This is a genomic window from Paenibacillus sp. Mc5Re-14 (assembly GCF_001049835.1).
GTDB classification, from domain to species: domain Bacteria; phylum Bacillota; class Bacilli; order Paenibacillales; family Paenibacillaceae; genus Paenibacillus; species Paenibacillus polymyxa_C.
This window is the reverse complement of the sequence record NZ_CVPD01000002.1, coordinates 177,672-235,342: the sequence shown is the minus strand read 5'-3', so window position 1 is coordinate 235,342 and position 57,671 is coordinate 177,672. Positions and strand designations below refer to the sequence as shown.

General features: G+C 44.8%; 51 protein-coding genes and 1 pseudogene (2 of these 52 cut by a window edge). 39 read left to right on the top strand and 13 right to left on the bottom strand.

Annotation, left to right across the window (positions count from 1 at the left end):
• The 3 genes from BN1546_RS25970 to BN1546_RS25960 form a co-directional block, all read left to right on the top strand.
• On the top strand, nt 1–7,184 hold the 3' portion of the coding sequence (locus BN1546_RS25970; protein WP_090739282.1) for a non-ribosomal peptide synthetase. Its footprint begins 4,063 nt before the window's first position; the window shows 7,184 of its 11,247 coding nt (coding positions 4,064–11,247); its start codon lies off the left edge, out of view; the stop codon is at nt 7,182–7,184.
• Between the two features lie 265 nt (nt 7,185–7,449).
• Complete coding sequence (locus tag BN1546_RS25965) at nt 7,450–9,351, top strand: serine hydrolase domain-containing protein (protein ID WP_090739281.1); 1,902 nt, start codon at nt 7,450–7,452, stop codon at nt 9,349–9,351.
• Nucleotides 9,352–9,452: 101 nt separating this feature from the next.
• Complete coding sequence (locus BN1546_RS25960) at nt 9,453–12,488, top strand: endonuclease (protein ID WP_090739280.1); 3,036 nt, start codon at nt 9,453–9,455, stop codon at nt 12,486–12,488.
• A gap of 238 nt (nt 12,489–12,726) precedes the next feature.
• On the opposite strand, the gene BN1546_RS25955 is transcribed toward BN1546_RS25960, so the two are convergent.
• A complete protein-coding gene (locus BN1546_RS25955; RefSeq protein WP_090739279.1) occupies nt 12,727–13,074 on the bottom strand; it encodes a hypothetical protein in 348 nt (115 codons plus the stop codon).
• Nucleotides 13,075–13,444: 370 nt separating this feature from the next.
• Between BN1546_RS25955 and greA the strand changes: the two genes are divergently transcribed.
• The gene (gene greA, locus BN1546_RS25950) at nt 13,445–13,924 is read left to right on the top strand and encodes a transcription elongation factor GreA (RefSeq protein WP_090739278.1); all 480 of its coding nucleotides are present in this window, start codon (nt 13,445–13,447) and stop codon (nt 13,922–13,924) included.
• 127 nt (nt 13,925–14,051) lie between these two features.
• On the opposite strand, the gene BN1546_RS25945 is transcribed toward greA, so the two are convergent.
• Nucleotides 14,052–14,591, bottom strand: coding sequence for a transcription repressor NadR (locus tag BN1546_RS25945; RefSeq protein ID WP_013371006.1), 540 nt, complete (start codon nt 14,589–14,591; stop codon nt 14,052–14,054).
• Complete coding sequence (locus tag BN1546_RS25940; RefSeq protein WP_090739277.1) at nt 14,588–15,742, bottom strand: IscS subfamily cysteine desulfurase; 1,155 nt, start codon at nt 15,740–15,742, stop codon at nt 14,588–14,590. Before BN1546_RS25940 ends, BN1546_RS25945 begins: the two co-directional genes overlap by 4 nt.
• Nucleotides 15,743–15,908: 166 nt before the next feature.
• Here BN1546_RS25940 and nadA point away from each other — a divergent pair, with 166 nt between their 5' ends.
• From nadA to BN1546_RS25915, 5 genes are all read left to right on the top strand, one after another.
• Entirely contained in the window at nt 15,909–17,015 is a 1,107-nt protein-coding gene (gene nadA, locus BN1546_RS25935) for a quinolinate synthase NadA (RefSeq protein ID WP_090739276.1), read from the top strand.
• A 123-nt stretch (nt 17,016–17,138) separates the two neighbouring features.
• Complete coding sequence (locus BN1546_RS25930; protein ID WP_058712337.1) at nt 17,139–17,459, top strand: hypothetical protein; 321 nt, start codon at nt 17,139–17,141, stop codon at nt 17,457–17,459.
• Nucleotides 17,425–18,258 carry a membrane protein insertase YidC gene (gene yidC, locus BN1546_RS25925; protein ID WP_058712336.1) on the top strand — a complete coding sequence of 278 codons (834 nt, stop codon included), beginning with the start codon at nt 17,425–17,427 and terminating at the stop codon, nt 18,256–18,258. The genes BN1546_RS25930 and yidC overlap by 35 nt, the downstream gene beginning before the upstream one ends.
• Before the next feature lie 195 nt (nt 18,259–18,453).
• The gene (locus BN1546_RS25920; RefSeq protein ID WP_255305625.1) at nt 18,454–19,002 is read left to right on the top strand and encodes a GNAT family N-acetyltransferase; all 549 of its coding nucleotides are present in this window, start codon (nt 18,454–18,456) and stop codon (nt 19,000–19,002) included.
• A gap of 115 nt (nt 19,003–19,117) precedes the next feature.
• Nucleotides 19,118–19,789: a phosphatase PAP2 family protein gene (locus BN1546_RS25915; RefSeq protein ID WP_090739275.1), complete on the top strand. Its 672-nt coding sequence runs from the start codon at nt 19,118–19,120 to the stop codon at nt 19,787–19,789.
• A 38-nt stretch (nt 19,790–19,827) separates the two neighbouring features.
• On the opposite strand, the gene BN1546_RS25910 is transcribed toward BN1546_RS25915, so the two are convergent.
• Complete coding sequence (locus BN1546_RS25910) at nt 19,828–20,478, bottom strand: undecaprenyl-diphosphatase (protein WP_040101409.1); 651 nt, start codon at nt 20,476–20,478, stop codon at nt 19,828–19,830.
• A 147-nt stretch (nt 20,479–20,625) separates the two neighbouring features.
• Here BN1546_RS25910 and BN1546_RS25905 point away from each other — a divergent pair, with 147 nt between their 5' ends.
• Both BN1546_RS25905 and BN1546_RS25900 read left to right on the top strand, forming a co-directional pair.
• Complete coding sequence (locus tag BN1546_RS25905; protein ID WP_090739274.1) at nt 20,626–21,339, top strand: response regulator transcription factor; 714 nt, start codon at nt 20,626–20,628, stop codon at nt 21,337–21,339.
• Nucleotides 21,336–22,712 carry a sensor histidine kinase gene (locus BN1546_RS25900; protein ID WP_090739273.1) on the top strand — a complete coding sequence of 459 codons (1,377 nt, stop codon included), beginning with the start codon at nt 21,336–21,338 and terminating at the stop codon, nt 22,710–22,712. The genes BN1546_RS25905 and BN1546_RS25900 overlap by 4 nt, the downstream gene beginning before the upstream one ends.
• Before the next feature lie 81 nt (nt 22,713–22,793).
• Here BN1546_RS25900 and BN1546_RS25895 read toward each other — a convergent pair whose 3' ends face one another.
• Complete coding sequence (locus tag BN1546_RS25895) at nt 22,794–23,267, bottom strand: C40 family peptidase (protein ID WP_058711074.1); 474 nt, start codon at nt 23,265–23,267, stop codon at nt 22,794–22,796.
• Between the two features lie 353 nt (nt 23,268–23,620).
• Between BN1546_RS25895 and BN1546_RS25890 the strand changes: the two genes are divergently transcribed.
• Nucleotides 23,621–24,655 carry a glycosyltransferase family 4 protein gene (locus BN1546_RS25890; RefSeq protein ID WP_064963653.1) on the top strand — a complete coding sequence of 345 codons (1,035 nt, stop codon included), beginning with the start codon at nt 23,621–23,623 and terminating at the stop codon, nt 24,653–24,655.
• Nucleotides 24,656–24,660: 5 nt separating this feature from the next.
• Entirely contained in the window at nt 24,661–25,386 is a 726-nt protein-coding gene (locus tag BN1546_RS25885; protein ID WP_090739272.1) for a succinylglutamate desuccinylase/aspartoacylase family protein, read from the top strand.
• 126 nt (nt 25,387–25,512) lie between these two features.
• Here BN1546_RS25885 and BN1546_RS25880 read toward each other — a convergent pair whose 3' ends face one another.
• Entirely contained in the window at nt 25,513–26,856 is a 1,344-nt protein-coding gene (locus tag BN1546_RS25880; RefSeq protein WP_090739271.1) for a sugar phosphate nucleotidyltransferase, read from the bottom strand.
• Nucleotides 26,857–26,926: 70 nt separating this feature from the next.
• A complete protein-coding gene (locus tag BN1546_RS25875) occupies nt 26,927–27,763 on the bottom strand; it encodes a DUF6492 family protein (protein WP_090739270.1) in 837 nt (278 codons plus the stop codon).
• Nucleotides 27,764–27,972: 209 nt separating this feature from the next.
• Here BN1546_RS25875 and BN1546_RS25870 point away from each other — a divergent pair, with 209 nt between their 5' ends.
• From BN1546_RS25870 to BN1546_RS25860, 5 genes and pseudogenes are all read left to right on the top strand, one after another.
• On the top strand, nt 27,973–28,836 hold the full coding sequence (locus BN1546_RS25870; protein WP_025677866.1) for a YheC/YheD family protein: 864 nt from the start codon (nt 27,973–27,975) through the stop codon (nt 28,834–28,836).
• A gap of 71 nt (nt 28,837–28,907) precedes the next feature.
• Nucleotides 28,908–29,069, top strand: a pseudogene (locus BN1546_RS28315) (cupin domain-containing protein); the annotation flags it as partial.
• A gap of 33 nt (nt 29,070–29,102) precedes the next feature.
• Nucleotides 29,103–29,246 carry a hypothetical protein gene (locus BN1546_RS28310; RefSeq protein ID WP_255305624.1) on the top strand — a complete coding sequence of 48 codons (144 nt, stop codon included), beginning with the start codon at nt 29,103–29,105 and terminating at the stop codon, nt 29,244–29,246.
• Between the two features lie 6 nt (nt 29,247–29,252).
• Nucleotides 29,253–29,453 (top strand): cupin domain-containing protein, encoded by a 201-nt coding sequence (locus BN1546_RS28305; RefSeq protein ID WP_255305623.1) that lies wholly within the window; start codon nt 29,253–29,255, stop codon nt 29,451–29,453.
• A gap of 385 nt (nt 29,454–29,838) precedes the next feature.
• A complete protein-coding gene (locus BN1546_RS25860) occupies nt 29,839–30,618 on the top strand; it encodes an ABC transporter ATP-binding protein (RefSeq protein ID WP_090739269.1) in 780 nt (259 codons plus the stop codon).
• 16 nt (nt 30,619–30,634) lie between these two features.
• Here BN1546_RS25860 and BN1546_RS25855 read toward each other — a convergent pair whose 3' ends face one another.
• Entirely contained in the window at nt 30,635–31,561 is a 927-nt protein-coding gene (locus BN1546_RS25855; RefSeq protein ID WP_090739268.1) for an AEC family transporter, read from the bottom strand.
• A gap of 207 nt (nt 31,562–31,768) precedes the next feature.
• Nucleotides 31,769–32,662: an oxygen-dependent tRNA uridine(34) hydroxylase TrhO gene (locus tag BN1546_RS25850; RefSeq protein WP_090739267.1), complete on the bottom strand. Its 894-nt coding sequence runs from the start codon at nt 32,660–32,662 to the stop codon at nt 31,769–31,771.
• A 210-nt stretch (nt 32,663–32,872) separates the two neighbouring features.
• Here BN1546_RS25850 and BN1546_RS25845 point away from each other — a divergent pair, with 210 nt between their 5' ends.
• The 4 genes from BN1546_RS25845 to BN1546_RS25830 all read left to right on the top strand — a co-directional run bounded on the left by BN1546_RS25845 (nt 32,873) and on the right by BN1546_RS25830 (nt 38,300).
• Entirely contained in the window at nt 32,873–34,162 is a 1,290-nt protein-coding gene (locus BN1546_RS25845) for a glycoside hydrolase family 27 protein (RefSeq protein WP_058831338.1), read from the top strand.
• A gap of 233 nt (nt 34,163–34,395) precedes the next feature.
• Nucleotides 34,396–35,439: a carbohydrate kinase family protein gene (locus BN1546_RS25840; protein WP_058711083.1), complete on the top strand. Its 1,044-nt coding sequence runs from the start codon at nt 34,396–34,398 to the stop codon at nt 35,437–35,439.
• A gap of 97 nt (nt 35,440–35,536) precedes the next feature.
• On the top strand, nt 35,537–36,232 hold the full coding sequence (locus tag BN1546_RS25835) for a P-loop NTPase family protein (RefSeq protein WP_090739266.1): 696 nt from the start codon (nt 35,537–35,539) through the stop codon (nt 36,230–36,232).
• 322 nt (nt 36,233–36,554) lie between these two features.
• The gene (locus tag BN1546_RS25830) at nt 36,555–38,300 is read left to right on the top strand and encodes a proline--tRNA ligase (protein WP_090739265.1); all 1,746 of its coding nucleotides are present in this window, start codon (nt 36,555–36,557) and stop codon (nt 38,298–38,300) included.
• Here BN1546_RS25830 and BN1546_RS25825 read toward each other — a convergent pair.
• Nucleotides 38,297–39,061, bottom strand: coding sequence for a spermidine synthase (locus BN1546_RS25825; RefSeq protein ID WP_082689634.1), 765 nt, complete (start codon nt 39,059–39,061; stop codon nt 38,297–38,299). The two genes, BN1546_RS25830 and BN1546_RS25825, sit on opposite strands and share 4 nt — an antisense overlap.
• A gap of 218 nt (nt 39,062–39,279) precedes the next feature.
• Here BN1546_RS25825 and BN1546_RS25820 point away from each other — a divergent pair, with 218 nt between their 5' ends.
• The 4 genes from BN1546_RS25820 (at nt 39,280) to BN1546_RS25805 (ending at nt 42,283) form a co-directional block, all read left to right on the top strand.
• Entirely contained in the window at nt 39,280–39,999 is a 720-nt protein-coding gene (locus tag BN1546_RS25820; protein ID WP_013310214.1) for a YebC/PmpR family DNA-binding transcriptional regulator, read from the top strand.
• A gap of 170 nt (nt 40,000–40,169) precedes the next feature.
• Nucleotides 40,170–40,754, top strand: a complete 585-nt coding sequence (locus BN1546_RS25815) for a TetR/AcrR family transcriptional regulator (protein ID WP_013371033.1) — start codon at nt 40,170–40,172, stop codon at nt 40,752–40,754.
• A 169-nt stretch (nt 40,755–40,923) separates the two neighbouring features.
• A complete protein-coding gene (locus BN1546_RS25810) occupies nt 40,924–41,217 on the top strand; it encodes a nuclear transport factor 2 family protein (protein ID WP_255305622.1) in 294 nt (97 codons plus the stop codon).
• 205 nt (nt 41,218–41,422) lie between these two features.
• Nucleotides 41,423–42,283 carry an NmrA family NAD(P)-binding protein gene (locus BN1546_RS25805; RefSeq protein ID WP_090739264.1) on the top strand — a complete coding sequence of 287 codons (861 nt, stop codon included), beginning with the start codon at nt 41,423–41,425 and terminating at the stop codon, nt 42,281–42,283.
• A 13-nt stretch (nt 42,284–42,296) separates the two neighbouring features.
• Here BN1546_RS25805 and BN1546_RS25800 read toward each other — a convergent pair whose 3' ends face one another.
• From BN1546_RS25800 to BN1546_RS25790, 3 genes are all read right to left on the bottom strand, one after another.
• Complete coding sequence (locus BN1546_RS25800) at nt 42,297–43,487, bottom strand: oxalate decarboxylase family bicupin (RefSeq protein WP_040101399.1); 1,191 nt, start codon at nt 43,485–43,487, stop codon at nt 42,297–42,299.
• A gap of 89 nt (nt 43,488–43,576) precedes the next feature.
• Nucleotides 43,577–44,056, bottom strand: a complete 480-nt coding sequence (gene ybaK, locus BN1546_RS25795; protein WP_025677847.1) for a Cys-tRNA(Pro) deacylase — start codon at nt 44,054–44,056, stop codon at nt 43,577–43,579.
• A 15-nt stretch (nt 44,057–44,071) separates the two neighbouring features.
• Nucleotides 44,072–44,407: a ribosomal protein L7/L12 gene (locus BN1546_RS25790; RefSeq protein WP_090739286.1), complete on the bottom strand. Its 336-nt coding sequence runs from the start codon at nt 44,405–44,407 to the stop codon at nt 44,072–44,074.
• A gap of 320 nt (nt 44,408–44,727) precedes the next feature.
• On the opposite strand from BN1546_RS25790, the gene BN1546_RS25785 reads away from it, so the two are divergent.
• The 13 genes from BN1546_RS25785 to BN1546_RS25725 form a co-directional block, all read left to right on the top strand.
• Nucleotides 44,728–45,636: an ROK family protein gene (locus BN1546_RS25785; RefSeq protein WP_013371039.1), complete on the top strand. Its 909-nt coding sequence runs from the start codon at nt 44,728–44,730 to the stop codon at nt 45,634–45,636.
• Nucleotides 45,637–45,895: 259 nt separating this feature from the next.
• Entirely contained in the window at nt 45,896–47,311 is a 1,416-nt protein-coding gene (locus BN1546_RS25780; RefSeq protein WP_090739263.1) for a glycoside hydrolase family 1 protein, read from the top strand.
• Nucleotides 47,312–47,479: 168 nt separating this feature from the next.
• Nucleotides 47,480–47,698 (top strand): maltose acetyltransferase domain-containing protein, encoded by a 219-nt coding sequence (locus BN1546_RS25775; RefSeq protein WP_255305621.1) that lies wholly within the window; start codon nt 47,480–47,482, stop codon nt 47,696–47,698.
• 102 nt (nt 47,699–47,800) lie between these two features.
• Nucleotides 47,801–48,352: a phosphodiesterase gene (gene yfcE / locus BN1546_RS25770; protein WP_090739262.1), complete on the top strand. Its 552-nt coding sequence runs from the start codon at nt 47,801–47,803 to the stop codon at nt 48,350–48,352.
• A gap of 118 nt (nt 48,353–48,470) precedes the next feature.
• Complete coding sequence (locus BN1546_RS25765; RefSeq protein WP_025677842.1) at nt 48,471–49,502, top strand: agmatine deiminase family protein; 1,032 nt, start codon at nt 48,471–48,473, stop codon at nt 49,500–49,502.
• 29 nt (nt 49,503–49,531) lie between these two features.
• Nucleotides 49,532–50,407, top strand: coding sequence for an N-carbamoylputrescine amidase (gene aguB / locus BN1546_RS25760; protein ID WP_013371044.1), 876 nt, complete (start codon nt 49,532–49,534; stop codon nt 50,405–50,407).
• 139 nt (nt 50,408–50,546) lie between these two features.
• Nucleotides 50,547–51,077, top strand: coding sequence for a hypothetical protein (locus BN1546_RS25755; protein WP_090739261.1), 531 nt, complete (start codon nt 50,547–50,549; stop codon nt 51,075–51,077).
• 285 nt (nt 51,078–51,362) lie between these two features.
• The gene (locus BN1546_RS25750; protein ID WP_090739260.1) at nt 51,363–53,384 is read left to right on the top strand and encodes an NAD(P)/FAD-dependent oxidoreductase; all 2,022 of its coding nucleotides are present in this window, start codon (nt 51,363–51,365) and stop codon (nt 53,382–53,384) included.
• Nucleotides 53,385–53,568: 184 nt separating this feature from the next.
• Nucleotides 53,569–54,486 carry an aminoglycoside phosphotransferase family protein gene (locus BN1546_RS25745; RefSeq protein WP_058711092.1) on the top strand — a complete coding sequence of 306 codons (918 nt, stop codon included), beginning with the start codon at nt 53,569–53,571 and terminating at the stop codon, nt 54,484–54,486.
• Between the two features lie 255 nt (nt 54,487–54,741).
• The gene (locus BN1546_RS25740; RefSeq protein ID WP_090739259.1) at nt 54,742–55,191 is read left to right on the top strand and encodes an immunity 63 family protein; all 450 of its coding nucleotides are present in this window, start codon (nt 54,742–54,744) and stop codon (nt 55,189–55,191) included.
• 131 nt (nt 55,192–55,322) lie between these two features.
• Nucleotides 55,323–56,306: an ABC transporter substrate-binding protein gene (locus BN1546_RS25735; RefSeq protein WP_090739258.1), complete on the top strand. Its 984-nt coding sequence runs from the start codon at nt 55,323–55,325 to the stop codon at nt 56,304–56,306.
• A gap of 33 nt (nt 56,307–56,339) precedes the next feature.
• Nucleotides 56,340–57,365 carry a FecCD family ABC transporter permease gene (locus BN1546_RS25730; protein ID WP_090739257.1) on the top strand — a complete coding sequence of 342 codons (1,026 nt, stop codon included), beginning with the start codon at nt 56,340–56,342 and terminating at the stop codon, nt 57,363–57,365.
• A protein-coding gene (locus tag BN1546_RS25725) for a FecCD family ABC transporter permease (RefSeq protein WP_090739256.1) crosses the window boundary here: on the top strand, nt 57,362–57,671 show its start. 698 nt of this gene lie beyond the right edge of the window; 310 of the gene's 1,008 nt are visible here — the first part of the coding sequence; it begins with the start codon at nt 57,362–57,364; the stop codon falls past the right edge of the window. Before BN1546_RS25730 ends, BN1546_RS25725 begins: the two co-directional genes overlap by 4 nt.

Genomic DNA, 57,671 nt, shown 5'->3' with positions numbered 1-57,671 from the left:
GCACTACAGCAGCAGACTCTCCGTATCCACGGGATCAATTACTGCATGTACTGTTCGAGGAACAGGTTGCACAATCGCCAGATCGACTAGCGGTCACCTTTGCGGACACACAGCTCACTTATCGCGAGCTGAATGAGCGTTCCGATCGTCTGGCATGTGTCCTTACTTCCCATGGGATACGGCGTGGGTCCGGGGCTCAGATACAGCGAGTAGGGATAGTAGCTGAGCGTTCCATTGAAATGGTCGTGGGCATGCTGGCTATTATGAAGGCAGGCGGGGCTTACGTTCCTATTGATCCCGAGTATCCGGAAGAGCGTATCCGTTATTTACTGGAGGATTCCGGTGCCGAGCTGTTACTGTCACAGCGACGTGAGCAGATTTCTTTTGAACCAGGTATTCCGGTTATCGATTTGAGCGATGCGCAACTATGGAGCAGCGAATTTGAAGGATACACTCATACTCATGAATCAGCTTCCATTACAAATGGGGGGTCTGCCTTAGATCTTTCGCATGTCATATACACCTCTGGTACGACAGGCAAGCCGAAAGGCGTTATGGTCAATCACCGTAATGTCGCACGGTTGGTGAAAGGCAATAGCTACGCCACGCTTGATGAAAATACGCGTATGCTGCAAATGGGCGCAGTTGTATTCGATGCCTCCACGTTTGAAATCTGGGGAACGCTGCTGAACGGCGGTCAATTATATGTAGTAAATCATGACACTATTTTGGATGCTGCCAAGTTCAAACAAGTGATGAACAAGTATCGTATTAACACCATGTTCATGACCACGGCTTTATTCAATCAGCATTCACAGCAAGACATTGAAGTGTTTGCATCCCTAAAGGAATTGCTCGTGGGTGGGGATGTGATGTCCGTACCACATGTTAACCGCGTGCTGAAGGAGTACCCGCAGCTTCGGTTGAGTAATGTTTATGGGCCGACAGAGAACACGACCTTTTCCACCACCTATGAAATTACAGAACCGCAAACTCAAGGTGTTCCCATTGGACGTCCGATTGATCATTCCACCATTTATGTGGTCAATCGTTCGTTAAAATTGCAGCCTGTCGGGGCGTGGGGCGAGCTCCTTCTCGGTGGCGATGGCGTGGCACTCGGGTATCTGAACCGGCCTGAGCTTACGGCAGAAAAGTTTATTGAAAGTCCATTCCGGCCTGAAGAATATTGCTATCGTACAGGGGATTTGGTGCGTTGGCGTGCTGATGGCGTACTGGAGTACAAGGGAAGAATGGATGAGCAGGTCAAAATTCGCGGCTACCGCATCGAACTGGGTGAAGTTGAAACCCGTTTGTCCACGATTGCAGGTGTGAAGGAATCTGTTGTTACTGTGCGGCAGGACGATAGCGGGCAAAAACAGCTGTGTGCATATTTTGTAACAGACAGCGAATTGAGCGCTAGCGACTTACGTAGTGTGTTATCACAGGATCTGCCGAGCTATATGGTGCCTTCCTACTTTGTGCAGCTGTCGAAACTGCCTTTGACACTGAATGGCAAAGTAGACCGTAGGGCACTGCCTGCACCTGAGCCTAATGTCGATACAGGTATGGATTATGTGGCACCTGAGACAGATGTCCAACTGGCCTTGGCTGCGGCTTGGGGAGCCATTCTGGGTATACAGAAGGTAGGCACACAAGATAACTTTTTCCATTTGGGTGGTGACTCCATCAAGGCTATCCAAGTATCGTCCCGCTTGTTTCAGGCTGGATACAAGCTGGAAATGAAGGATTTGTTCAAATATCCAACGATTGCAGGATTGAGCACATATATTCAGCCAGTTAAACGAGTAGCCGAGCAGGGTGAGGTTACGGGACATGTTGTGCTTACACCGATTCAGCGCTGGTTCTTTGAACAGTCAACGGATGAACCACATTATTTCAACCAATCTGTCATGCTCTATCGGCAGGAAGGCTATAACGAACGGGCACTTCGGCTGGCACTCCATCAGATTACAGCGCACCATGACGCCTTGCGAATGACTTTTCGTTCGTCGGAGAACGGATATACGGCATGGAACCGAGGTGTAGGGGAAGGCGAACCGTACCATTTGGAGTGCTTTGACTATAGGGATAGCGAAGTAATTGAAGAGAATTTGGAGAAAATGATTGAGGCTAAATGCAATGAAATTCAATCCAGTATTTCCTTGAGCGAAGGGCCATTGATGAGGCTCGGCCTATTCCGTTGCCCGGATGGAGATCATCTGTTGGTCGTGATTCACCATTTGACAGTGGATGGGGTATCCTGGCGCATCCTATTCGAGGATTTGGCGACAGCATATGAGCAAGCCGCCAAGGGCGAGCAGGTGATTCAGTTACCGCACAAGACGAATTCGTTTCAAACATGGGCCGAGAAGCTGCACGCCTATGCCAACAGCCCAGCGATGGAACGTGAGCGGACGTATTGGGCGGGGATTGCACAAGCGAAACCGGCACCTCTGCCGCAAGATTATGGACATAACGAGCACGACAAGCCATTGATTGGCGATAGTGAGTCGGTTACTGCTTTGTGGACACACGAAGAGACAGAGCAGCTGCTCAAGCAGGCCAATCGTGCCTACCGTACAGAAATTAATGACCTGTTGCTGACAGCAGTAGGAATGGCATTGCAAGCATGGAGTGGTCATGATCGTTTCCTAATTAATCTAGAGGGACATGGTCGTGAAGCCATTTTACCAGAGATGGACATTACCCGGACGATTGGGTGGTTTACAAGCCAATATCCTGTTTTACTCGATATGCCAAAAGAAACGGCTCTTTCGCAGCGAATCAAGCATGCGAAAGAAGGATTGCGCAGTATTCCGCAAAAAGGAATAGGTTACGGGATACTGAAATATTTAGCCGAAGTATCTCCAGCCCTATGTGAGGTAGATCCTGAGATCAGCTTTAACTATTTAGGACAATTTGATCAGGATATGAAGGGAAATGACCTGCAGTCGTCTCCTTATAGTGGAGGTATGCCACTTAGCCCGACTATGGCTCGGACGTATACGCTGGATTTTGGCGGCATCATTTCAGGAGGCCAACTGGGGCTGACAATTAGCTATAGTCGTACCAGCTATCGACCAGAGACGATCGAGCGATTGGCCAGTTTATTGGAATCGAGCCTGCGTGAAATTTTGAAGCATTGCATTCATAAAGAACATCCAGAGCTAACCCCAAGCGATATTTCCTATAAAGGAATGCGTGTTGAGGAGTTGGACAGCTTGTTGTCTGAGATGGGTGCTACGGGTGAGATCGACAATGTCTATACCCTGACCCCAATGCAAAAAGGGATGCTGTTTCACAGTCAACTCGATAGTCAAGCAGCTGCCAATGACGCGTATTTTGAGCAGGTTTCTTATGATATGCAAGGTCAGCTGGACATTCATGCTTTTGCAGAAAGCCTGAATACTCTAGTTCGGCGACATGAGGCGCTGCGTACACACTTTTATTTTGGACGGGATACGGAGCCTTTGCAGGTAGTGTATCGAAACCGGAATTGTGGCTTCTATTACGAAGATTTACGAGAGCTGGATAGCGATACAAGGGATACACAGCTGACCAATTTCAAGTTGCAAGATAAAGCACGAGGCTTTGATCTGCGTCGGGATGTCCTACTGCGTGTAGCGATTTTGCGCACTGGGGAAGATCGTTATCATTTTGTGTGGAGCTTCCATCATATTGTGATGGACGGTTGGTGTCTGTCCCTTGTAAACAAAGAAGTGTTTGAGAGCTATGCAGCACTTCGGGAGCGCAGAGTACCGGAGTTGGCGCCGGCAGTGCCTTACAGTCGCTTTATTGAATGGCTGGAAGCACAGGATCGCACCGCAGCAGCCGACTACTGGAGCAGCTATTTGTCCGGGTATGAGCAGCAAACAGCACTGCCAGTTGTAAAATCCGGTCGCAAGAGTGAAGGCTATATGGCCAGTGACTGGATGACGGATTGGGAGCATGAGCTGGCTCTCCGGGTGGAGGAGACGGCCAAGCGGTATCAGGTGACCATGAATACATTATTGCAAACCACATGGGGGATTCTCCTGCAAAAGTACAACAACCATAGTGATGTTGTATTTGGCAGTGTCGTCTCAGGTCGTCCATCGGATATTATAGGGGTCGAGGATATTATTGGCTTGTTCATTAATACGATTCCTGTTCGCATCCGTAGTGAAGCAGGGGAAGCTTTTGCGGAAGTTATGAAGAAAATGCAGGAGCAAGCGCTGGCTTCTCATGCGTATGATACGTATCCGTTGTTTGAAATTCAAGCACTGACCGACCAGAAACAGAATTTAATTAACCATATTATGGTGTTTGAAAATTATCCGGTGGATGAGCAGATTGAAGAAATGGGTAGTGACGGGCAGGAGTTATTATCGGTCTCCAACGTGACGGCTACAGAACAGACTAACTATGATTTGAGCATCGTCGTTATGCCGGGAGAAGGCATGAAAATTCGTTTTATGTATAACGCACTCTGCTTTGATCAAGCAGATATTGAACGTCTGCACGGACATTTTGTGCATCTGCTAGAGCAAATTTTGCTTAACCCGAATGTTTGCGTTGAAGAGCTGGAATTGGTTACAGCCTTAGAAAAACAACAGATTATAGGAGAATTTAATGACACGGCCTTAGCATATCCCTACAATCAGACGATCCAAAAACGGTTTGAGGAGCAGGTGGAACGCACGCCGGATCATATCGCCGTCGTTTGGGGCCAACAATCTTTAACTTACCGTGAACTGAACGAGCGAGCCAACCGCCTTGCACGGACTTTGCGCGCGAAGGGGGTTAAACCAGATCAGTCGGTAGGTATTATGGTATATCGCTCGCTAGACATGATCGTAGGCATCTATGCGATCCTCAAGGCCGGCGGAGCCTATGTGCCAATTGATCCGGAATTTCCGGCCGACCGCATCTGCTTTATGCTGGAGGACTCGGGAGCGAAGCTGGTGCTGACGCAATCGCGTTTAGCGGAGCAAGCATCGCTGAGCTTCGATGGCCAGGTGCTTGTGCTAGATCACGAGGACATCTATCACGAAGATGGCTCGAATCTGGAGCCACTGGCCGGACCGCACCATGTCGCCTATGTGATCTATACCTCCGGTTCCACCGGAAAACCGAAGGGCGTAATGGTGGAGCAACATTCCGTGCTGAACCGGATTTTGTGGATGCATGATCGTTACGGCTTAAGTGCGGAAGATACGATCCTGCAAAAGACCGCCTTCACCTTTGACGTGTCGGTGTGGGAGCTGTTCTGGTGGTCGATGGTCGGCTCGAAGGTGAGTCTGCTGTCAGTCGGCGGGGAAAAGAACCCGGAAGAGATTGTGGACACGATTGCTCGTGATGGCGTGAGCACGATGCACTTTGTACCGGCCATGCTGCATGCGTTCCTGGAGTATGTGGAGCAGCAACCACGAGAAGCGATGCAAGCGAAGCTAGGCACGCTGCGCCATGTTTTTGCCAGTGGTGAAGCCTTACCGCCACAGCATGTGGCCCGGTTCCAGCGGCTCGTGTCGAGCTTGGCCGGAGCGAAGCTGATCAACCTGTATGGTCCAACCGAAGCGACGGTGGACGTATCGTACTTCGATTGCGAGCCGGATGAGGAATATGCGGTTATTCCGATCGGGAAACCGATTCAGAACATTCGTCTGTACATCGTGAAGGAAGGCACAGAGCAATTGCAGCCGATCGGGGTCGCGGGTGAGCTGTGCATCGGCGGTGTAGGTGTAGCCCGAGGTTATCTGAACCGTCCAGAGCTGACGGCCGAGAAATTTGTGAAAGATCCGTTTGCTGGAGGCAAAGCAGGCTATGAGCGGATGTACCGTACAGGCGATTTGGCAAGATGGATGCCGGACGGCAACATTGAATATCTGGGCCGGATTGACCATCAGGTGAAAATTCGCGGTTATCGAATTGAACTGGGCGAAGTGGAGGCACGGTTGGCAAGTGTGCCGCTCGTGCGGGACAGCGTTGTTATTGCTTTGCAGGATGGAATAGGTCAGCAGCAATTATGTGCTTACTTCACGGCTGATGAGCAGCTGACTGTCCGTGAGATTCGAGCTGTACTATTGGGCAGTCTACCAAGCTATATGATTCCATCCGTATTCGTACAGATGGAGCGTATTCCGCTGACGGCCAACGGCAAAATCGACCGAAAAGCGTTACCTACGCCGGACACAGCGCTGCGCACGGGTATAGAATATGTTGCACCGCGAACCGACGTGGAGCAGTTACTGGCAGCCATTTGGCAGGAAGTGCTTGATATTCCACAAGTGGGTATCCACGATGACTTTTTCACGTTGGGTGGACATTCCTTGAAAGTACTGGAGCTTATACGCAAAGTTCACCTTGCCACAGGCATTGAGCTTCCTATACGTAGTGTGCTGGAGTTCCCGACCATAGAAGAGCAGGCGCTCACATTATTGAAAGCTGATCTGGAATACAAGGCTGATAGTCCAATCATTCGGTTGAATGAACACGGTCCGGTCTCCATCTTCTGCTTTCCGCCGATGCTTGGATACGGGCTGTCGTTTGCAGAGCTTGCGAAACAACTGGATCAAGACGCAGTCGTGTACGGGTTAGAGTTCGTAGATGATGCTGCGGATGAGCAGGCAATGTTGGCACGTTATGTTGATCTTATCGTCAGCACGCAAGCGCAAGGTCCGTATGTACTACTTGGTTATTCCATAGGTGGGAATCTAGCGCATAAGGTTGCCTCTACACTGGAGCGTCAAGGTCATGCTGTATCCGACATTTTTATGCTTGATTCAGTCAAAAGAACGGAAGCCCTGCCTTTCACAGACGAAGAAACAGAGCAGGAAATTCATGCGATGCTGGAACAGGTTCCTGAATCTTACCGCGAGCTGCTGAATGAAACGTACCAGCGTAAAATGATCGCTTATGCGGTGTATGGCAATCAGCTTGTGAACACTGAAAAGGTTCAGGCGAATATTCATGGTTTTGACGCCGTTGGATCGGAAACGGTGAAGGGCACAGGAGATAATCGACTTTTATGGAAAGACGCTACACAAGGAAGCTATGAAGAACATAGCTTGATTGGGAGTCATTATGAACTGCTGGAACCCGGATTTATCGAAGAAAATGTAAAAGGTATCCGTGCCGCGATACAAAAGATTACCCGGAACATGGACAAAGGCATGGCACAAGGTTTAACACATCATAATTCTTGAAAATCTACGCTTGACGAATGATTAGAAGTTATCACCAATTTTAATCTGTAACCCATGAATCCTGATCGAATAAGTAAGAAGCCTTCCACTTACGCGATTCGATCAGGATTCGCTTTATCATGTGCACTCCCACGATGGGAAGTGCGATGATTTCATAGCGCCATGCTGATGGCTTCCATGCGGAGTATAAAGATCTGCTCGCTATGCAATCACCGCACGGTTCAAATTATTAAATCAAACTCATACGTAAGGAGAGTACTTGAATATGAAGAATAGAGGCTTTTACTACCTATCCGCATTTTTAGCAGCGTTGTATCTCTGGAATCTACTCATTGCTTCGGCATGGGCAGCAGATAGTATAACACCTAATTCAGTGGAAAAAGCAGTGGACGACATCATGAGTACAGAATTGGAAAAATTGCATACTCCGGGTGCTGCGGTCGTTGTGACCCAGGAAGACCACATTCTTTTTAGTAAAGGCTATGGATATGCAGACCTGGAGCGGAAAGTGGCATTCGACCCAGCGAAGACTATTGTTCGTGTCGGCTCTCTAACCAAATCATTTAGCGCAAGCGCCGCAATGCAACTGGTCGAGCAAAACAAACTTGATTTGAATGAAGACGTAAACCGCTATCTCCACAGCTATAAAGCTTCGCAATACCAAAATCATCCTTTTAATCTACATCAGCTTCTGACACATACTGCAGGATTAGATGAAGCGATATACGACATCAACAGCTTGACTCGGGCAGGTGTTTTACCTACAGAGCAGTATCTCAGCACGTATTTTCAAAAGCAACCCCCTATCCGCAAACCAGGAATTCGGTATGAATACAGTAATGTTGCCTTTGGTCTGATCGGTAACATTGTGGAGCAAGTAAGCGGTCAGGGACTGAATGATTACCTTAGCACACATCTGTTCCAGCCGATGAATATGCCGAGTGCGACACTGGAATTGCCACTAAATAATCCGGCACTGGCCCAATCCTATCAGTGGAAGCGTGAAGCGTATCTAAAACAGCCTTTTTCGTATATCAATCTGCCGGGAGCAGGAGCGTTGAACGTCACACCCAACGAATTTTCCCATTATCTGATCACTCATTTGAATCAAGGCAAGTATAAGGGCAAAGCGGTGCTCCAGCCACAAACGGTAAAAGCGATGCATGCACAGCAATTTGCAGCTGATGCTCGTCTTGATGGCATAGGTTACGGATTTTTCCGCGGTCAACTGGAGACGGGAGTGCACATGCTGTGGGCTAACGGGAAAATTGATGGTTTTATTTCCAAAATGGTACTAGTTCCCTCCCAAAAGATCGGTATTTTTGTAATCAGCAACTCAGCGGATACGGACACCCTGCTTCATGGAAAAGTCATCAATGCGATCGCCCAAATACTGCCCGCCGAGCCGCAGGCCGCTTCTCAGTCACCGGTTCGTTCTGTCAAGGAAATAAAGCTTTTACCAGAAATCGAGGGTGTATATCAGCTGAATTTGAATCCTATTCATGGGTGGGGAAAATGGCTTCGGATGCTGGGAAGTGTTAAATACACCGTTCGAATTCAAGATGATCATACATTAATTGTTAAAGGGAAATTTCCGGATCAAAATGAAGCATCAGACAAAGTTTTTCAAGCAGCAGGTGATGGACTGTTTGTGGAGAAGGGGGGACAGCTTAAAATATTGCTGTATCAGGAAAACAGTACATGGATGATGATTGCCCCGGATAGTGAGACCATGAAGCAGACGACATTTATGCATCGTACCTGGACGCTGCTTGTCAGCTACGCCGCATCCTCTTTATTTTTCATCACAACCCTGCTGATATGGATGATAAGGTATGTGCTCAGAGCTATCCGTAAAACGAATAATCACATTTCATCCAATCTGGCATACATCGCGTTACTAAATACGATTTTTCTCGGGGTACAGGTCGTCTATGCTAACAATCAGATGGTCTATGGCTATTCCGCCTGGTTTATCTGGGGAATTTGCACGCTGCCGCTTCTTTCAGCACTTCTTGCCGTGTGGGTATTGATTGTGAATGGCGCAAAGCTGATTACAGGGGAAAAAAGAACTCGGGCTGCCGGGAAAATTGTATTTGCGGTACTCACATTGCTGCATACAGCCTATCTTTATTATTGGAATTTCCTTCTCTTTCATTATTCCTAAAGATTTACAAAATAACGCATGTCCGCACATAAATGAATGCTAACATTTATATTTAGTGCCCCTCTGAGAGGGGCCTTAAACCAATTAACAGGAGGAATAGAATGGGAATTTTTCGTCGTTTTACATCCCGTAGCTTCAAATACGCAACAGCTATGGTTTTCACTTTATCGTTGTACGCTGGTGTTGTAGGCGGCATACAACCGGCACGTGCAGAAGGTCCGGCAGACCCTGCCCCTTTCATTGCAGCCAAAGTGGTCAATGAAAACGCTGGTAAAAAAGTATTGTTCGATAATACACATGGACAGACAGCCGGCGCAGCAGATTGGGTGATTGATGGTGGATTCTCAGATTTCGGACAAGCCCTTGCAAAAAATGGCTACGATGTTCATGAACTTCGCCAATCTACACCTATTACTTATAATGATTTAAAGAATTATGATGTATTTGTGACAGCAGAACCCAATATCCCTTTTAAACAAAGCGAACAGGCCGCAATGGAACAGTATGTTAAAGCAGGCAATAGCATTTTTTTCATTGGAGATCATTATAACGCCGACCGGAACAAGAACCGCTGGGACGGGTCGGAAAGTATCAATGGGTACCGTCGAGGCGCATGGGAAGACCCTGCAAAGGGAATGAGTGAGGAAGAAAAAAGCTCGACAGCGATGCAGGGCGTGGTTAGCTCAGATTGGCTGGGCAGCCAGTTTGGTATACGCTTCCGCTACAATGCATTAGGCGATATCACGGCTAATCAGATTGTTGAGCCTGCGCAGGCGTTTGGCATTACAGCAGGAGTGAGTAATGTGGCGATGCACGCAGGATCTACATTGGCGATTATTGACCCGACCAAAGCCAAGGGGATCGTATATCTCCCTAAAACCAATCAGGCTTGGGGGAATGCAGTAGATCAGGGCGTTTATAACGGTGGCGGTATAGCGGAAGGGCCTTATGCTGCTGTAGCAAAAGTAGGTCTAGGCAAAGCTGCCTTCATTGGGGATTCATCTCCTGTTGAAGATGCAACGCCAAAATATTTGCGTGAAGAGACAGGAACCAAGAAGACAACGTATGACGGATTTAAGGAGCAGGATGACGCCGTGTTACTGGTAAATATGGTAGACTGGTTGTCCAAGAAAGAGGAGTATACCAGCCTGTCGGATGTAAAGAACTTACATCTTGATCAGCCGACGGCATTGCTGTCTTTTGAAGATCCTCAGGCTTCCACGGAACCGCAAGCAGAGCCTTGGTCCGTTCCTGCAGCCGGCTACAAATGGTGGGATCAACGAACGTTCAAGGCCGGCTCCTATGGCGGATCTACAGCCAGCGCGCAGCCTGTGTACAGCATCGTTCGTCAGGAGCAGCTGCCGAATGCACAGCCTTTTCAAATTCGCATTGTTGCCGACCAACTGGCTCCCAATAGCACGATTAGCGGATTCAGCGCAGGTATTTATGTAGCGGGCGGCAACCAAGTAGCCCAGATTCAGAATCCGGATGGAAGCTGGCCGACCTCTTACGGTTATAGTGGAACATTTAGTCTGGAATCCGACAGCAAGGGGCATGCCTATAGAGACCTGACGGTGCGGATCAAGCCGGGTACCAGTGGTTCAGCCAATCTTAGACTGAGACAAAACGGCAGCAACCTGCTGACCCAATCCGTCGTGTTGGCTGATGTCCCGGCCCAGCCTTTGCCTGAGGATGGCAACACGATTCCAGCTCATATCAGTGTCGCAGAAGCACGGACTCTTTCGGCTGGCAAAGTTGTGACCTTGGAGGGTGTTGTGACGACAGAACCAGGGGCTTTTGGCGGTCAAGCCTTTTACATGCAGGATGAAAGTGGCGGCATTTATGTATATCAAAACCAAAGCGGCTTTCACCCAGGTGATCGAGTAAAAATTACAGCAAGTTTGGCACTGTACAATAGTGAAGTGGAGTTGACCGATCCAGTGGCTATTGAAAAAACGGGAGAAGGACAACTTCCGCAAGCTGTGCAGGTCACTGAACTCAACGATGCGAACCAAGGACAGCTGGTTGAGCTTCCTACTGCTATTATTCGTAATGTGATAGATGCAACCCCTGTAGGTTCGTTTGAATTTGATGCAGTCGCGGGCGAGGTTAGCCATCATGTGCGAATTGATGCACGCACAGGCTTAACACGGACATCTTTTCCGTATCAAGAAGGACAGCAAGTGAAGCTGAAGGGAATTTCGGCGGTTTTTAAAGGGAATTATCAGTTAAAGCCGCGCGGGCTAGATGACTTTTCAGCTCAGACAGACGCAACTTTGCAGGAAGTGGAGCTTTCACTGGATCAAACAACATTTAACGTTGGCGATACAGCAGTCACACATCTCAAGGGTACGCTGACAGATGGCAGCCAAGCTGATTTAAGTAATGCCTCTGTTCAGTATAGCAGCAGTCATGAATCCGTTGCACTGGATACGTATGGAGAACTTCGGGCCCTAAAAGAGGGGAGCGCCGAGATTACAGCCAGCGTCACTTTGGACGGTAAAACGGTCGTATCCAATCCTGTAACCGTTAGAGTCGAGAAAACCGCTGCAGGTGAGGTGCCGGGTAAACCGGTGCTGTCTCATGATAACGGTCAGGACACCGGACTGAAGGATGGAGACTACAACATCACTATGAATCTGTGGTGGGGCACGAATGGTGATGAACTCAAGTGGTATGAAAATGATAAGCTGATCGAAACCCAATCATTGCAAGCAGCTTCCCCTGGAGCACAGCATGCAGTCATTTCCGTTACAGGCAAGAGCAATGGAACCTACACGTATACTGCCGAACTGATTAACGCTTCCGGTAAAACGGTCAGCGACCCGTTAACTGTCGAAGTGACCGATGCTTCTCCTGGCATTCCGGTGTTGTCTCATAATAATTGGGATGGTGACGGCGACTATACCCTGACAATGAACATGTGGTGGGGCACGAATGCTACCCAATACAACCTGTATGAAAATGGAAAGCTGATCGACACGCAGGATCTGTCGAGCCAAAGTCCGCAGGCTCAAAGTGCTGCGACCAATATCCAAAATCAAAAGCCGGGTACATATGAGTATCGGGCCGAGTTAGTCAATGCTGCCGGAGAGGTTTCCAGTCAAACCATAAGTGTAGAAGTAAAGGAACGTTAAATCGAAATGATTGGCCGTTAAAAAGAAGAGCATCTATTGACCTCGCGAGAGTCTATAGATGCTTTTTTTTGCGGGAATTATCATTTTAGGATTGGGTTGGCGAAGCGGAAAGTCCCTCTATATCTGAGGAGCCATAGAAGATCATGGCAACTAGAATCACAATGATGATAACCTCTGCAAAATATTCTCCATCAAACTCACTCACTACAAATATCTCCTTTCGCCACCTCTTAAGTATTTATTTATTTATTTTCTGTGAAAAGGCTTGTATTACCTGATCCAACGTCATATTGCCGTTATCATTTAAAAATTTCACCATATTATCGACATTACTAGGGGCAGATGCTAATGTTTTGTATTTTCCTGTGAGTCCTAAAAATAAAGTTGCTTGTCTGTATAAAGTCACGGAATCGACGTTTAGTTTTCCTGTTAGTAGGAGGGCTGCGACTAGGACCTCCACATTTTTTCCTTGAAGTGCTGAAAAGATAGCCGAATTACTGTTTAATCCATTTTTCTTTTGACCGTTAGGGGGGGATTTGGATTTGCGATTCCCGTTCCCGTTGCCATTCTTTCCTAAGGAAGCCATTGAATCTTCCTCCCGCCATACACTGCTCTTGCCTGGTTTTCATGAAATTTGGGACAAGGGCAGTGGCACTGCACGTGCTCATTAAAATACGTTATGATCATACGATATGCGAGCAAGAAAGCTTTGGTTACCATATGAATCACTGTGGCCGAAGGTAGCTGACTGCTAAATTCCTGAATTTCTTTTCGCATGTTGGTCCAATTTAGAGTAAACTACAATAAAGAAAGCTAAATGAGCATTTTGCATCAATTTCAGGAGCTTTATCCAATCAGCAATAGATGGACCCTAACGGTTTAGCTCGTATATATTGCACCTTCGAGTATTGAACTTGAATTATGCAAAGTGCTGAAATAGGAGTTGAAATAAGACCATGTCGAACGAAGAAGTATTGTTAACTAAAGAGGGATTAGCCAAGCTGGAGGAAGAGCTTAAGGAACTGAAGACGGTAAAACGCAAGGAGCTAGCCGAACGCCTCAAGTTGGCCATCAGCTATGGAGATCTGAAGGAAAATAGTGAATATCACTCAGCCAAGGACGATCAGGCGTTTATGGAAACACGGATCATGGTCTTGGAAAAAATGTTGACCAAAGCTCGGATAGTGGATGAAAGTAATCTGGACCTTAAAACGGTCAGTATCGGATCTACTGTTATTCTGAATGACATCGAATTTTCGGAGAAGGTGGAATACAAAGTTGTAAGTCCTGCGGAGGCAGATGTTCTGGACAACAAAATTTCCTATGAGAGTCCTTTAGGTAAGGCACTTTTGGGGAAAGAAGTGGGCGGTATCATTCATGTCGATGCACCCATGGCTGTAATCAAATATGAGCTGCTAGAAATTAAGCTCACTTAGTCCATTCCCGATTCCCTTTATAAGGGGGCCGGGATTTTTCATTCTTGCTATTACATACCACCCCTGCGGAGTGCATTTGCACTCCACAAACTGGACAGGATTTTCATTACTTTGTATCGTATTAAGATTAATCTGTCATCAGGAAGCCGGCTTGCTCCAGTGCAGCACAGGCATCATTAATTTTATTTTCATCCGAGGCATGCAAGGTATGCAGGTGAATGCCTCCGGTCAGCTGGGACAAATAAGTGGCTTGGGTGGAACTGATCTTACGTATAAAATCGTCCACTTCTTTGCGAGTTCCGACCCGTATTGGAGCAGTCAGATCTCCATATACTGGATGTTCAACTATAACATCCTGCACACTGACACCGTAGTCCACAATCAGTTTTAATTCTTCTTCTGTTTGTTCAGGGCGGTGATTACACACAATAATACGAGAGGCTAAGGGAGCGACTTGAGCCGTAGGCTCCATATAAATGTATCCTTGACTCGTTGCAAGGATAGGCTCTTGGCTTGCTTTTAACAGGGAAATATCCTGTACAATTACTTGTCTGGAAACGGAGGACCTGCGTGCCAGTTCGCTCCCGGTCAGCGGTGATTCGCTTTTGAGCCACAATAGCAGCTGTTCGCGGCGATCCGTACCCGACCGTTTTGAAGATTCAGTCAACGGGATAAGCTCCTTTCTTGTCGATGCGTCAGGTCTGTCAAAATATCTACCAGTACATCCAATTCCTCGATGGTGGTTGTCCTGCCGAAAGAAATACGGATAAATTGTAAGGCTTCACGGCCGGATGCTCCAAGGGCTTGTATGGCAGGGGAAGGATCGTGATGTCCGGCGGCACATGCGCTTCCGGTAGATATACAGACACCGCTGCGATTACATTCCAGCATAACATATTGTCCCTCGTAACCGTGAAAAAAACATCCTACAATATGATGCAGCACCGCTTTTTTTTCGCTTTCCTCTACGACCCAACGTAATGGAATCGATCTTTCCTGAATTTTCGTAATAAAGTATCTTCGCAGGGTAGCATACCGCTCCTGATGCATCTCCATCTGTTCGGTCATCATTTCTGCCGCTGCGACAAAGGCTGCAATCCCTGGAACATTAATCGTTCCGGGACGAAATCCGTTTTCATGCAGTGTATCAGGATATACCGGACGCCATGGGGTTCCGGGTTTGAGATATGCAGCACCGACACCTTTGGGGCCATACACTTTATGGCTTGATATAGAGAGTGCATCCACTCCCATGGCTTCTACATCTATGTGAACATTCCCAAATGTTTGTACCGCATCACTATGCAGCATAATACCGCGTTCGTGGAGCAGGGGAGACAAGGCAGCAAGATCCTGAATCAGCCCTGTTTCCGAATTGGCGTGTTGTACCGATACAAGCCCGGTGTTGTCTCTAAGATGGGGTACAAGAACTTCACGGGTTATTCGTCCTTCCCGATCCGGTTGTACAATGGTCAGCTCATAGCCTTGATGTTCTAGAAAAGTAGCAAGATTGTACATCGAGTGATGTTCCAAAGCGCTCATAATCCAATGCTTTTTGTGGGGTGGTAACCCGTTCAGGATCGATTGCACGACCAACATATTGGATTCTGTGCCCCCTGTTGTAAAATAGATGCCTTCCTTATGCCCGCCAATCATATTTGCCATTCGTTGCCTGCTGTAATCTAGTGTGTAGGCTGCTTGACCGCCTGCATCATGGAGACTGCTGGCATTTCCGAACATTTCCTTATTCATTACGCTATATATATGCAAAGCTTCGTCACACATGGGTGTGGAAGCGGCATAGTCCAGGTAAATCACAGCAAATCCTCCCCACTTAAAAATAATTCCATTCCAAAAACCCTTGAGATTATTGTAGGCATGTGTAAATATAAGTGTCAAGACACATGTAAATATGTTTGTACACATAGCGGTTATCTATTCGTGAGCGAGGGACAGTCAGCCGCAACGATATGGAGGGAATCTAATGTCTATGCTAGACGTTTTACAAGGAAATCGTGGACTTATGCCAGAGCATTATAAAACACTGACGGTTGCTGACATGGAGCAACGTGTAGCTGAGCTGAAACAAAAATGGGGCTCAAAGCTGCTCATTCCGGGCCATCACTATCAGAAAGACGAAGTTATCCAATTTGCTGATATCACAGGAGATTCGCTACAGCTCGCTCAAATGGCGGCACAAAATCAGGAAGCGGAGTTTATTGTGTTTTGTGGGGTTCATTTTATGGCGGAGACAGCGGATATGCTGACTACCGACCAGCAAACCGTCGTTCTGCCGGATATGCGCGCAGGCTGCTCGATGGCAGATATGGCGAACATGGAGCAGACGGAACGAACGTGGAAGCATTTGCAGGAGTTGGTAGGCGATACGATCATTCCGTTAACGTATGTAAATTCCACCGCAGAGATCAAAGCCTTTGTAGGACGGCATGGCGGGGCTACCGTGACTTCTTCGAATGCGAAGCAGGTGCTGGCTTGGGCGCTGAAACAAAAGGAACGTATTTTATTTTTGCCGGATCAGCATTTGGGACGCAATACAGCCCATGAACTTGGAATTCCGCTGGATGAAATGGCTGTATGGAATCCTATGACCGATCAGTTGGAGACTGAACGAAACCCGGAAACCGTGAAAATCATTTTATGGAAAGGGCACTGTTCAGTTCATGAAAAATTTACGGTAGATCACATTCGCAACGTCCGTGAACGTGATAAGAATATCCGGGTCATCGTTCATCCCGAATGCTCTCACGAGGTTGTACAGCTCGCAGATTGTGCTGGCTCCACCAAATTTATCATCGATACGATCCGTGCGGCAGAGCCGGGAACCCGATGGGCCGTTGGCACAGAGATGAATCTCGTGCAACGGATTAGACAGCAGTACCCTGAACAGCAGATTGAATCGCTCAATCCCGATATGTGTCCTTGTCTGACCATGAACCGGATCGATCTTCCGCATTTGCTGTGGGCAATGGAACAGATTGATCGGGGAGAGCCTGTGGGGGTCATTCGTGTGGATGCTCAGATCAGACAGGACGCTGTACAGGCACTGAATCGTATGCTTGCTATACGTTAAGTTTTTACCGTTACGTGAGCGTACTTTCTTGTTTGTGATCCAACCTCTATCTCTAATTAAAGATTAGTCGGTTGTCCAGTTTCGTGCTATAATTGTAGCAACATACCGAAGGAGGTGAATCCCTTGTTTGAGCTTCAGGACCTACTCCCTTATTTGCTTACGATCGGCTTGCTGTGCACTGTGACTTATACGTATCTTGCTCATTTGCATGGCAGTGTAGCTGAATGCTGGGTCGAAGGCGGGCCCGTTCGCTCGCATGCTTCTCCGCTGATGCCGATATCTGCCCGAGGACAGGACATGCCTGTACGGCTAGCACGTCACATTCGGCGGAAAGAAGCGCCAGATGAAGATGCATCCGATTGTTCCCCCTTGTTGAATGATGGCACAGTCAATCAACGAGGAGGAACATATGAAACGATTCAAGGGATTCACTTTTTGGGGTAAACAAGAACGGATATTGGGTTTAATCGTAGCGTTGGCGGTGGTCATGCTGCTGTCTGGTTGTGGTGCGAATGCTGCGGAGATTAATGCACAGACACCTGGTTTTTTTAATCATTACGTAGTATTCCCACTTTCTTGGCTCATTCAGCATTTGGCGCAATGGTTTGGTGGAAGCTTTGGGCTGGCGATCATGACTTTGACATTCATTGTCCGTCTGGCCTTACTGCCGCTAATGATGCGTCAAACGCGTGCCCAGCAGGGGATGAAGCGCAAGATGAGCGCTATGCAGCCCGACTTGGACCGAATTAAGAAGAAGTATGAGAATAAGAAAGACGCCACCAGTCAGCAAAGTATGCAGCAGGAAATGATGTCATTATACAAAGAGCATCAATTCAATCCACTCAATATCGGTTGTCTGCCTATTCTCATTCAGCTACCGATTTTAAGCGGGATGTATACTGCCATCCGACTCACGCCGGAGCTGGCGTCTCACTCCTTCTTATGGTTCCGGCTTGGACAGCCGGACTGGATTCTGGCAATTGTCGTCGCAGTTGTATACTTGGCACAGGCCAAGCTTTCTCAGCTACAGATGACGGCTGACCAGCGTAAGCAATTTGCTATCATGGGTTATCTTTCACCGATTATGATGGCGGTCTTTTCCTTCAATGCTCCTGCGGCCATGCCTTTATATTGGACCGTAAGCGGCACCTTTTTGCTGCTTCAATCGTTGTGGTTCCGCAAACGCTATCCAATCGAGGAAGCAGAGAACAAGATTAAGCTTGGTGAAGTCACGCCAACCTAATAAGAAGATGCTATTTGTTTGACATAGAATTGCGTTTGCAGTGTTTCATGTGTAATGACAGGATACTATTCGAGCCTATAAGGCTTAAATAGTGTCCTTTTTTTGTAGCTTTTTTCACTATTATTTCGCTTGCGGTTTTGTAATCATTATGAAATCCTTATATCATAAATATTCTTAAAAGTTAGGAGAGACTATATGGAAAATTCAACAACAACCACTGAATGGTATGAAAATCAAATAAGAGAAGACGGCTGTTTTTGCATGAGAAGCATGCAAAAAGCACCGGGATATGTACAAAAGCTGAATTGGACAGAAAAAGAATTCACTCAAGGTTTGACTTACATACAATTAAGAAAAGACAATAAACCAGTAGGATTCATTGAGTATGCATTGGGTGAACAAGCATGGAGAGCTGTTCATGCGGATGGATATCTAGTAATTCATTGCATCTGGATCGCTGTAACTGGTTTAGGGCTAGGCTCACAGCTCATTCAACGCTGCATTCAAGATGCTATTACGTTGGGGAAGAAGGGAGTGGCAGTTGTTACCAACATAGATACCTCCTGGGCACCAGGTCCCAAGATTTTTCTGAAAAACGGATTTCGGCATGTGGAGGATGCTCCATATTCTTTTCAGTTGTATGTTTACAAGCTTAATCAAGAGCATTCAGACCCTTATTTTCCTGATAATTGGGTTTTACGTCTGGATCGTTTTAGTGAGGGCTTAACCATTGCTTTATTCTAAAAGCTAATCTTTTCATGAAATGATACAAGAAAAGTGGGTAAAGTAAATACATAGACAATACGAATGCTACATTTTGCTTGATCAGGGGATGAAGATTATGGAGGACCTTTAAAAAATGAAGCAACTACCTACAAAGCTGCCAATTTCCGTGGCTCTGCTCACATGTATAGTATGTGCCATCGGTTTTGGCTTAATTGCACTATGGGTCAGCGACCATCAAGTACGGCATTTTGACCACAGGATCATTACAGCTATTGGACAACTGGAGTCGCCTGCCATGACACGTCTTATGAAATGTTTCACTATGATCGGCAGCGGGATTCCAGTAGTGATTATCATTTTAATTGCCATGTTCGTGCTATATAGCGTATTAGGACACCGCCGAGAATTGTTTTTTTTAGCGGTTGCTGTGCTGGGATCGGTGCTGCTGAATATGGTGTTAAAAATGCTATTTCAGCGTGCGAGACCTGAAATTAACCGTATTATTGAAGCGAATGGATACAGCTTTCCCAGCGGACATTCTATGACTGCTTTTAGTATGTATGCGGCGCTAACGTTTTTATTGTGGAAGCACGTTCCTTCCAGCAGAGGTCGTATCCTTCTTGTTGTGCTCAGTAGCCTGCTAATCCTAACGATCGGGGCAAGCCGTATTTATTTGGGCGTACATTATCCAAGTGATGTTGTGGGTGGCTATTTCATGAGTGGGTGCTGGATGGCAGCTTGCATTTGGTTCTACCAACGTTATGAAGAACGAATGCTATCCCTTCGTACCAAATCGACTGCATAATGAGCCGCATAGATGATGAGTTTAAAAAAGCAGACGCATTAGCGTCTGCTTTTGATTTGGACAGAGGAAGTGGATTCGGTCATCTTAGTTCTCGTTTGTGATCTAGGCTTAAGTCCCAGCTTCTGCTCCCATTTTTCATACAAAATAATAGCCGCCTGCATAAAGATGCCTGGAAACTTCCGACTGCGAATGAATTTATGAACACCAACTGCGCAACCTGCCCCAATAAGTGCGCCTGCCAAAATATCTGAAGGATAATGCACCCCGGTCCATACGCGGGATATTGCAATAAGCACAGCCAAGATAACCCACAGAACACGATATTTTTGATGATGAAGCCATAGAATTGCAGCCAGAGCAAAAGCTCCAAGTGCATGATTACTCGGAAATGAAGCATTTGGATCATGGTGAATAAGCTGAATGACAGAATGTCCAACAAAAGGCCGGTCTCTGTAAAACAAATGTCCAAGCCCCCAACTGATTATAAAACCGATACAAACCGTTATAACGGCTTCTAAAACCATCATCCGATGTGGCATTTTAAAGGTGAACCAGTATATCAGTAAGGCCACTCCGAATAAATACGGTGCATATTGCGCCAAGAAGCGCATGGTTCCATTCAAAAAGGCGAGGTGATCAGCCAGTTCATTGATCCAGTGAAACAAAGCAAAGTCTACATTAATTAACATGAATAAATTACTCCTTAACCTCAAAAAATTGAATTACAAAGTTATATTATAGAGCGACTATACGGATAAAAGCTTAAAATCAAATAAAAAATGAATGTTATGTGCATTGCTTATTAGTTTTTTCTATAGAAAATAGGTGGTTTTGCGATGGATAAGTCGGTGCTGGTCATTGATGATGAAGAGAAGATATCCAGATTGCTTCAGTTGGAGTTATCCCATGAAGGATATGTGGTTGAAATCGCACAAACGGGAAGAGAAGGGTTGGAAAAAGCATTAGCCCATACATGGGATATTATTATCCTGGATGTGATGCTGCCGGAGATAAACGGAGTTGAGGTGCTGAAGCAGATTCGAAAAGTGGACCATCATACCCCGATAATTATGGTTACTGCACGTAACACGACTCCTGACAAGGTCTCAGGTCTGGATGAAGGAGCTAATGATTACATTACAAAGCCTTTTGAAATTGAGGAGTTATTAGCGCGGATGCGGGCTAGTATGAGGAATCAATTGGAGCCGGCAGCTACCGCTTCACCAAAAGAGGACAAGCAGCAATCCAAACTTCAGGTCGATAGCCTGGTGTTGGAACCCAAGACGCGATCTGTGGTGAGGGAAGGAAAACGTATCGAACTTACGCCCAAAGAATTTGATCTGCTTCTTTATCTGATGGAGCACAAAAATCAGGTATTGCATCGGGACCAAATGATTCAGGACGTGTGGGGGTTTGATTTTGTTGGTGATACGAATGTAGTAGATGTTTATATCCGATATGTTCGCAAAAAAATTGATCATGGATACAAAAAGAAACTGATTAAAACCGTGCGCGGCGTTGGGTACTGTATCCGGGAGGAAGACCATTGAAGCTGCGGACCAAAATTACCCTGCTTAGTTCTATTCTAGTGATGACGATTCTCCTGTTTGTGGATGTCACGGTTCATCTATTATTTGTCAAAATCGCTACTCGCAATGAAAGAGAAGTGTTACAAAATAAGTGGACTGAAATTATTTCCGAAACAGGACCTACGATGATTCTGAAAAATGCATGGGGGCCCAAGCTGAAAGATGAACTTTCGGGGGATACCATTCTGAGGGTATTTGATCAGCAATCTCGCCTTCTGTATGAAGTAAGCCGTCAGTCGCGCTTTAAGCTAGACGATATACGTTTTAACCTTTCTCAGAGCTCTCAACTGACGGATCTACAGAATCATAAAATTCTGATCATTCACCTTCCGGTGCTTTCCCCAGAAGGTAGTCAAAAGGGGACACTGGAGATTGTAGAAAAATGGGATGCGCTCGAAAACAATCTCGATATCTTAAATACAATTCTTATCACGTCGACTGTAGGAGCTATGTTGCTCAGTCTGGTGGGTAGCACGATTTTGGCGAATGCGATATTGCTGCCAATAGCCAGTAGTATTCAAACAATGCAGGAAATCGAAAGAAGCTTGAAATTCAAAAAAATTCCTGTCGGCAGCCACAATCAAGATGAATTGTCCCAAATGACCGCAACTTTTAACCGAATGGTGGAGAGATTGGAAGAAAGCTTTCAGAGCCAGCAGCAGTTTGTTTCCGATGCCTCACATGAGCTGAATACGACATTGATGATTATTGAGGGCTATGCCAACATGTTGCGGCGGTGGGGTACGCGTGACGATGACATACGTAAGGAATCGATTGAATCGATCTATGAAGAAACTCAGCGAATGCGTACGATGACGCAGCAATTACTGACATTGGCCTCCTCACAGCAGCAAGCCCCCGAACCGTATGAGCCGGTAGAGCTGGTTGGTTGTTGTCAACAGGTAGTAGCACATCTCAAGCCTGTACATGAACGTCAAATTTCTATTTTTACAGAAGAAAAGGAAATTTGGCTGGATGCTAATCTTGCAAAAATCAAGCAGTTACTAGTCATCCTACTGGATAATGCCTCAAAGTATAGCTCGGATGAAATCGAAATATGGATATCTACAGATGAAAAAGATGTCCACCTTCGGGTTAAGGATTACGGAATTGGCATTCCTGAGGGCGAGATCAAGCGTGTCTTTGAACGATTTTATCGGGTAGACAGCTCCAGACATCGTAAAACCGGAGGAACCGGACTGGGGTTGCCGATTGCCAAGACAATAACAGATGCTCACCAGGGTACGATAAGCATGGAAAGCATAGAAGGAGAAGGGACGGAGGTCATCGTTACGCTGCCTCAAAAACAACAGAAAAGGCTGTCCCTCCAGTAGACATCTCTACTCAGAGGAACAGCCTTTTTAATGTTAATTGTAAGTTAAGCATTCGGTGGATGGGAATCATCCAAAATGATCCTAAAGGACACGACGTGCTGTTGTGTAATGGGAGTTCCACCATCCCGAATTCAGTTTTGTAACCGTTACGCCACCTTTACCATACGTGTGCAGTATTTTCCCGTCTCCCATGTAAATGGCTACATGATGAATTGGGGCATAGAAAAAGACCAAATCGCCTTTTTTAAGCTGACTACGCGGTACATAAGTGCCTACAGTTGACTGCTGTTTGGACGAACGTGGAAGCTTGATTCCATTTTGTGCAAAAACATACTGAGTGAACGAAGAGCAATCAAAAGAGCTTGTACTGCCTGCAGGAGCTCCATGTTCATAACGGACGCCCATATACTGGGAGCCTTTTGAAATAATCCGATCAGCTTTACTTGTCGAAGCGGCATGAGTGGTGTCTGGTCCAACGACGAAGCTCCCAGCGCTCAGTGCCAAAGTCATCGTAAAGCAAATACCCATCCACAATTTTTTAGAAGTACGTTTCATATATAATTTCCTCCGTTATTCGTATTGTGTTGATGTCCTGAAATGACAATAACACAAATAAAATATCCGGAATTTACCACTCGTGGTTACAATCCTGTTACCCCAACGTTTTGCCCTGCTTTATTAGAAAACGATGAGAATTTTCTCCTTAACTTTGACTTGACAAATTAAATAAGCCTCCCTTATGGCTAGGCTCGTATGACAAAAAGCGACTTGCAGACGATTGGCACAAGCAATCATGCAAAACATACATACCTATATACTACAATTTATAACCTGTACGGGAGTATGCTCAGATTCCCGTTGACATCGTAAAGATTACACCGTATCTCCGGTCAGGAAGGGGAATTCATATGGCTTCAAGGCAGAGTAAAGCACTCAAAAACCGACCTTTAACCATTGTGCAGGTCATATCCAACTATCCCGATGCACAGCCTGTACCCTCCATCAAGGGCGGAACGGAAAAGGTTGTGCATGAATTAACAGAGGAATTAGTGAGACGAGGGCATCATGTATCTCTTTTTGCCGCCCGTGGGAGCAGGAGCAGCGCGCGATTGATTACTTATCCCAAGGGTTTGAAACATAGTCAGATCCCCCAATATGTACTTCGGCATATGCCTTCCGGTACACATATCATTCATGACCATACCTTTCGTTCTGCGGTAGCGCGTAGGAAGCTGCCTTGCTCATCATTGTGTACCGTTCATCTACCAGTGAAGAGGCACGGTAAAAACCCCGTATATGTCAGTAAAAGAGCACGCCAATTGATGGGCGGGGGCAAAGGATTTTATATCTATAACGGCATCAACACCCATGAATACGAGTTCAGCAGTGAGAAGCGAGGCTACTTGCTGTTTATGGGCAGAATCATACCGGATAAAGGTGTACTGCAGGCCATTCAGGTTGCAGAGCGAACAGGAAAAAGGCTGCTTATTGCGGGTCCTATCAAAGCCCCTGTATTTTTTCGCCGAGAGATTCAGAAGCGAATTCAGCGCAATCCGAATATACGCTATGTAGGACCAGTTGGGGGTGATCGGAAACAGAAGCTGCTGAAACATGCAGAGTGTCTGTTGTTTCCATCACTGTGGGAAGAGCCGTTCGGACTCGTAATGGTAGAAGCCATGGCTTGTGGAACACCGGTGCTGGCACTAAAAAATGGCTCCGTTCCCGAGGTGCTATCAGGCTTTCCACAGTTGATTTGCAAATCAGTTGGCCAAATGGCACGTAAGGCACAGCAAAAAAATTACCCGTCACCTGCGCAGCTTCGATTGTATGTTAACCAAAGATTTACCAACAAACAGATGACCAGCAACTATTTGAGACTATACCGTGAAATCATCCGTCGGCGAGAACAGAAGAGAGGACACCGAAAGCCCATACGGAGGTGAAGAGGATGCAGGTCAAACGATATATGCTTGGAAAGGGCTCTTCTTGGGCGACTCCTTATTATGTAGCCATAGAGGGACAGAAAGGCCCGTGTGCGATGGTGGTTGCAGGCATACATGGTAATGAAATAGCAAGTATACGTGCGGCTGAGAAACTGGTAAAGCTTTTGAATGAGCAAAAACTGAGATTCAGCCATGGCAAACTTATTATTGTGCCAATTGTGAATCAAGAGGCTTACCGCAAGCGGATCAGAGGAAAACCTGATCTGAATCGAACCTTTCCGCGCCAGAAAAAGCAGGCGGCAACACATCCACTTTCCGCTGCTCTATTTAAACTAACACAAAAGCATCACCCTGAATGGTATCTCGACTTACATGAGGCGAATGGATTATCACAAAAGGATGCCAAGGTGCTTGGTCAAACGCTGATCTCCAATAAAGGCAACCCGGTAATTCCCACGACGCGCCGGATTATTAAGCGAATGAATCGCTCGATCAAGGTGAAAGACCGCCATTTCAACATGCGGTTGCATGAGCTCCCAGGTTCCTCTCGTACCGCTGCCGCCCGTATTTTAGGGGCACGTGCAGTAACCGTGGAAACGGGGTGGAGCCTGCCCGAGAAGGAACGCATACACTATCAGATGAAGATTATGCAGCACTTTTTAAGAGAAGCCGGGATGATTAAGGCCAACAAGGTTTATTTATCTGGCAAGGTTAGAACGGTTTCCTTATGAGATGTAATATTAAAAAAAATCGCTTCATGAGCAAAGGATTTTACTCACCTTGCTCAAGAGCGATTTTTTTGATGTGTGATTTTCGTGCAGAAATCCTATCTGTTTAGATGCTATAACTCTGTGTTGTCAGGAATCGGATTTATAGAAGGCGCTCACCAAACTGTGACCCAGGCGCACCTCGATCAGTTCCAGTGCGGTATCCAGATCTGCGCGGATCGTGTGATACGTATCCACTGGAATGCTAAATACAGAGCCGCTTGCCGCAGCAAAGCGTTCTCCGTTCAGCATAACCTCTCCCCGGCCGGACACGATCGTCCATACTTTAAGTCCGCTGCCGTGAATACGTCCATTCAAGCGATGATCTGGCAACACCGTCAGTCGTATGGCTAAGATGTCGTTCGGACTCCGGTGATCAAACTCGTCCAGCACCCGGTAACTGCCCCAAGAGGTTTCACCATGCATGGGGTGAAGTTGGAGGTTGCCTAGCTGCTCCTTGATCGCGTGAGCATGGCTTTTGGACGCAATGAGAATACCGTCAGGGCTTGCAGCAGCAATAATATCCTCCACGCCAATGACATGAAGTGGATAGGGCAGCTCATTCACGATGTGTGTGCCGTGAGTCTGACCACTGATTTGTCCACGTCCGATCACTCGGCTTCCTAGCTGCTCTGTTAAGGCCTGCCAGTTGCCGATGTCGTGCCATTCGCCCTCGTAAGGCAGGACAACGGCCCGTTCAGTACGCTCCGCAATCTCCTCATCGAAACTGCGAACCGGGAGGCTATCATATATTGTGTACAGTTCTTCATCGTTCAGCGGCAATTGAATTTGCTCCATGCAGGACAGCATATACCGTAACGTAAAAGCGTAAATACCGCAGTTCCACAGCGCGCCTTGGTTAATAAGCTGCTGCGCCCTAGAGAGATCCGGCTTTTCAGTGAAGCGAGCAACTTGTGCATAAGCCGATTTCCCTTCCTGCCTCATTTGCAGACCTGGAACAATATATCCATATTGGTCGGAGGCATGGGTAGGCCTTGTCCCAAGCATAGCCAGATCGGCTCCGCTCTCGAGCAATAGACCGGAGAGCGCTGCTATGCTGTGGAAGAAGTCGTCGCCTGCGAACATATCTGCTGGAGCAATACAGAGAACTTCATCCAGTCCCATGCCTCTTGTGTGAAAATAAGCAGCAGCGAGTGCGGCAGCTGTGAAGGTTCCCCGTTTGGCAGGCTCGCCAAGAACGGGCAGACGACCTTCAGTATGGCGAAATGCTAGATTTACCTGACTCCGATGAGCCAGAAGCAGGGCAGAGGACTCTAGCCCGGCTAAGGTAAGCTGACGATACACCCGGCCAAGCATAGATTCCTGTTGCCCATCAGGTGCGGGTAACAACCGAAGAAACAGCTTTGACCGAATATCGTTGGACAATGGCCACAGCCGCTTTCCGGCACCACCGCATAACAATACGATGCGCACGGACGTTTCCTCCTTCAATGCAGATCCATTTGGATCGCATCAACAATTGCGGGATTTTCTATTTTAGGAACTACTTCAATGCAGATTGAATCTTTGTTTTTGGAGCTAGCTGGTATACTTGGCGTTGATGAAAAGATAAGGAGCGGTAGCTTTGGGCGTAGATATCCAATTGTTTTGGTGACAGCGAAGAAGCACGACTATGAAGCGCTTTATTTAATGACTTGCGCAAAATCATCCGAGAGGGCTGATTGCTGTATAGATAGTTGGCATACGTTTCATATTCGGAAAATCCAAACTGTTTTGTCCGGTCTATACTTTGAATAATGGCGTTGTACCAAGGTTTCCCATGTCTAGTCTCAATAACTTGCTTGAGCTGGGCGAGCCGTGTTTTTTCAAAAAGCATATAGTGAGTGACAAAGGACTTTGGTGAGGGAGCTTTAGCCCCCATCAGCTTACGGTAAGTGCGAAAGTAGTCAGGTTGACTCCAGCTGCGATAGTAAAAAATTGTTTTCCCGTCTTTACGGAACGTATGTGGACGAATCAAAATGGTGTCCGCGTCTATGACGAGAAAAAAAGACGATTTACTGATTTTGTCGCCATTCATTTTGAGCAATTGCTGATACAGCCAGCCTGATCGATCCCAGCGCGTTGTTCCGTAACGAATATGCTTTTTAGTGATGGGCAACACCGTTCTTTCGTCTATAAATGTACACTTCTTGTTGGCGCATAGACGGCGAAGTTTGGTGCTTTGCGGTGAAACGATATAAATGGTTGCAATTCGGTGCTGCACGTGACGGCGCAGACTGTCAATTACTAGTGGTAGTGTCGCCAGATCTTTTTCAATTGCGGGGATCAGAACATCGATTGAGAGGGAACCCTTTTGTGGCTCATCGGATTGCGCAGACATGTTATTCACTCCCTATACGTGTAAATATACGCTACCGGTACCTTATATTATTGTATGCCTGGACAGGCGCTTTCGACCGGGCAAGGCCAACTGTCTAATTCTATGTAGAAGAGGGCGAATGGAGCTTCGAATGGGGATTTGGCGCATACGATAGATTGATCTTTTTTAACAGGAGCGTTCTACCCTGAGAGTAGAGAGGAGAGGGGCAAGTGAATTCTTCACAAGCGCAGGCGTTGCGCAGCAAATGGCATAAAACCCAATTGTTGCTCCAGCATGGCAGCATCAAGCCTTTTGTACCTGAAACTCGTAAATACAGCAAAGCAAATGTAAAATCAATGCTCGAAAAATATGGTATGGTCTATGTAAAGCCTGAGCGAGGTACCTTTGGCAAAGGTGTGATGAAAGTCGAACAAGAGGCAGGTCAGCGTTTTGCCTACCAATATGAGGAAAAGCGTCTGGAATTCAAACATTTGGATGCACTAATCACCAGCTTATCGAAACACACGGGGAAAAAAAGTTATCTCATTCAAAAGGGAATCCATTTACTGCGCCATCAAAATCGTTATTTTGATATCCGGATCATGGTGCAGCGTAATGCAAAAGGGTCATGGGAATCTACCGGAATTATTGGACGCTTGGGTCATCCCCGTAAAATCGTGACCAATTATCATAGTGGTGGTAAGCCGATGGCCTTAGAACAACTACTGAAATCCCATTTATCGCAAAGTAAGCAGGCTGAGCTGGTCAAGAAGCTCAATGAACTAGGGATTACCATCGCCACACAACTACAAAAAACATATCCGAAATTCCGGCAAATTGGTGTGGACATTGGATTGGATCATCGCTTTATCCCGTGGATCATTGAGGTGAACACGAAGCCAGACCCATATATATTTAACCAATTGACAGATAAGTCTATGTACCGAAAAGTAATAAGCTATTGGCGACTGGCTAATGAAAAAAAGAAAGTTGCAGTCCCAAGCAAGGATAAGAAGAATAACAACAAGAATAAAGATAAAATTGCAAATAAAGTTGATCATACAAATAAAGAACCTAAATCAAAAAAAGGATGAATTGTTTATGATTCATCCTTTTTTTTCTTGCCTGTTTATCCTAATCCTAACCGCGAGGTGGCGACTCGGACATTCACGGTACTTCCTATGTCGATATTTTTAACCCCGGTGATGTATGGTATTTTCCGCGTGGTTATGGTCACTCCATTCAAGGTCTTGGTCCTGGAGAATGTCATTTTATCCTGATTTTCGATAATGGTGATTTTTCGGAGGACCATACGTTCAGCATTACTGATTTTATCGCTCAGACTCCCGCGGATGTTGTCATGCAAAATCTCGGACTTGCAGCCGACGAGCTGGCTCTTTTGCCAAAGAAGGAAGCTTATTTTGCAAAAGGACCTGTCCCATCTATCGCATCTCATGATGCATATCCGCGCGCTTCTTCCGATCTAATTACTAAACACCGCTAACCTTTAATGGCCAAACAGCCCAGATTGGCACCGGGTGGAGGGACTCAGCGGACCGTTACAGTAGAAGATTTCCCTATTTCTTCGACGATGGCAGGATCTGTGATTGAATTAGAGCCAGGCGGATTGCGAGAAATGCACTGGCATCCCAATGCGGATGAATGGCAATATTATTTGGACGGAGTGGTCATTACGAGGCCATTGATTTGAGTGAGTGGATGGCTGGCAACCCTGTTGATGTATTGGCAACAAATCTGAGCCTGCCTCGGGAAATAGCGCATAAACTGCATCATAAATCAGTCTTCATCGCCCCAAAATCTTAAATCTTAAATCTTAAATCTTAAATCTTAAATCTTAAATCATAAAGCAACTAAAATGCCCGCTTATGCTCCCTTATTCCAGTTAGCCTAAGCGGGCTATTAAACTTGATTCTGTTTCTATTACTTTTGTAGAAAGTAATAGAGTGAATTTAAAATTGAACAACCTGCAACCCTGTGCTATTCTTATACGAAAGTGAAGATTAATGTAGTAAAAGTTATATTTTATTATGTTTATAAACATCTGATGATGCGATGAATAGAAGGGATGTGCAGCCATGAATTCTGTCATTGAACTTAACAATGTAAGCTGGAAGAGAGATAACCGTACCATACTGGATCAAATCAATTGGCAGGTAGCTGAGGGAGAGCACTGGGCTGTACTCGGCTTGAATGGATCAGGCAAAACAACGATGCTCAATATGATTAATGGTTACATATGGCCAACCACAGGTAGTGTCGGTGTATTGGGTCATACTTTTGGGGATGTAGATTTGAGGGAATTACGCAAATCTATTGGTTGGGTCAGTTCCTCTTTACAGGAAAGAATTAATGGAAGCCAGCGCACGCAGGATGTTGTCATCAGCGGCAAATTTGCTTCTATTGGACTGTATGATCAGACGACGGATACAGATGATAAACAGGCCATTCAGCTTATGACCCAACTGGGCTGTGCTCATCTCGTGGATCGGTTGTATCAGGGATGCTCACAGGGAGAAAAGCAAAAAGTGCTTATTGCTCGCGCGTTAATGGCCTCGCCCAAGCTGCTGATTTTGGACGAGGCGTGTAATGGGTTGGATTTTTTTTCTAGAGAAGCATTACTGGATAGCGTTCGTCAGCTGTCCGAGGCGCCGGGTGCTCCAAATTTATTGTATGTTACACACCATATCGAAGAAATTCTACCCATGTACACACATACGATTCTGATTCGCCGGGGTACGGTGTTTGCCAAAGGTAAAACGACAGATATCCTGAGCAGTGAAACGCTCAGTGCTTTTTTTGAAACATCTGTGCAAGTAGACTGGAGACAGGATCGTGCATGGCTCTCTATGGTATAGAGAGCCTTTTGTCTGTCTAACCTGCTACCAGCATAATCAGAATGGGCAAAATCAGGAATGAAGCAAGCGTGCTCCACAAGATGCAGGTAGAAACCAGTCTTGGGGATGCATTAAATTTTTCGGCTAAAATGACTGCATTCACAGCCACTGGCATCGAGGCCAGAATGAAGAGAACGGAAAACAAAAGTCCTGAAATTCCCAGTATCAGCATGGCAAGACAAGCCGCAAGCGGGGAGAGCAGAAGTCGAATTATCAGTCCTGCGTAGCTGGCTTTTTTAATAGATGGCTCCAGCCTGAATATTTTTACATAAGCCATCTGGGTACCGAGAATCGCCAGCACGACCGGAGAATAGGCGGCTGCAATCATCGAGACACCTGATTGAATGCCAGAGGGTAGATGCCAATCCAATGCTCGAAGTCCCAGTGCGAGAAGAGCCGCATAGATCGCAGGGAGAGAAAATACTGACTTCACGGCACTTTGAACAGAAAATTCAGAGCGGGCTGCAAAGTATACACCAATGGTATTGACCATAATCATCTGGATGACGACATATACGGAGGCTTTATCCAGGCCAAGCTGTCCAAAAGCAAGTAAAATAAGCGGCAACCCATAATTTGCACTATTAGTCAGTGTGGAGATTAAGGTGAGTCCCGCCGTTTCCGGGGGGCTCAGCCTGAAGATTTTCCCCGCTAATTGTGCAATTCCCCATAAAAGCAGCAGGTTCAGTAATGAAAAAGCGGCTGTCAGTGCCACATCATGCCAGGAAAGCTGTGCCTTGAGCAGTGTGTCCAGAATCATGGCGGGACTTAAAAAATATAAGTACAGAGTCGAGAGTGGTTTTGTTTCCAGCTTCATGAATTTGCCGAGTAAAAATCCGGCAATCACCGGAATGGACAGCGGAACGATAACGGATAAAAGAGTTGAGAGTACGATTTGAACCATGAATTCCACTCATCCTTTCTGTAATGACATTTTCCATTATAAGGCGCTACTTTCGAACCCGTCCAAGATGGATAAACAATTAAGGTTATAGGTATATGCTATGAAGCTTAGATCACTTATTCTGAAAATAACAAAAGGGATGTCCACAGCCATGTTAAACGGCTAATAGGAACATCCCTTTTATATGAAACCGAGTATTCTGAAGGTTTATGCAGAAGCCATAGTTTCCGCTTTAGTTCGGCAATCGTCAGAGCAATAGTGTTGATGCTGTTTTTCGCAATCTGGACACACGATATGTTGGAGATTGCACACGGGGCAGTTAATATAATGATCGTTTGTTGTTTCACAGTGGTAGCAATTACCAACAACAACGTCTTCATCTGTATGGTTGATTCGAACCGAAATTCGTTCGTCAAATACATAGCACTTACCGTCAAACAAACGTCCTTGTACTTCTGGGTCCTTGCTGTAAGTCACAATGCCGCCATCCAACTGAGCTACATCGTTAAAGCCTTCTTTAATCAGCAGACCAGACAGCTTTTCGCAACGAATACCTCCGGTACAGTATGTCAGGATTTTTTTATCCTTGAACCCAGTCATATTATCGCGAATCCATTGTGGAAATTCACGGAATGATTCAACTTCGGGGCGAATAGCTCCGCGGAAATGACCGATGTCATATTCGTAGTCGTTACGTCCGTCCAGAACCACGACATTTTCATCTTGAAGCTGTTCATAAAACTCCTTTGGTGATAGACGCTTGCCGCTAATTACATTAGGGTCCAGCTCGTCCTCATGACGTAGCGTAACCAGCTCCTGACGATGGCGTACAAATATTTTCTTGAACGCATGACCGTCAGACTCATCTATTTTAATAACGATATCGTGGAATTTCGGATTAGCGCGCAAATCACGGATATACTGCTCCGTTTGCTCTACTGTACCGGACAGTGTTCCGTTGATTCCTTCCTCAGCAATCAAGATTCTTCCCTTGACGCCCAGCTCTTTGCAGTAAGCCAGATGCTCTGCCGTAAAGGTGGCAGGATCTTCAATATTGACATATTTGTAAAACAACAAAATTCGATAAGCATGTTCACACATGTAAAATCACCCTCTGATTCAAGTCAAAGTTTTTTAACAAGCAAGTTTAAATGTACCACATTCTTTAAGTTAGTCAACATAAATGTTTAAAAAGTGGAAACGGAAAAGATGACGAGCGACAAAAGTAAGGGGTTACATTATAATGGTATTGTGGGGTTGATGAGATTTGCAGTAACAGGTTGAGGTCTAGCAGATGAAAGGATGAATTCAATGAAACATCATTTGACAGCGCATACACCACCTATGGGGTGGAATAGCTGGGATTGCTACGGTGCAGCAGTACGGGAAGAGGAAGTGCGAGGAAATGCTCAATATATGGCGGAGCACCTGAAGGAATATGGTTGGGAATATGTTGTGGTGGATATTCAGTGGTATGAGTCAGGAGCAGTATCTTCACAGTATCGCCCGTTTGTCCCATTGGAAATGGATTCATATTCACGTCTTATTCCAGCGGTGAATCGTTTTCCTTCGGCAGCAGATGGACGCGGCTTCCAAGCTCTTGCGGAATATGTACACGGTCTGGGATTAAAATTTGGGATACATATTATGAGAGGCATCTCCCGCCAGGCGGTTCATCAGGATACTCCGATTTTAGGAACTACAGCTACAGCCAGACAAATTGCACATCCTAACTCTATTTGTCCTTGGAACACAGATATGTATGGGGTAGATGCTTCCAAGGAAGGCGCACAGGAGTATTATAATTCGTTATTTGACCTGTATGCGGAATGGGGTGTGGATTTTGTCAAAGTAGATGACATTGCTGCATCACGTCTCTATGGTATTCATTTGGCGGAAATTGAATTGATTGAGCGGGCTATCGCCCAATGCGGACGTCCGATGGTGTTGAGTCTATCGCCTGGTCCCGCACCGCTGGAGCATGCATCTGATTTAATCGCAAACGCGAATATGTGGCGTATGACTGATGACTTCTGGGATGTATGGCCTTTACTGTATGGTATGTTTGAGCGCTGCGAGAAATGGGCGGAACATGTAGGTCCAGGTCACTGGCCGGATTGCGACATGTTGCCACTGGGCCATCTGGGTATTCGTTCGGTAGATTCAGTAGATTCCGGCAGTCATGATCGATGGACACGCTTTACGAAGGATGAGCAGCTGACAATGATGACTTTATGGAGCATTTTCCGGTCTCCACTGATGTTTGGGGGAGAACTGCGTGATAATGACGAATGGACACTTTCATTGCTGACGAACAAAGAAGTGCTCGATGTTCATCACAACGGTATGAATGCGCGACAGGTCTACAGAAAGGATGAACATATCGTTTGGACTTCTCACAACGAGGAAGGTCACGTATATGCGGCTTTATTTAATGCTGGAGATGAAGCTTCCACAGTCCGTGTGTCCTTACAGGAGCTTGGAATTGAAGGGCAGGCAAGTGCCAGAGACTTATGGAACCATGTGGATTTAGGTGATATAGTGCAGGAACTGTCTGCAGATATACCCCCTCATGGAGCTGCACTATTCATTATAAAATAACAGGATGTTAGGAAGGATCTAAGCTGCACGTTCAGCTCTAGTCACCTTATTGTAAAGTGGAGGATGTTTTTACGATAAGGTGATTTTTTTGTATGTGTAACTTTATGATATTTTAACGGACTCGACATGATTCTTGGGAATTTGACAATTGGAACATGTTAGGTTTATAGAGTGCCTATTTCTGCACAAATTTAAATCATTCTAGCGAATAGAGTCGAGAAAGGAGTCAAATGATGAAATTAAAAAAAATTCACAAAAATGAGCAGGACGAGCCTTGGCCCTCTAGTGAACAAATTCTGTGTATCGGAGGGGCCAATCTGGATCGTAAAATCATGATTAAAGGTACATTTCAGCTTCACACCTCCAACCCGAGCAGCACTAGTCTGCAATCTTGCGGTGGGGTAGCACGGAATGTGGCTGAAAATTTAGGGAGGTTGAGTCGACGGGTCAGCCTGCTGACCGCAGTTGGGGACGATGCTGAAGGTGAATTTATCATCGAACAGTCCAGCCGTTACATGCACGTGATTCCTCTTCAAGTCAAAGGTGAATCGTCAACCGGTGTCTATACTGCCTTGCTGAACGAGCATGGTGAAATGATTGTAGCGACAGCAGAAATGGAGATTTATGATCAGATTCGTCCTTCCGTAATTTTTGAAAATATTCCTTTAATCGCCTCGTCCCGACTCGTTCTGCTGGACACTAATTTTTCTATGAACGTAATAGCGGCCACCATACATGTCTGTCTGGAACATCAGGTTCCGCTTGTCGTTTCTTCGGTGTCAGCTTCCAAGATGAGAAAGCTTCCCCGAAATTTGCATGGGGTGGAATGGCTGGTATGCCAACCGGAAGAGGCTGAAGCTTATTTGGGACTTGAACTTAAAGATGATCAGCAGATATTGGACGCAGCCCGAGTTTTTCACAAACTTGGGGTTCAAAATGTCATTATTATCTGCGGTGCTGAGCGTGTGTTGTTTGCTTCTCAAGATGGAACTTATGGACAAATCCCTATACACCCATTTCAACAGGTCATTGATGTCACAGGCGCAGACGACGCTTTTATTGCCGGGATGATTTATGGAATTACCCAAGGTTATCCTATGGAACAAGTGTGCCAGTTTGGAATCAGTTGTGTCGATTTAACCATACAAACGGATCGGACAGTCTCAGACACCATTTCTATGAATAAACTTCATTCTAGATTCCAGGAGCTGTATGGCACACATTCGCAAAATTTTGTTTTTTTTAAGGGTGTGTATTTTAAAAAGAAAAATACATAAGTAAAGAAGAGAACACTAACCTACAGCAGCGTGTATTTGGAGCTTCACGGACGTAATGGTCTCAATTATTGAATTTATAAAAGGAGCAGGTTGTCTGATGGACAGTGTGAAATACGCTATTGTTTTTCTGCCGCTGTTCCTACTTTATTTGCTTTTAAAGGGAGGGGCTTTGGCAGTAGGTTTACTATATCGACTGATCTATTCCATTTCGACCTTACGTGCAGGACAAAGTGACGATCTTCTAGCTGTGCAGCATGCTAAGCGTATTATCGTAATCGGCTCACCGGGGAGCGGCAAGACTTTTTTGGCCAAACGTCTATCGATGTGGACTCATTTGCCGTATACCTCGTTGGATGATTTGTATTGGGGGCCAGAGTGGAAGCGGAGTACGGACAAGCAATTTCACAAACAGCTGGGAGAAGTCCTGCAAAGGGAAGAATGGATTATCGAAGGGAATTATCATGAGCGTTATTTTACCGAGCGACTCCAGCGTTCCGATACAATCATCGTGATGGATGTCAGCACGATTGAGGCGATATCAGGTGTTATCACACGTTCGCTTAACCGTTTTTTATTTTCCAAGGAGTTACCCATAGGAATAGAGCGGGAAGCCGTTCGTATTTGGGATATTTCACCTCGGTTTGTCCGCTTTGTTCTGGGTTTTCGCAGGCGTATCCGTCCTAAAATCTGGCCGCTCATTTTGCAATATGGTAATGAACGGAATTTGATTATCCTAAAATCTAAATATCGTTCATGTCCCTGGATGAGCCCAGATAGACAATTATCTCCTTGACTCGAATCTGCGTTTCGTGTAAAGTGGTGAAAATTGTAATATATAGGAATAGTGTAGACCAAGGATCAAAGGTTCAATTACCCGCTGTACAGAGAAGAAACCCATGGGCTGAAAGGTTTCTCGCCGCGAATGAACGTTTCCCTGCCTTGCGAGCTGTAGCGGTGCGTAAGATAAACCGTTACCGGCCAGATGCCGTTATCTGAAGAAGGAACGTCCCGTATATGGTTACGGTCAAATGAAGGGTGGTACCACGACACATTCGTCCCTGACGGATGTGTCTTTTTTGCGTACATTTTACGTTCTTACAAGGAGGAAGCCACACATGCGCCAAAGCCAATTATTACTGACAACCTTACGTGAAGCACCTGCAGAGGCCGAAGTGATCAGCCATCAGCTGATGCTGCGGGCAGGATTTATCCGCCAATTGGCGGCTGGAATGTATACCTATATGCCACTGGGCAGACGGGTGCTCAGAAAAGTGGAACAAATTGTACGAGATGAGATGGATCGTGCAGGGGCTGGAGAGTTGTTAATGCCTGTATTACAGCCAACGGAGCTGTGGCAAGAATCGGGGAGATACGATGTGTACGGCCCTGAGCTGATGCGTCTGCAAGATCGGCATGATCGGGAGTTCGCATTAGGTCCTACACATGAAGAGGTCATTACGTCTTTAATACGAAATGAAGTGAATTCCTATCGGAAATTGCCAGTAACACTGTACCAAATTCAAATCAAGTTTCGGGATGAACGACGTCCTCGGTTTGGTCTGCTTCGCAGCAGAGAATTTTTGATGAAGGATGCCTATTCGTTTGATGCCAATTGGGCAGGACTAGATCACACTTATTGGACGATGTTCCAGGCCTACCAACGTATTTTCAACCGCTGCAGTCTGAATTTTCGCGCAGTCGAAGCAGATGCAGGCGCTATTGGTGGTGAGGGCGAAACTCATGAATTTATGGCACTGGCTGAGATTGGAGAGGATATCATTGTGGCATGTACCTGCTGTGATTATGCTGCCAATCTTGAAAAGGCGGAGCCACGGACGACGGAGAGCATAGGAATATCTTCTGTCTCCAATGAAGATAAACATGACAGCCATCCTTCAATTGATACAGATAAAATGGAAAAACTGTACACTCCAGGTTTGCGAACCATAAATCAACTTGTTGAAACGCTTCACATAGAGTCGAAGGAAATCATCAAAACACTGATTTATATGGCTGACGATCAGCCGATTGCGATAGTTGTCAGAGGAGATCATGAGGTCAACGAAGTAAAAGTTAAACAAATTTTAGGTAGTGAAAAATTCGAAATAGCAAATGCAGATGCCGTCACAAAGGCGACTGGAACCCCACCCGGGTTCATAGGTCCATGCGGCTTGACAATCCCTGTGTGGGTGGATTACGCCGTTGTCCAAATGTCTAGCGGTTTTGCAGGCGCGAACGAGCAGGATTACCATTATCGGCATGTGAATCCAGGACGCGATCTAGATCTTCGCTATGTGGCAGACTTGCGCAATATTATAGAAGGGGATAGATGTCCTCGGTGTGACGAAGGGAAATTGGAACTTCATCGAGGAATTGAGATTGGACACGTATTTAAACTGGGCACCAAGTACAGTGAAAAGCTGGGTGCAACTTTTCTAGATGCGTCCGGAACTGATCAAGCGATGATTATGGGCTGTTATGGTATTGGTGTTTCCCGAATCCTGTCCGCTATTGTAGAGCAAAATCATGACCAGAACGGAATGATATGGCCGCATGCGCTGGCCCCGTTTCAGGTTCATATCATTCCGATTTCTGTGAAAGACAGGCTTCAGATGCAAATAGCTGAGGACTTATACAGCCAACTGCAGGATCGCGGTGTGGAAGTGTTGCTAGATGATCGTGAGGAACGCCCAGGGGTTAAATTTAAAGATTCGGATTTAGTAGGTATTCCCGTGCGTATCGTCGTTGGTAAAGATGCTGAACACGGAAAAGTAGAGTTCGTAGAGCGAAGAAGCAGCCACAAAGAGTCAATTCATATCCATGATGTAGAGAGACGGATACTGAACCTCATTCAACACTAAGCATCTGTATCCCGCAGAACATGACCTTCTCCAAGGGTAATCTCATGAAAGTCGGCCATCTGACGTGCCTGAAAACGAATGGGCTTGTCTCGACCTATCATAATGATATTTTGGATGTCAGCAATGCCTTCCGAGGGTAGGGAGAACGTGGTAACATAGGCGAATTCTTCACGTAGCGTTGTGTGAATGGCATGGATCAGATGATCGTGTTCGCTTTTGCCTATCAAATTCATAATTAGCGAGCCTTCTGCATCCAGCTTTTCTTTGGCCATTTTGAAAAATTCCCAAGATATTAAATGCAAAGGCGTACCCTGCTCCGTGAAGGCGTCCAAAATAATATAGTCATAAGCATCCGGGCTCTCCTTCTCCAGAATGCGGCGTCCATCACCAATAACTACATTGTCCTGGTCGTATCCAAAGAATGTTCGGCTGAATTCTACCACTTGTGCGTCCAGCTCGGCAATCTTAAAGCGTTTGTCTGCAAAATGACCCGCAATCGTGCCTACACCATGTCCGATAACAAACACGTCTTCAAATGACGGGTCGTTCAGCTCCATGAGATGGATGATTGCTCTGGGATATTCGAACAGAATACGTTGCGGATAATTCAAATCCATCGCACCTTGGATGGCTGCATTGGAGAATTGCATCACGCGAAATAATCCCTTTTCACCATACAGCTCCGTGGTTTCATATACCGTGATTTCATGGTTATTGCTCAACTTTTTATGTAAGACATCCAAGTGAATAATCTCCTTCAAGTCAGACTTCCTCCTCATCTTAGACATTCATAGGATTATTGTCCATAGATGAGAGGATTGAAAGTTCACATTCTTGAAGCATCCCTAATTAGGTAGAATTGTTTATTTTTCCATAACGGAGTTGTTTGAACTTGTTCGTATGTCCTTTAGGAGATATAATATACAAGGATATAATGAAGTTCGTTGTGTATATTCATACAGGAAGAGAGCGGGATATTATGGGACGTAAGTGGAATAACATTAAAGAAAAGAAGGCATCCAAGGATGCTAATACGAGTCGTATATATGCTAAATTTGGCGTGGAAATTTATGTGGCAGCCAAACAGGGCGAGCCAGATCCTGAATCCAATCGGGTACTAAGAGTCGTGTTAGAACGTGCAAAAACGTACAATGTACCGAAAGCGATCATTGACCGTGCTATTGAAAAAGCAAAAGGTGCTGGCGATGAAAACTACGTAGAGCTTCGTTATGAAGGTTTCGGACCGAACGGCTCCATGGTCATTGTAGATGCACTGACTAATAACGTAAACCGTACAGCATCGGATGTGCGTTCTGCATTTACTAAAAATGGCGGTAGCTTGGGCGTGAGCGGATCTGTAGCCTACATGTTTGATTCCACGGCAGTTATTGGTCTGGTGGGTAAAACCGCAGATGAAGTGCTGGAGCTGCTGATGGAGGCAGATGTCGAGGTTCGTGACATCATTGAAGAAGATGAAGCCGTCATCGTATATGCAGAGCCTGATCAATTCCATGCTGTTCAGGAAGCTTTCAAGCAGGCAGGAGTAACTGAGTTTACTGTGGCTGAGCTCACCATGCTTGCCCAAAATGACATCTCATTACCAGAGGATGCACAGGTTCAATTTGATAAATTGATTGATGCATTAGAGGATTTGGAAGATGTTCAGCAGGTGTACCACAACGTAGACTCTGAGGAATAATCGGATTGCATCATTTACATCTGAGCGTTTGGATAAAATAAACATCCCTAAACCATCGTATTTCGGTACGATGGTTTTTTTGTGAATAAAATGATATAAAATCAATTTCATTTTCTTGACTGATCAGTCTGAAAAAATTATAATCATAGTCAAGGAGGTGAACATGAGGTTTGGGAAGAGCTAAAGAATTTGATACTGAAAGTGTTCTGCGAAAAGCTATGGCTGTATTTGGAGAGCATGGCTATGAGGGAACTTCTCTGACTATTTTACTGGATCAGCTGGGTATAGCGCGGCAGAGTCTTTATGATACCTACGGAACGAAATATGATTTATTTTTTTCGGCTATTCAGCTTTATATACGTGACAAAACTGAAGCCGTAGTTCATCTGCTCAGTCAACCTGGGAGCATTAAGGATGCAATAGCGACGATTTTTAATGAATCTGTTAGAGTCTTGACGGATAAGAGACTGTCCAAGGAATGCTTTATTATGAACAGTGCTATTGAACAAGCTCCGCATCATCATGAGATCAAAGCTTTTATTTCTGAAAATACTGAAAAGCTTGAACTTGCCTTTTACAACGCCCTAGTCCGCGCCCAAAAAGAGGGGGAGATTCATGCTACAGAATCTGAGCTATTGTCAATCGCCAGATTTCTAAATCATGCCCGACTATCGTTGACATTTACCGCCAAGACAGGCGCCAGCACTGAGGTGCTTAGAGATATTGTACGTACGACGCTGTCGGTTTTGGATTGATCTTTATGAACGCTTAATAGCGTTTATTTTTTGAACATTCCAGACCGATTAGTCAAATATTTTTTTGATTATTATTATAGATTATTCAGTCTAGAATGATTATGTTTATTTTCGCGTCTTAAATTCACTTTTTAAACAGAAATTAAAATAAATATGCGAGGTGTCTACCATGAATATCAATCCGAATACTGACGATGCAAAACAGCAAGCACAAGCAGTCATGCATAAATTTACGAGCAACCTGTTAGAAGAAAATATGGAGCAATGGATTTCATTATTTGATGATAACGCTGTTTTCGAGTTCCCTTATGCACCTAAACATTTGGTACAAGTGCTTCAGGGTAAAGCAGCAATTTACGAGTATATTAAGGAGTTTCCTAGTACTTCGGATTCAGCATTTCTCTTCACCAACTATCCATACGACAACGGACCCGAGTTTATTCGTGGCCGAATTCGCCTCTGAGGCGCAGGCTGTGAGCACAGGTAAACCGTATAATCAAACCTACATTTCTGTTATTAAGCTGAAGAACGGAAAAATTAGTCACTACAAAGATTATTGGAACCCTTTGGTAGCTCTAGAAGCTCTAGAATCGTGAATGAAAAAGTCAATTCTCATAGGGATATAGAGATCTAGGCGAAAATAAAAATTAAAATAGGAGTTGAATTTCATGAAAGACAGAAATATAGCGTTGATTACAGGAGCAAACGGCAAAACAGGCAGCCGTGTAGCTGCCAGACTTATGCAACTTCAGTATCCGGTACGTTTGGCAGGGCGTACTAAACCTGGCAATTCGGAAGGGGCGGATTATGTATTTTTTGATTGGTATGATGAATCAACACATGCACAGGCGCTGGTGAATGTAGGTAAAATTTATTTGGTAGTACCTGTGCTGGACGTCAATCCCGCCAAAGTGATGATTCCTTTTATTGAAAAAGCCTTGAGTGCCGGAGTGCAAAGATTTGTGCTGTTAGGGAGCGCATCTGTGCCTGAGGACGGACCAGTATTTGGACCTGTGCATCAAGCACTTCGTAGATTAGCTCCAGAGTGGGCTGTGCTGCAGCCATCCTACTTTATGGAGAATTTCACAGAAGGCCAGCATGTGGACACGATCAAAAACAACAAGGCCATTTATAGTGCAACCCGAAACGGGAGAATAGGCTTCGTAAGTGCAGATGACATTGCAGAAGTGGGAGTGAGGGCTCTTATTGACGATAAACTACACAACACGGCTCATGTCATCACTGGACCTCAATCACTAACATATGACGAAGTGGCTGAACTGATCGGGAAATCAACAGTCCAACCGATCCAGCATATCTCGTTGTCTGATGAAGAGTTGAAAGCGGGCATGGTTCACGCTGGAATGCCTGAGGAATATGCAGATATGCTGGCAGGATTAGATAGAAGGATACGTGAAAATGGAAGTGAAGACCAAGTGACCGATACCGTTAAGCTTGTCACTGGGCGCTGTCCGGTCTCATTTGAGCAGTTTGTTCTGAGCCACGGAAACAGCTGGAAGACATCATGACAAAGTGTTTCCTTTATTTCTTTTTAGGGTCATAAGAGTAACCAGGATACTTGACGACGGGCCATTTGACCTTTCGTAAATTAGAGATCACATCAGCGCCAACGTGTAAATTACTTTGAATCAGTTCTTTAGGCGTAAGAGCCATCCATTGATTTAAGGACACATCTGCAAAACGGTCACTTTTAAACATCTCAAGAAACCATAGTGTGCTAGAACCTGTATTTTGAATGTAATGACCGTAAGCAAAGGGCACATATCCAACATCCCCGGCTCTGAAATCAAATGTACGAGCTGCACCATTACCGCCAAAGACAGTCATCCGTCCTTGCCCGGCAAGATAGTATTGCCATTCGTCATTATTGGGGTGCCAATGCATTTCTCGCATGGCTCCAGGCTCAATCTCAACAAGGGCAGCTGCAATGGTTTTGGAAATCGGAAAATTGGAGGAGTCAACGATCCGTACGCTTCCGCCTGGTGTTTTGATCGGGGGCTGAGCTAGTAACTCATGCTTAAAGGATTGGGGCAACGTCCCGTAGGGAGAAGGAACCGCTTGACTTTGAATTGAACCGGGAACGGAGTCCTGATAGATGTACACTTGGTCTTGAGGAATCTCTGCAAAATCGGCTTCTGGAATCCCGAAATTTGCAGAGAGCACCTCTTTAGGTGTGTGTGCGAACCAATCCGAGATGGATAAGGTGTTCAGATCGGAGAAACTGCCATCGTCGAAAACCAGCAAAAATTCACAGCCTTCTTCAAGGCCCTGTATAGAATGCGGGATGCCAGGTGGAAAGTACCAGAGATCGCCAGGGCCTACATCAGCAATAAAATTACGTCCATCTTGGTCAACTGCCGTAATGCGAGCACTACCTAACAGCATATAAGACCATTCTGCCTGCTGATGCCAGTGAAGTTCGCGGACACCGCCCGGTGTCAAACTCATATTCACGCCGGCAAGCGTTGTGGCAATGGGTAATTCCCTTACTGTAACTTCTCTTGACCATCCACCATGATTAAGCTGCATATGGGCGTCTGAAAAAGAAAACCTCATATTCGGTATGAGACCATTGTCCGTTACGGGAGGAACCAGCATATCTGGATTTTGTAAATCCCTCATCACATCACGTGGACCCTTGTCAATCCCCCCTGCGCCATCACTTCTTATGGGCTGGGGGATTCCGACTTTTTTCGAGCAATCATTATGCATTATTTGATCTTCCTCTCCAAGTTGAAGCATGATGAAGCATAGGATTAAGAGAAAATACGCATAAAGATTTTATGAGGACGTGATGAGTTTTATGCCGTGTGCGTTAGATCTGTAAACTGTGCTTGAATGATTTGGGCTAAATCATGCGGACTCAGCTCCACTTGGGTTCCAATTTTCCCAGCGCTTACGACGATCGTTTCCAGCTCAACTGCAGGCTGGTCGATATAAGTGGGATAGATCTTTTTCATCCCTATGGGAGAGCAGCCGCCGCGAATATATCCCGTATGTTTTTGCAGATCCTTAACTGGAAGCATTTCAATTTTCTTCTCTCCCGCAGATTTGGCAGCCTTTTTGAGATCGAGCTCTTTATGTACAGGAATGACAAAAACAAACAGATTTTGTTTGCTATGTGCAACCAAAGTTTTAAAAACAGATTCCGGTGCTCTTTGAATCTTTTCGGCTACGTTCATACCGTCTATTTTTCCATCTTGATGGTCATAACTCAAAATATTGTAGTGGATGTGTTGCCCGTCCAATATACGCATAGCGTTTGTTTTACTGATACTCATTTTAATTCTTCCTTTCTAGCGTTTTTCCAAGTGATCTACATAATCTTTTGCATCCTTAAGTGAAAGATTCTTAGCGGTTCTTAACTCTTTTATGGCTTTAATCTTATTTCCTTCCCTGATTAGTAGAAGCAGCCTTTCATTGATTTCTTCGGAAGCTTCTGCGTGTTGGATATGTGGAGCAGGAGGAGCGATTGTATTTGACATCGAGGTTCCCGTTAGTCCCGAACGATTCTCAAGACGCTCCACTTCGGATTTCAGGTCATTAAGCCGAGATTGAAGGCGGTAAACCTTGAACAAAAGTATGACGGAGAGGATCAATGCAATGATTGCTACATATTCACTAGTTGCCAATAGAATCTCCCTTTTCTTGTTAGTTTTATCACTAAATTTTTGTCCCTTAAACATAGTATATCATGATGATTGACTAATCGAATTGAGAATCATATTCTTTGCGTACGGGTAGTGCAAATTGACTTATTGCAGACCGAGCGTTATATTACAGCTTATTATTAAGCTTTTTATAATCACTTCAAAAGGAGTGTATTCAAATACAACCAGTTTCCAATAATACCATTCGGGTCAAACACATTAATGTAGAGCTAGTTAAAAACACACTGAAATCCAAGGAATATGCAACCAAGTCGTCTATAGCCAGTATTACAGGACTTAGTGTGGCAACCTGCGGAAATATTCTAAATGAGCTTCTTCAAACCGGAGAAGTATTAGAGATGGAATTGGAAGAATCGAACGGTGGGCGTCCGGCTAGACGTTACAAATATAACGCTGATTATTCCTATATTATTTGTTTAACTGTGAAAACGGAAGGCGGAGTAGATTCTCTTACTTATGCTGTTGCCAATATGCTTGGCGATATTATTGCAGAGAACACATCCGTTGTGCCTCATATTGATTATGAAGTAATAGATCACCAAATTGAAGAGCTGATTAACAACTACGAAAACGTTAAAGCGATTGGTATTGGCATCCCGGGGGTTGTTCATCAAGGGGTTATTGATGTCTGCGATCTTGATCTGCTGATAGGAGTCCCTGTAGGACCACGCCTTCAAGATAAATACGGGGTAGAAGTCACCATTGAAAATGATATGCATCTGACCGTCTATGGATTTTATAACATGCAAAATTATGATGAGGACAAAACCTTCGCTATTGTTACGTTTCCCAAGGATAATTTTCCGGGAGCGGGTTTTATTGTCGATGGACATTTGTTAAAAGGAAATACCAAATTTGCCGGGGAAGTTTCCTTTTTACCCTTTGGCATAACGAGAGAGGAACAGCTTAAACAGTTAAATAGCACACAGGAATTTGTTTTTTTGGCGATCAAAACGATAACATCCATTATTGCGATTATAGACCCTGTATCGATCGCTTTGACAGGAGAGTTATCTAAGCCAGCACTGTTGGATGATATTTATAACGGCTGTCTTAAAGATGTACCCAAAGAACATATGCCTGAGATTTTTGTAAAAAACGATACGCACGATGAATACATGTATGGGTTGATTTCAGTTACCCTTGAAAGCTTGACCTACAATTTACAATTGGTGGAAAAAAGAAAATAGAGGCCTTCCACTTTGAAGAATAGCTCACCCAGTTACAATTGGTAATTAACGGATAGATGGGTGGGGACGTTGTTATAAATAGGGAAGTAAGTATTGGAGATAATACGATTATAGACTCTGCAAGTTTTTAAAATAATACTTGACATGAAACGCGTTACAAACCTTAAGATTCAATTAGAAGTACTTTATAAACATTAGCGTAGAGGTAACGTGTTTATGTGCTAGTTTATGAAAAAACATCAGCAAAGGCGGAGAAAATATGAGTACACAGTTTCCAAAAGATTTCCTGTGGGGTGGAGCAGTTGCTGCTAATCAGCTCGAAGGCGCTTATCAAGAAGACGGAAAAGGCTGGTCCATTCAGGATGTAACTCCTCGTGGTGGTTGGGGACCGGTGACGGATGTACCAACAGAAGATAATATGAAGTTGATCGGTATTGATTTTTACCATCATTATAAAGAAGATATCAAACTTTTTGCGGAAATGGGCTTTAAAGTGTTCCGTACTTCCATTGCTTGGTCACGTATTTTCCCTAAAGGTGACGAACTTGAGCCTAATGAAAAAGGCTTGCAATTTTATGATGATTTGTTTGATGAACTTCATAAATATGGTATTGAGCCACTCGTTACATTATCTCACTATGAAACACCTTTACATTTGTCCAGAGAATACGATGGTTGGGTAAACCGTAAGCTTGTTGATTTCTATGAGCGCTATGCAACAACTGTATTTAATCGCTACAAAGATAAAGTTAAATACTGGTTGACGTTCAATGAAATCAACTCGATTCTTGAAGCACCATTCATGAGTGGCGGGATTAGCACACCAAAAGATCAACTTAGTGAACAAGACCTTTATCAAGCTATTCACCATGAGCTGGTAGCGAGTGCAAGAGCAGTAAAAATCGGTCATCAGATTAACCCTGATTTCAAAATTGGTTGTATGGTACTGAGTATGCCTACTTATCCGCTGACACCTAATCCAGACGATGTGATTGCAGCAATGGAATTTGATCACAGAAACATGGCATTTGCCGATATTCATGCAAGAGGTCAGTATCCAGGTTACATGAAACGTTTCTTCAAAGAAAACGGAATCTCTATTCATTTTGAGCCAGGTGATGCTGAAGATCTGAAGCATACGGTTGATTTTATCTCGTTCAGTTATTATATGAGTACTTGTGAGACGGCTGACGAAGCTAAAAAAGTCAAAGGTGAAGGTAACATCCTCGGTGGGGTTAGCAATCCGCATCTCGAGGCAAGTGAGTGGGGCTGGCAAATTGATCCGCAAGGTCTGCGCTATGTGCTGAATACATTTTATGATCGCTTCCAAAAACCACTGTTCATCGTTGAAAATGGTCTGGGTGCTGTGGACGAGCTTATCACCAATGAAAAAGGTGAAAAAACGGTTGAAGATGACTACCGGATCAACTATCTGAATGATCATTTGGTTCAAGTTGGGGAAGCGATTGAAGATGGAGTAGAGGTTCTGGGCTATACATCTTGGGGCTGTATTGATCTTGTCAGCGCGTCGACTGCTCAGCTTAAAAAACGTTATGGCTACATTTACGTAGATCGTCATGATGATGGCAGCGGTACACTTGAAAGATATCGAAAGAAATCGTTCCACTGGTACAAAGAAGTTATTGCTACGAACGGTGAAAGCTTGAAGCGTTAATTTATAAATAAACCTGTAACTAAATTATAAAATAAGTTATAAAAACATAATGATGTTTTTTACGTGGCGACCGCTTCTGCTTATTATGGGGGAAGCGGTCGCCAAATTTTTTCATGAGCGTCATTTACGACAAGTATCTAACTACATAAACGGAGTGTGGAACAAGCTATGACAGAAAAAGAAAAATCACAATTAAGGCTCCTATACAATGCTAATTATGATGAAGAATTGATTGAGGAATGTTTATACGCCAAAGGTCTCTGCTACGAGTATAATCAGCTCCATCCTAGAAATATGGAAGAACGAGAAGCACTCATCAAAACTTTATTAGGAAAGACAACGGACAGATTCTTGATTGAGCAACCTTTTGTGTGTGACTATGGGTAAAGAAACATTTTTGCACAGATTTGTTCAGGGAATAGTGTAATAATGAACGTAAGAGGAACATTTCTAAATTACAATGGTCTATTCAGAAAGGAAGGAAAAAATATGAAATTAATGTTTATATCAGATATTCACGGTTCGCTGTACTGGTTGCAATTAGCACTGGAAAAATTCAAGGAGGAGAAAGCTGATCGTATTGTCTTGCTTGGAGATTATATGTACCATGGACCGCGTAATCCGTTACCGGAAGGATATAACCCGGCGGAAGTGGCTGCTATGCTGAACCAATACAAATCCCACATTGCAGTGTCGGTGCGCGGGAATTGCGATGCAGAAGTGGATCAGATGTTGCTAGAGTTTCCAATGATGGGTGACTATGCTTTGCTGTATCATGAAGGACGGCGAATCTTTGTCACGCACGGACATGGTTTTAGTATCGGAAATTTGCCGCCACTGGAAGCAGGGGATGTGTTCATCCAGGGACACACTCATATTCCGGTAGCAGATGTGGAAAATGGGGTCTTTGTACTGAACCCTGGTTCGATCGCATTGCCAAAAGAAAACTACCCATCCTCTTATGGTGTGCTGGAGGGAGCACAATTTACTGTGAAGGATTTTGATGGCAGTATAGTAAAAACAATCACCTTTTCAAATTGATTTCCCCTAAATTTCCATGTGAATTATTAAAACTTTTCCGCTTCGATTGAGACAAAGATCATATTATTGTATGATAGGAGCGGAGTCTACATTTTGAAAAGAAAGAGAGCTTCAATACATGCAAATTAAGGATTCACATTATAAGATGCCGCCTGAATGGGCGCCACATGAACGTACGTATATTTCCTGGCCTGTACAATCTTCAATGGTTTACCCGGAGATGCATGCCGAGGTATGTAAGGGTTATGCCGAAATTATAAGTGCTATGGCGGAATTTGAGCCTGTTACCGTAGTCGTAAATCCAGATGATCTGGAGAGCGTTAAAGCGCTTGAACTTGGGGAACGGGTAGAACTGCTGCCGATAGAGCATAGCGATGCATGGCTACGTGATAACGGTCCAACTTTTCTGACAGACGAACATGGTCAGTTGGCAGGTGTAAACTGGAAGTTTAATGCCTGGGGCGGCAAATATGCTCCATGGGATCTGGATGACCAGGTTGCGCCGCAAATTCTGGACCAACTTGGAGTTCCACGGTTAGATGCACCGCTAGTAATGGAAGGCGGTTCACTGCACGTAGACGGCGAAGGCACCCTAATTACAACCGAAGAGTGCTTGCTTAATCCCAATCGCAATCCGGAACTAAGCAGAGAAGATATTGAACGGTACGTATGCGAATATACAGGTGCCGAGAAAATTATATGGTTAAAACGTGGACTCAGTGGCGACGAAACGGATGGTCATGTGGACAATATTGCTTGCTTTGCTGCTCCTGGCAAGGTCATTATGCAAGTATGTGATGATCCTGAGGATGAAAATTACGAAATCACGCAGGAAAATCTGCGCATTTTAGAGCAAGCAACGGATGCCAAAGGTCGTAAGCTGGAAGTGATTCAGATCGGCCAACCTCCGCGTGTGGATTATGAAGACAGCCGACTGACACTGAGCTATATTAACTTCTACTTTGTGAATGGCGGCATTATTTTGCCAGTATTTGGCGGAACTGCCGCTGAGAGCGATCTTGCAGCCCAGCAAGTACTAGCAAAAGTATTTCCGAATCGCAAGATCCGCACTGTAGATGGTATGGCAGTTATCCGTGAAGGCGGTAATGTACACTGTACAACCCAGCAGATGCCTGCTGTAAAGCGTTAAACGATACAACATTCATAAGGAGGACTAAGGTGAGAAAAGTAAAAGTGGCAGCAACTCAAATGAGCTGTTCTACCAATATTGAAGAAAATATCAGCAAAGCAGAGAAGCTGGTACGTGAAGCGGCAGCCCAAGGCGCGCAAATTATTTTGCTGCAGGAATTGTTCGAAACTCCGTACTTCTGCCAGAAGGAAAAGTCTGATTATTATGTATATGCAACTGAGCTGGAGCACAACAAAGCGGTTAATCATTTCAAGAAGATTGCCAAAGAATTGCAGGTTGTGCTGCCAATCAGCTTTTACGAAAAGAAAAACTATGCTCGTTACAACAGTCTTGCTGTCATTGATGCAGACGGCGAAGTGTTGGGTAAATACCGTAAAAGCCACATTCCGGACGGTCCTGGGTATGAGGAAAAGTTTTATTTTAATCCGGGCGATACTGGGTTTAAAGTGTGGAATACACGTTATGCCAAAATTGGGGTAGGCGTATGCTGGGATCAATGGTATCCCGAGGCGGCCCGCTGTATGGCGCTTATGGGCGCAGAGATTTTGTTCTATCCGACAGCGATTGGTTCTGAGCCACAGGATTCTTCCATTGACTCCAAGGACCACTGGCAGACCTGCATGCTAGGTCATGCAGCTTCCAATCTGATTCCAGTCATTGCTTCCAACCGCATCGGAATGGAAACAGATGAAGAATCCAGTATCAATTTCTACGGCTCATCATTTATCGCCGGACCTCAGGGGAACAAAATCACAGAAGCGAGTCGTACTGATGAAGAAGTGCTTACTGCTGAATTTGATCTGGACGAGCTCGAAGTAGGGCGGATCGAATGGGGCATTTTCCGTGACCGTCGTCCCGAACTATACAAAATGATTGCTACCTATGATGGTGATCTAAAAGTATAATCTGTATACAGATAGGTATATTTCCCTTGCTGTCAAGCCGTGATGTTTCTTTTCTGAACTCACACGGCTTTTCGAGCAAGGGATTTTTGGTTTCTAAATGGAATACATCTTGTGATAGATCGGAGGAAGAAGAATAGCAATGAGGCATAAGGGGATAGACCAAACGTTCACACACTTACAAACTTCGGCCGAAGAAGATCAAGAGTGGGAATACTCGCGTGCAAGAGATATGGCTATTTTGGGCTTGTGGGACGAATATACGCTATCTGCGCAGCGTTTATGTGAACGAATGGCTACCGTAACCCGTCAAATCAGACCTTCGGAGTACGAGACGTTCCCAACTCAGTTTGAATGGCTGGAACAAAGAGAAACAGACTTGATTATTGATGGAATATGGTCAGCTGATTTACATGGTGATCATTGTCTGTTTGTGAATATTGGGGAGCATCACCCAGAATGGCATACATCGATTGAAGCTTATATTTGCGATACGCAGGTGATTGACGAGGGATTTTTCCTTCAATATTTGAACACCTCTCCTAAAGCTAGGACCTACGCATCTTCATTCAGAAACAATGGATATGCTACAATGTGTGAACTACTGGACAGATATGTCAGGGAAGGAAAATTGGAGCGTAGACCCTTCGGCTTCAAAAGAACGAATGCGTAGGTGAATAACGAATAAAAGTATGATTTTGGTTTGAGTGAAAAGGAACATTTCTCAAAGGATTGTTCCTTTTTTTATGTAGGACTATATTTTACCCATAGACTGAAACTATGATTCAGTACATAAAATAGCATTAGAATTTATAGATTGAATGATATAAAATCAAATCATAAGGAATGATCGTAATCAATAAAACTTCGATATCCTTTAAAGTGAAAAAAATCACATATATGAGTTATTTAATGAAACTTGAAAATGAAATTTGCAAACCTGCAAGGAGGAAGAACAATGAACTACTATCCTGCGATATTTGAACCTCTGACCATACGGCGCATGACCTTGAAGAATCGGATTGTAATGCCCCCAATGGGAACCAACTTTGCTGCCATGGATGGAAGCTTTGTTCAGGATCATATTGACTATTACGTGCAACGGGCTAAAGGGGGGACTGGCCTGATCACAGTAGAAAATGTTTGTCTGGATTTCCCCATGGGAACGAACGGGACAACCCAGCTGCGGATGGATAATGATCAGTTTATTCCTGGACTGTTTAGATTAACAGAAGCCCTGCACTCTTATGGGGCATGTGTTTCTGTACAAATTAACCATGCGGGTGCTTCGGCTTATGCGGGACGACTGAACGGAGTTCAACCCGTATCCGCTTCGAATATTCCTTCTAAAAAGGGTGGAGCGATCCCAAGACCTCTGCAAAAAGAAGAAATTTATGCCATTGTGCGTAAATACGGCGAAGCAGCGGGAAGAGCGCAACGAGCTGGGTTTGACTGTGTTGAAATTCACGCAGGACATTCCTACTTGCTGAGTCAGTTTCTTTCGCCAGTGTATAATAAACGTACGGATGAATTTGGCGGCAGCGCAGAAAACCGTACTCGTTTTGCCAGATTAGTCATTGATGAAATTCGTTCAGTGGTGGGTCCATTTTTCCCCATTTGCTTACGTTTTAGTGCGGAGGAGTTCACAGAAGGTGGGAACACCTTGGAAGATACACTGGAGTTACTGGAGTATCTCAATGATGAGGTAGATATTTTGAACGTTTCCGCAGCTCTAAATGATTCCATCCAGTTCCAGATTGACGGGATGAACCTGCCTGATGGTTGGCGCTCATATATGGCCAAAGCGGTAAAAGAAAAATTCGGAAAGGTCACGATGACCTCGGGTAATATACGGAGCCCACAGGCTGCTCAGGATATTTTGGCAAGAGGTGACGCTGATCTTCTGGCAATGGGCAGAGGTTTGATCGCAGAACCGAACTGGGTGCTTAAAGTGCAAAACGGCTACGAGCATTTGCTTAGAAAATGCATCTCCTGCAACATTGGTTGTGCCGATCACCGTATCTCCAAAAGTAAACCAATTTGCTGTACGGTTAATCCGGATCTGTTCAAGGAAGCTGAATACAGGAAACAACGAGTTAGAAACAGTGTTCAAGTCGTTGTGATCGGTGGGGGCACAGCGGGGATGGAAGCTGCCTGTACAGCGGCTGAGGTAGGCTGCAAAGTAACCCTCTTCGAAGAAAGGCCAGAACTGGGTGGCCTCGCGCGTGATATTGCTTGCTTACCAGACAAAACGCGCATCAATGATTTCCCAGATTATCTGATTCAGCGCACCAAGCAGTTAACCAATCTGAACATTGTCACGGGTACAAGAGCAGATATGTCGATGATTAGTGCTCTGAATCCTGATATTATTGTCAATGCAACAGGGGCCAAGCCACTGCTTCCACCCATTGCAGGTCTACACGATCAACTAGGCAAACCGGGTACAAAAGTATTTTCCATCTTTGACCTGTTGAACAACATGGAGAACTTTCAAGAGTTTGAAGGCAAACGTATTGCTGTAGTGGGTGGTGGAGCCGTGGGACTGGATGTTGTAGAATATTATGCGGAACGCGGGGCTCAAAAAGTTTCTATCATTGAGATGATGCCTTTATTGGGCAAGGATCTGGATATGATTACCCGCATTTCAATGATGAAAATGGTGGAGGAAAGGGGAGTAAATGTCCATACAGAGACGGCTTTGACAGAAGTGTGCAGCGACCGCTTCAAAGTAAAGCATGGAGAACAGGAGTTTGAGATTCCTTTTGATCTAGGGTTCGTATGTTTGGGTATGCGTTCATACACTCCACTGATGGATAGCTTGCTTCAATATGGAAAAGAGCATCAGGTAGAAGTTGTAAATATCGGAGACAGCAAACAAGCGCGTCGTATTATTGATGGCACCCGTGAAGGTCGGAATATTTTGAAAACCATTCAACGGGTAGACGAATTTAAAAATGAGTTCTCCTATTCTTACTAAATTGAGGGTATAGGTGATAGGTATTTATGACCAACAACTCACTTTATATTCAGGTTGAAGAGACAGTTTGTCTTTTCAGCCTTTTTTATTTGGATTTATGCTGGCAAGAAGATTGATTCCTTTGTCATTTTAAAGGTAAACTATGGAAGGTATAACAAGGCTATTAGCGTGGGGGGATGCGAGCGTGAGTCAATTTTTGAGTGAAATTCCAGGTGCCAGCGCATGGAGGAACGTGCAAGAAATTCATAAAGGCTGGTCCAGTGACAGCAAATATTTTATTCAAACCACTGACGGTAGAGATTTGCTGCTGAGAATTTCGAATATCACCCAATATGACAAGAAACAGCGAGAATTTGAATCCGTAAAAAAGCTGGATCATATAGATAATGTTCTAATGTCCCGTCCGCTTGGTTTTGGATTGTGCAACAACGGACAGTCGGTATACTCTTTATTTACCTGGGTCAACGGGGAGGATGCTGAAGGAGTTATCCCCACATTAAATGCAGAACAGCAGTACCAACTTGGAGTTCAAGCTGGAAAGGTATTGGCTAAGTTGCATGAGATTTACGCGGAGCAAGATCGCGTCCCATGGGCTGAACATTATAATGCCAAAATCAACAGATATATCAGAAACTATAAGTCATGCGGTATTGCTTTAAAAGGAGCAGATCAAACGATAAGTTTTATTGAGCAAAACCGTCATCTATTAGAAAATCGCCCCCAGACATTTCAGCATGGGGATTATCATGTGGGCAATATGGTGATTACCTCATCTGGTGAACTGGGTATCATTGATTTTAATAGACTGGATTATGGCGATCCCTGGGAGGAATTCAATCGTATCACCTGGTGTGCGGGATTAAGCCCATTATTTGCTTCTGGTCGTATTCACGGTTATTTCAATAACGATGTGCCGGATTTATTTTTTAGGTTAATGGCACTGTATATTGCAAGCAATCAGATTTCATCGATTCACTGGGCCATTCCATTTGGCAAAGAAGAGGTAGACGATATGGTGCAACGAGCTGAAGAGGTTTTGGAGGGGTATGATTACTTTCAAACGGTTATACCAAAATGGTATCTACCTCGTTCACCTGAGTAGTAAAATGTGAAGACCGCCGCTCCTGAGAGTGACGGTCTATTTATAGTGTTTTATGATTGTTTCTTAATCTTATAGGTGAATTCCCAAACGGCCAGTTTGAAATATTGAGGAGAATCTCCTCTATTCTATTTATCGATTGCAGCCAAAGGAATTGTTAATGGTTGGTAAAAAAATAGTTTAGTATTTTATTGCATCACTTATGACCTAATATGATTATGACCTAAATTTTAGTAGAGAAAAGGATGGGGAAATCTGATGAAAAAAATATACAGAGAACAAGAAATCATAGTGATGACCATTAAGCTGCTCGAACAAACTTCGATGTACGAAGAACAATATGAGCAATATGTAAGACGACCTTTTCGTACGGATTTTTATGATGATCTGAGTCCGTATGTGAAAGTTGGCAAACAGGGGTATACGCTACAGATGTACGAAAGAGGCGTACAGATGCTGAATAAGCTTACTCAAGATGTAGAGGATGTGATGTATTGGATCATCGAAGATACAATTCATATCATTTCTCATCTAAATCTGCTTCGCAAATATAAAGTAGATAACCAAAATACTCATCTAAAATATACCAAGGAGATCATGAAGGAGCTGACAACAGCAATGAATAACGCATTTTATGAAATTGGAGGAATCTATCAGGAATGGCATGAAGCGAATAGAAGGGCAACGTTGGAAAACCCATTAAAGTAAATAAAACTTAAAGAAACAGTTGACAATCATGAAGCAGAAATTTACAATTTTATATTAGTGATAATGATTATCAATATCACTATTTTTAAGTATGCTCTGCAATTACTATATTTCAAAGGAGAATTTATAACATGCATCATATGATGAGCAAGAAATCTTACATGATTTTATGTGCATTATTCGTAATGATCTTCGTTATTTCAGGATGTGGAAATGCTGGAAGTTCCTCAGATTCATCTGCTCAACCTGCATCTTCCACGAAAGAAGAGGCAGGCGGTGAGTCTGGTACACGTACAGTCTCTACGATAAAAGGAGATGTAAAGGTGCCCGCTAATCCCCAACGGGTAGTGGTCAACTGGTATATTGGCGATGTATTCACGCTGGGAATCAAGCCGGCTGCGGTATTTGGTTGGAAACAAGAAACTATGCCTTTTTACGATAAGTTTAATGGGATTCCTGTTATTGAAAAGTGGGAGACCGAGGAAATTATGAAATACGATCCTGATCTCATCATTACATATGACACAAAGGATTATGATAAGTTGTCCAAAATTGCGCCTGTTCTTGTAATACCTGAGGGTAAAATGACGTCTGTGGAACGGTTGAAATTCCTTGGTCAGGCCACAGGACATGAAGCAGAAGCGGATAAAGTGATTTCACAGTTTGAAAGCAAGCTGAGTGAGGCCAAAGAAAAACTTAATTCCGATATATTCAAGGACAAAACATTTAGCATTTTCGAGGACTGGGGCAGTGGATCCTACGGAATATATTATGAAACAGGCTCACGGGGAGGAACGTTGCTTTACGATTTTCTAGGACTTCACAAACCGGAAAAGCTCAATACATTGATTAAAAATTCCGGAGAGAGTCGAGGCTCTTTATCCTATGAGGTAGCTGCTGAATACTTTGGGGATTATGTACTGTGGTTTAAGCAGGAAGGCAAAGAATCCGAATATGCGAAGACCAAAATCTGGAGCAGTATTCCAGTCGTCAAAAATGGGCACATTATCGAAATTCCAGCGAAATATGCAGGACTTTTCTATTATTCAGACGTTGCTAGTATGACAGGACAGCTAGATTATATTATTGGTAAATTACTGGAACAGACGAAGTAACGATGCATAATTGACCAACTAAGGGTGTAATCGATGTCTACTCACAAAGAGCGAAATAAAAAAGGAATATTTCATTTTGTAAGCTACATGATCGTGGGCGTGTTCCTGCTCTTGGTAGTTTCCGCAGCATCCATCACCTTTGGTGCTGCGGAGATGAGCTTGAAGCTGGCGTGGGGGGCTGTATTTCAATTTGATCCCAATATTACGGAACACCAAATCATTCATACTTTGCGTTTTCCACGCACTGTGGCAGACATCATTGTAGGGTGCAGCTTGGCTGTGTGCGGGGCTATTATGCAGGGAACCACTCGCAATCCATTGGCCGACTCGGGACTCATCGGTATAAGCTCAGGCTCGACATTTGCTATTGCGCTATGTATGGTCTTTTTACCAGGTCGCACCTACGGAGAGACCATGCTGTATTCTTGTTTAGGTGCAGCAATCACGACAGGAATTACGTACTACATCGCATCTATAGGCAAGCGGGGAATGACTCCTCAGCGCTTAGTGCTAGCAGGAATGTCCATTTCCATGCTCTTTGGTGCGTTTAGCACTTTTCTTGCTATTAAGTATGAGATTGGTCAAGCACTTGATTATTGGTCTGCTGGTGGTACTGCTAGTGCCAAGTGGAGTGAACTGGCTTTCATTTCACCACTATTTGTAGTGGGCTTGGTCTGTGCTATCGCCCTTTCTCCCTCCATTACGATCTTGAGCTTTGGAGAGGAGGTGGCGTCAGGCTTGGGAATTCGTGCGAATAGAATTAAGCTATTTTCAACCCTAATCGTATTAATTCTAACGGGGCTATCGGTTATTGTTGTCGGTCCTGTTGGCTTTGTAGGTTTGATCGTGCCACATATTATGCGATATCTGGTCGGTACAGATTATCGATATATTATTCCCGCCTCAGCGCTGTATGGCGCAGTCTTTCTACTGGCAGCAGATTTGCTGGGTCGTATGATTAATCGCCCTCATGAAACGCCGCTGGGCATTATTTTTGCTTTGGTCGGAGTACCCTATTTTCTCTACCTTGTGCGCAAGCAAAGGAGGGAGTTTAGTTGAAGCTGTCCCGCAATAGCAGGGGTATAAGCATTATTTTACTGTTAACCATGTTGACACTGCTGGTTGCTGTACTTAGCATGAATGTCGGGAAAATGAATCTGTCCCCACTCGAAGTTTTCAAGGTCATCATCGGCGAAGGAACGAATAAGCAGAACCTGATCGTATTTGAATTTCGACTGCCACGTATTGTGCTTTCCGTATTAGTGGGTATTGGCATGGGGATATCGGGTTGTATTATGCAAAGCTTGCTCAAAAACGACATGGCCAGTCCGGGGACACTAGGTATCAGCTCGGGCTCAGGGTTAT

Coding starts and splice junctions, on each gene's coding strand:
- BN1546_RS28305 (WP_255305623.1), top strand. CDS start 29,253: ATGGCCAAACAGCCCAGATTGGCACCGGGTGGAGGGACTCAGCGGACC.
- BN1546_RS25780 (WP_090739263.1), top strand. CDS start 45,896: ATGAGTACACAGTTTCCAAAAGATTTCCTGTGGGGTGGAGCAGTTGCT.
- BN1546_RS25750 (WP_090739260.1), top strand. CDS start 51,363: ATGAACTACTATCCTGCGATATTTGAACCTCTGACCATACGGCGCATG.
- BN1546_RS25850 (WP_090739267.1), bottom strand. CDS start 32,662: ATGTGTGAACATGCTTATCGAATTTTGTTGTTTTACAAATATGTCAAT.
- BN1546_RS25910 (WP_040101409.1), bottom strand. CDS start 20,478: ATGTTAATTAATGTAGACTTTGCTTTGTTTCACTGGATCAATGAACTG.
- BN1546_RS25735 (WP_090739258.1), top strand. CDS start 55,323: ATGCATCATATGATGAGCAAGAAATCTTACATGATTTTATGTGCATTA.
- BN1546_RS25895 (WP_058711074.1), bottom strand. CDS start 23,267: ATGAAACGTACTTCTAAAAAATTGTGGATGGGTATTTGCTTTACGATG.
- BN1546_RS25805 (WP_090739264.1), top strand. CDS start 41,423: ATGAAAGACAGAAATATAGCGTTGATTACAGGAGCAAACGGCAAAACA.
- BN1546_RS25955 (WP_090739279.1), bottom strand. CDS start 13,074: ATGGCTTCCTTAGGAAAGAATGGCAACGGGAACGGGAATCGCAAATCC.
- BN1546_RS25810 (WP_255305622.1), top strand. CDS start 40,924: ATGAATATCAATCCGAATACTGACGATGCAAAACAGCAAGCACAAGCA.
- BN1546_RS25830 (WP_090739265.1), top strand. CDS start 36,555: ATGCGCCAAAGCCAATTATTACTGACAACCTTACGTGAAGCACCTGCA.
- greA (WP_090739278.1), top strand. CDS start 13,445: ATGTCGAACGAAGAAGTATTGTTAACTAAAGAGGGATTAGCCAAGCTG.
- BN1546_RS25845 (WP_058831338.1), top strand. CDS start 32,873: ATGAAACATCATTTGACAGCGCATACACCACCTATGGGGTGGAATAGC.
- BN1546_RS25885 (WP_090739272.1), top strand. CDS start 24,661: ATGCAGGTCAAACGATATATGCTTGGAAAGGGCTCTTCTTGGGCGACT.
- BN1546_RS25820 (WP_013310214.1), top strand. CDS start 39,280: ATGGGACGTAAGTGGAATAACATTAAAGAAAAGAAGGCATCCAAGGAT.
- ybaK (WP_025677847.1), bottom strand. CDS start 44,056: ATGAGTATCAGTAAAACAAACGCTATGCGTATATTGGACGGGCAACAC.
- yfcE (WP_090739262.1), top strand. CDS start 47,801: ATGAAATTAATGTTTATATCAGATATTCACGGTTCGCTGTACTGGTTG.
- BN1546_RS25890 (WP_064963653.1), top strand. CDS start 23,621: ATGGCTTCAAGGCAGAGTAAAGCACTCAAAAACCGACCTTTAACCATT.
- BN1546_RS25835 (WP_090739266.1), top strand. CDS start 35,537: ATGGACAGTGTGAAATACGCTATTGTTTTTCTGCCGCTGTTCCTACTT.
- BN1546_RS25920 (WP_255305625.1), top strand. CDS start 18,454: ATGGAAAATTCAACAACAACCACTGAATGGTATGAAAATCAAATAAGA.
- BN1546_RS25875 (WP_090739270.1), bottom strand. CDS start 27,763: ATGTCTGCGCAATCCGATGAGCCACAAAAGGGTTCCCTCTCAATCGAT.
- BN1546_RS25730 (WP_090739257.1), top strand. CDS start 56,340: ATGTCTACTCACAAAGAGCGAAATAAAAAAGGAATATTTCATTTTGTA.
- BN1546_RS25960 (WP_090739280.1), top strand. CDS start 9,453: ATGGGAATTTTTCGTCGTTTTACATCCCGTAGCTTCAAATACGCAACA.
- BN1546_RS25915 (WP_090739275.1), top strand. CDS start 19,118: ATGAAGCAACTACCTACAAAGCTGCCAATTTCCGTGGCTCTGCTCACA.
- BN1546_RS25840 (WP_058711083.1), top strand. CDS start 34,396: ATGAAATTAAAAAAAATTCACAAAAATGAGCAGGACGAGCCTTGGCCC.
- BN1546_RS25855 (WP_090739268.1), bottom strand. CDS start 31,561: ATGGTTCAAATCGTACTCTCAACTCTTTTATCCGTTATCGTTCCGCTG.
- BN1546_RS25755 (WP_090739261.1), top strand. CDS start 50,547: ATGAGGCATAAGGGGATAGACCAAACGTTCACACACTTACAAACTTCG.
- BN1546_RS25860 (WP_090739269.1), top strand. CDS start 29,839: ATGAATTCTGTCATTGAACTTAACAATGTAAGCTGGAAGAGAGATAAC.
- BN1546_RS25765 (WP_025677842.1), top strand. CDS start 48,471: ATGCAAATTAAGGATTCACATTATAAGATGCCGCCTGAATGGGCGCCA.
- BN1546_RS25800 (WP_040101399.1), bottom strand. CDS start 43,487: ATGCATAATGATTGCTCGAAAAAAGTCGGAATCCCCCAGCCCATAAGA.
- yidC (WP_058712336.1), top strand. CDS start 17,425: ATGAAACGATTCAAGGGATTCACTTTTTGGGGTAAACAAGAACGGATA.
- nadA (WP_090739276.1), top strand. CDS start 15,909: ATGTCTATGCTAGACGTTTTACAAGGAAATCGTGGACTTATGCCAGAG.
- BN1546_RS25740 (WP_090739259.1), top strand. CDS start 54,742: ATGAAAAAAATATACAGAGAACAAGAAATCATAGTGATGACCATTAAG.
- BN1546_RS25775 (WP_255305621.1), top strand. CDS start 47,480: ATGACAGAAAAAGAAAAATCACAATTAAGGCTCCTATACAATGCTAAT.
- BN1546_RS25905 (WP_090739274.1), top strand. CDS start 20,626: ATGGATAAGTCGGTGCTGGTCATTGATGATGAAGAGAAGATATCCAGA.
- BN1546_RS28310 (WP_255305624.1), top strand. CDS start 29,103: ATGCAAAATCTCGGACTTGCAGCCGACGAGCTGGCTCTTTTGCCAAAG.
- BN1546_RS25965 (WP_090739281.1), top strand. CDS start 7,450: ATGAAGAATAGAGGCTTTTACTACCTATCCGCATTTTTAGCAGCGTTG.